The organism is Mesorhizobium sp. BR1-1-15, assembly GCF_020165475.1.
GTDB lineage: Bacteria > Pseudomonadota > Alphaproteobacteria > Rhizobiales > Rhizobiaceae > Mesorhizobium.
This window is the reverse complement of the sequence record NZ_JAIUIF010000017.1, coordinates 1-55,223: the sequence shown is the minus strand read 5'-3', so window position 1 is coordinate 55,223 and position 55,223 is coordinate 1. Positions and strand designations below refer to the sequence as shown.

General features: G+C 63.4%; 57 protein-coding genes and 1 pseudogene (1 of these 58 running past the window's edge). 33 read left to right on the top strand and 25 right to left on the bottom strand.

Annotated elements, in window-relative coordinates; translation table 11 throughout:
* On the bottom strand, positions 1–716 hold the 5' portion of the coding sequence (locus LB541_RS23865; RefSeq protein ID WP_140561570.1) for an ROK family protein. Its footprint begins 526 nt before the window's first position; 716 of the gene's 1,242 nt are visible here — the first part of the coding sequence; the start codon lies at positions 714–716; the stop codon falls past the left edge of the window.
* 259 nt (positions 717–975) lie between these two features.
* Here LB541_RS23865 and xylF point away from each other — a divergent pair, with 259 nt between their 5' ends.
* The 4 genes from xylF (at position 976) to LB541_RS23845 (ending at position 6,086) form a co-directional block, all read left to right on the top strand.
* Positions 976–2,016, top strand: coding sequence for a D-xylose ABC transporter substrate-binding protein (gene xylF, locus LB541_RS23860; protein WP_140500579.1), 1,041 nt, complete (start codon positions 976–978; stop codon positions 2,014–2,016).
* 142 nt (positions 2,017–2,158) lie between these two features.
* The gene (locus tag LB541_RS23855; protein WP_140500580.1) at positions 2,159–3,511 is read left to right on the top strand and encodes a sugar ABC transporter permease; all 1,353 of its coding nucleotides are present in this window, start codon (positions 2,159–2,161) and stop codon (positions 3,509–3,511) included.
* Positions 3,512–3,526: 15 nt separating this feature from the next.
* On the top strand, positions 3,527–4,327 hold the full coding sequence (locus tag LB541_RS23850) for an ATP-binding cassette domain-containing protein (protein WP_140500582.1): 801 nt from the start codon (positions 3,527–3,529) through the stop codon (positions 4,325–4,327).
* Between the two features lie 136 nt (positions 4,328–4,463).
* Positions 4,464–6,086 (top strand): CHASE domain-containing protein, encoded by a 1,623-nt coding sequence (locus LB541_RS23845; protein WP_140666450.1) that lies wholly within the window; start codon positions 4,464–4,466, stop codon positions 6,084–6,086.
* A 202-nt stretch (positions 6,087–6,288) separates the two neighbouring features.
* Here LB541_RS23845 and LB541_RS23840 read toward each other — a convergent pair whose 3' ends face one another.
* The 5 genes from LB541_RS23840 to LB541_RS23820 form a co-directional block, all read right to left on the bottom strand.
* Entirely contained in the window at positions 6,289–6,534 is a 246-nt protein-coding gene (locus tag LB541_RS23840) for a YMGG-like glycine zipper-containing protein (RefSeq protein ID WP_140500585.1), read from the bottom strand.
* 182 nt (positions 6,535–6,716) lie between these two features.
* On the bottom strand, positions 6,717–6,887 hold the full coding sequence (locus tag LB541_RS23835) for a hypothetical protein (RefSeq protein ID WP_181167424.1): 171 nt from the start codon (positions 6,885–6,887) through the stop codon (positions 6,717–6,719).
* A gap of 129 nt (positions 6,888–7,016) precedes the next feature.
* Positions 7,017–8,051 carry a sensor histidine kinase gene (locus LB541_RS23830; protein WP_224619765.1) on the bottom strand — a complete coding sequence of 345 codons (1,035 nt, stop codon included), beginning with the start codon at positions 8,049–8,051 and terminating at the stop codon, positions 7,017–7,019.
* A gap of 177 nt (positions 8,052–8,228) precedes the next feature.
* Complete coding sequence (locus tag LB541_RS23825) at positions 8,229–8,393, bottom strand: DUF1328 domain-containing protein (RefSeq protein WP_006203859.1); 165 nt, start codon at positions 8,391–8,393, stop codon at positions 8,229–8,231.
* 186 nt (positions 8,394–8,579) lie between these two features.
* On the bottom strand, positions 8,580–9,374 hold the full coding sequence (locus tag LB541_RS23820) for a response regulator (protein WP_140558431.1): 795 nt from the start codon (positions 9,372–9,374) through the stop codon (positions 8,580–8,582).
* 219 nt (positions 9,375–9,593) lie between these two features.
* Here LB541_RS23820 and LB541_RS23815 point away from each other — a divergent pair, with 219 nt between their 5' ends.
* Positions 9,594–9,797 (top strand): NepR family anti-sigma factor, encoded by a 204-nt coding sequence (locus LB541_RS23815; RefSeq protein ID WP_181165418.1) that lies wholly within the window; start codon positions 9,594–9,596, stop codon positions 9,795–9,797.
* A gap of 3 nt (positions 9,798–9,800) precedes the next feature.
* Entirely contained in the window at positions 9,801–10,352 is a 552-nt protein-coding gene (locus tag LB541_RS23810; protein WP_140500591.1) for an RNA polymerase sigma factor, read from the top strand.
* Between the two features lie 72 nt (positions 10,353–10,424).
* On the opposite strand, the gene LB541_RS23805 is transcribed toward LB541_RS23810, so the two are convergent.
* Positions 10,425–10,874, bottom strand: a complete 450-nt coding sequence (locus LB541_RS23805; protein WP_140500637.1) for a response regulator — start codon at positions 10,872–10,874, stop codon at positions 10,425–10,427.
* Between the two features lie 44 nt (positions 10,875–10,918).
* Between LB541_RS23805 and LB541_RS23800 the strand changes: the two genes are divergently transcribed.
* The 3 genes from LB541_RS23800 to LB541_RS23790 all read left to right on the top strand — a co-directional run bounded on the left by LB541_RS23800 (position 10,919) and on the right by LB541_RS23790 (position 12,676).
* The gene (locus LB541_RS23800; RefSeq protein WP_140899364.1) at positions 10,919–11,680 is read left to right on the top strand and encodes a Crp/Fnr family transcriptional regulator; all 762 of its coding nucleotides are present in this window, start codon (positions 10,919–10,921) and stop codon (positions 11,678–11,680) included.
* 194 nt (positions 11,681–11,874) lie between these two features.
* Positions 11,875–12,201: a YqjD family protein gene (locus LB541_RS23795; RefSeq protein ID WP_140625027.1), complete on the top strand. Its 327-nt coding sequence runs from the start codon at positions 11,875–11,877 to the stop codon at positions 12,199–12,201.
* Between the two features lie 10 nt (positions 12,202–12,211).
* The gene (locus LB541_RS23790; RefSeq protein ID WP_140500594.1) at positions 12,212–12,676 is read left to right on the top strand and encodes a hypothetical protein; all 465 of its coding nucleotides are present in this window, start codon (positions 12,212–12,214) and stop codon (positions 12,674–12,676) included.
* Positions 12,677–12,719: 43 nt separating this feature from the next.
* Here LB541_RS23790 and LB541_RS23785 read toward each other — a convergent pair whose 3' ends face one another.
* Positions 12,720–14,252, bottom strand: a complete 1,533-nt coding sequence (locus LB541_RS23785; protein ID WP_224619763.1) for a sensor histidine kinase — start codon at positions 14,250–14,252, stop codon at positions 12,720–12,722.
* A 158-nt stretch (positions 14,253–14,410) separates the two neighbouring features.
* Between LB541_RS23785 and LB541_RS23780 the strand changes: the two genes are divergently transcribed.
* Positions 14,411–14,584 carry a hypothetical protein gene (locus LB541_RS23780; protein ID WP_224619760.1) on the top strand — a complete coding sequence of 58 codons (174 nt, stop codon included), beginning with the start codon at positions 14,411–14,413 and terminating at the stop codon, positions 14,582–14,584.
* Positions 14,585–14,613: 29 nt separating this feature from the next.
* On the opposite strand, the gene LB541_RS23775 is transcribed toward LB541_RS23780, so the two are convergent.
* On the bottom strand, positions 14,614–15,534 hold the full coding sequence (locus LB541_RS23775; protein ID WP_224619758.1) for a diacylglycerol/lipid kinase family protein: 921 nt from the start codon (positions 15,532–15,534) through the stop codon (positions 14,614–14,616).
* Between the two features lie 276 nt (positions 15,535–15,810).
* On the opposite strand from LB541_RS23775, the gene LB541_RS23770 reads away from it, so the two are divergent.
* Entirely contained in the window at positions 15,811–17,121 is a 1,311-nt protein-coding gene (locus LB541_RS23770; RefSeq protein ID WP_140517892.1) for a PRC-barrel domain-containing protein, read from the top strand.
* 54 nt (positions 17,122–17,175) lie between these two features.
* Here LB541_RS23770 and LB541_RS23765 read toward each other — a convergent pair whose 3' ends face one another.
* Entirely contained in the window at positions 17,176–18,741 is a 1,566-nt protein-coding gene (locus LB541_RS23765; RefSeq protein ID WP_140561584.1) for an alkaline phosphatase family protein, read from the bottom strand.
* A 221-nt stretch (positions 18,742–18,962) separates the two neighbouring features.
* Here LB541_RS23765 and LB541_RS23760 point away from each other — a divergent pair, with 221 nt between their 5' ends.
* The 4 genes from LB541_RS23760 to LB541_RS23745 all read left to right on the top strand — a co-directional run bounded on the left by LB541_RS23760 (position 18,963) and on the right by LB541_RS23745 (position 22,040).
* Positions 18,963–19,895, top strand: coding sequence for a VOC family protein (locus LB541_RS23760; protein ID WP_140517894.1), 933 nt, complete (start codon positions 18,963–18,965; stop codon positions 19,893–19,895).
* Positions 19,896–19,906: 11 nt separating this feature from the next.
* On the top strand, positions 19,907–20,536 hold the full coding sequence (locus tag LB541_RS23755; RefSeq protein ID WP_140517895.1) for an alpha/beta hydrolase: 630 nt from the start codon (positions 19,907–19,909) through the stop codon (positions 20,534–20,536).
* Positions 20,529–20,828, top strand: a complete 300-nt coding sequence (locus tag LB541_RS23750; RefSeq protein WP_140500600.1) for a GNAT family N-acetyltransferase — start codon at positions 20,529–20,531, stop codon at positions 20,826–20,828. Before LB541_RS23755 ends, LB541_RS23750 begins: the two co-directional genes overlap by 8 nt.
* Before the next feature lie 153 nt (positions 20,829–20,981).
* Positions 20,982–22,040: a dipeptidase gene (locus LB541_RS23745; RefSeq protein WP_140517896.1), complete on the top strand. Its 1,059-nt coding sequence runs from the start codon at positions 20,982–20,984 to the stop codon at positions 22,038–22,040.
* Positions 22,041–22,045: 5 nt separating this feature from the next.
* Here the strand turns inward: LB541_RS23745 and LB541_RS23740 are convergent, their stop codons facing one another.
* From LB541_RS23740 to LB541_RS23725, 4 genes are read right to left on the bottom strand one after another with little or no spacing between them, the layout of a single operon-like run.
* Entirely contained in the window at positions 22,046–22,300 is a 255-nt protein-coding gene (locus tag LB541_RS23740; protein ID WP_224619756.1) for a hypothetical protein, read from the bottom strand.
* Positions 22,301–22,302: 2 nt separating this feature from the next.
* Complete coding sequence (locus LB541_RS23735; RefSeq protein ID WP_140517898.1) at positions 22,303–23,526, bottom strand: aminomethyltransferase family protein; 1,224 nt, start codon at positions 23,524–23,526, stop codon at positions 22,303–22,305.
* Between the two features lie 51 nt (positions 23,527–23,577).
* Positions 23,578–25,143, bottom strand: a complete 1,566-nt coding sequence (locus tag LB541_RS23730) for a phytoene desaturase family protein (RefSeq protein ID WP_224619754.1) — start codon at positions 25,141–25,143, stop codon at positions 23,578–23,580.
* A complete protein-coding gene (locus LB541_RS23725; protein ID WP_224619752.1) occupies positions 25,130–26,749 on the bottom strand; it encodes a phytoene desaturase family protein in 1,620 nt (539 codons plus the stop codon). Before LB541_RS23725 ends, LB541_RS23730 begins: the two co-directional genes overlap by 14 nt.
* A 201-nt stretch (positions 26,750–26,950) precedes the next feature.
* On the opposite strand from LB541_RS23725, the gene LB541_RS23720 reads away from it, so the two are divergent.
* The 6 genes from LB541_RS23720 (at position 26,951) to LB541_RS23695 (ending at position 32,094) form a co-directional block, all read left to right on the top strand.
* Complete coding sequence (locus tag LB541_RS23720) at positions 26,951–27,520, top strand: class I SAM-dependent methyltransferase (protein WP_224619750.1); 570 nt, start codon at positions 26,951–26,953, stop codon at positions 27,518–27,520.
* Positions 27,521–27,571: 51 nt separating this feature from the next.
* The gene (locus tag LB541_RS23715) at positions 27,572–27,751 is read left to right on the top strand and encodes a hypothetical protein (protein WP_224619748.1); all 180 of its coding nucleotides are present in this window, start codon (positions 27,572–27,574) and stop codon (positions 27,749–27,751) included.
* 27 nt (positions 27,752–27,778) lie between these two features.
* A complete protein-coding gene (gene betI, locus LB541_RS23710; protein ID WP_140525480.1) occupies positions 27,779–28,465 on the top strand; it encodes a transcriptional regulator BetI in 687 nt (228 codons plus the stop codon).
* 34 nt (positions 28,466–28,499) lie between these two features.
* On the top strand, positions 28,500–29,600 hold the full coding sequence (locus tag LB541_RS23705; RefSeq protein ID WP_224619746.1) for an ABC transporter substrate-binding protein: 1,101 nt from the start codon (positions 28,500–28,502) through the stop codon (positions 29,598–29,600).
* A gap of 110 nt (positions 29,601–29,710) precedes the next feature.
* On the top strand, positions 29,711–30,787 hold the full coding sequence (locus tag LB541_RS23700) for an extracellular solute-binding protein (protein WP_224619744.1): 1,077 nt from the start codon (positions 29,711–29,713) through the stop codon (positions 30,785–30,787).
* Complete coding sequence (locus tag LB541_RS23695; protein WP_224619741.1) at positions 30,784–32,094, top strand: flavin monoamine oxidase family protein; 1,311 nt, start codon at positions 30,784–30,786, stop codon at positions 32,092–32,094. Before LB541_RS23700 ends, LB541_RS23695 begins: the two co-directional genes overlap by 4 nt.
* Here the strand turns inward: LB541_RS23695 and LB541_RS23690 are convergent.
* From LB541_RS23690 to LB541_RS23680, 3 genes are read right to left on the bottom strand one after another with little or no spacing between them, the layout of a single operon-like run.
* Positions 32,058–33,131: an ABC transporter ATP-binding protein gene (locus LB541_RS23690; RefSeq protein ID WP_140525502.1), complete on the bottom strand. Its 1,074-nt coding sequence runs from the start codon at positions 33,129–33,131 to the stop codon at positions 32,058–32,060. The genes LB541_RS23695 and LB541_RS23690 overlap by 37 nt on opposite strands.
* A gap of 37 nt (positions 33,132–33,168) precedes the next feature.
* Positions 33,169–33,993 carry an ABC transporter permease gene (locus tag LB541_RS23685; protein ID WP_140525484.1) on the bottom strand — a complete coding sequence of 275 codons (825 nt, stop codon included), beginning with the start codon at positions 33,991–33,993 and terminating at the stop codon, positions 33,169–33,171.
* Entirely contained in the window at positions 33,990–34,907 is a 918-nt protein-coding gene (locus tag LB541_RS23680; RefSeq protein ID WP_140517906.1) for an ABC transporter permease, read from the bottom strand. The genes LB541_RS23685 and LB541_RS23680 overlap by 4 nt, the downstream gene beginning before the upstream one ends.
* 63 nt (positions 34,908–34,970) lie before the next feature.
* On the opposite strand from LB541_RS23680, the gene LB541_RS23675 reads away from it, so the two are divergent.
* Together LB541_RS23675 and LB541_RS23670 are read left to right on the top strand one after the other, a co-directional pair.
* On the top strand, positions 34,971–35,216 hold the full coding sequence (locus tag LB541_RS23675; protein WP_140567487.1) for a hypothetical protein: 246 nt from the start codon (positions 34,971–34,973) through the stop codon (positions 35,214–35,216).
* A 26-nt stretch (positions 35,217–35,242) separates the two neighbouring features.
* Positions 35,243–36,661, top strand: coding sequence for an aminotransferase (locus tag LB541_RS23670; RefSeq protein WP_140567489.1), 1,419 nt, complete (start codon positions 35,243–35,245; stop codon positions 36,659–36,661).
* Between the two features lie 74 nt (positions 36,662–36,735).
* Here the strand turns inward: LB541_RS23670 and LB541_RS23665 are convergent, their stop codons facing one another.
* Positions 36,736–37,938: an aromatic ring-hydroxylating oxygenase subunit alpha gene (locus tag LB541_RS23665; protein ID WP_140500615.1), complete on the bottom strand. Its 1,203-nt coding sequence runs from the start codon at positions 37,936–37,938 to the stop codon at positions 36,736–36,738.
* A gap of 436 nt (positions 37,939–38,374) precedes the next feature.
* Here LB541_RS23665 and LB541_RS23660 point away from each other — a divergent pair, with 436 nt between their 5' ends.
* Positions 38,375–38,785 (top strand): hypothetical protein, encoded by a 411-nt coding sequence (locus tag LB541_RS23660; protein ID WP_140517910.1) that lies wholly within the window; start codon positions 38,375–38,377, stop codon positions 38,783–38,785.
* Between the two features lie 130 nt (positions 38,786–38,915).
* On the opposite strand, the gene LB541_RS23655 is transcribed toward LB541_RS23660, so the two are convergent.
* Positions 38,916–41,003 (bottom strand): sensor histidine kinase, encoded by a 2,088-nt coding sequence (locus tag LB541_RS23655; RefSeq protein WP_181172281.1) that lies wholly within the window; start codon positions 41,001–41,003, stop codon positions 38,916–38,918.
* Between the two features lie 160 nt (positions 41,004–41,163).
* Positions 41,164–41,937, bottom strand: a complete 774-nt coding sequence (locus LB541_RS23650) for a response regulator (RefSeq protein ID WP_181167426.1) — start codon at positions 41,935–41,937, stop codon at positions 41,164–41,166.
* A 45-nt stretch (positions 41,938–41,982) separates the two neighbouring features.
* On the opposite strand from LB541_RS23650, the gene LB541_RS23645 reads away from it, so the two are divergent.
* Positions 41,983–42,684, top strand: a complete 702-nt coding sequence (locus tag LB541_RS23645; protein ID WP_224619739.1) for a response regulator transcription factor — start codon at positions 41,983–41,985, stop codon at positions 42,682–42,684.
* Positions 42,685–42,765: 81 nt separating this feature from the next.
* Here LB541_RS23645 and LB541_RS23640 read toward each other — a convergent pair whose 3' ends face one another.
* Complete coding sequence (locus LB541_RS23640) at positions 42,766–42,933, bottom strand: hypothetical protein (RefSeq protein WP_140500618.1); 168 nt, start codon at positions 42,931–42,933, stop codon at positions 42,766–42,768.
* Between the two features lie 356 nt (positions 42,934–43,289).
* Positions 43,290–43,481: a hypothetical protein gene (locus LB541_RS23635; RefSeq protein ID WP_181165414.1), complete on the bottom strand. Its 192-nt coding sequence runs from the start codon at positions 43,479–43,481 to the stop codon at positions 43,290–43,292.
* A gap of 213 nt (positions 43,482–43,694) precedes the next feature.
* Here LB541_RS23635 and LB541_RS23630 point away from each other — a divergent pair, with 213 nt between their 5' ends.
* The gene (locus LB541_RS23630; protein WP_140517911.1) at positions 43,695–44,159 is read left to right on the top strand and encodes a L,D-transpeptidase; all 465 of its coding nucleotides are present in this window, start codon (positions 43,695–43,697) and stop codon (positions 44,157–44,159) included.
* 153 nt (positions 44,160–44,312) lie between these two features.
* On the opposite strand, the gene LB541_RS23625 is transcribed toward LB541_RS23630, so the two are convergent.
* Entirely contained in the window at positions 44,313–47,396 is a 3,084-nt protein-coding gene (locus LB541_RS23625; protein WP_140525490.1) for an efflux RND transporter permease subunit, read from the bottom strand.
* A complete protein-coding gene (locus LB541_RS23620) occupies positions 47,393–48,706 on the bottom strand; it encodes an efflux RND transporter periplasmic adaptor subunit (protein WP_140525491.1) in 1,314 nt (437 codons plus the stop codon). Before LB541_RS23620 ends, LB541_RS23625 begins: the two co-directional genes overlap by 4 nt.
* A gap of 145 nt (positions 48,707–48,851) precedes the next feature.
* Between LB541_RS23620 and LB541_RS23615 the strand changes: the two genes are divergently transcribed.
* Positions 48,852–49,421, top strand: a complete 570-nt coding sequence (locus LB541_RS23615) for a TetR/AcrR family transcriptional regulator (protein WP_140517913.1) — start codon at positions 48,852–48,854, stop codon at positions 49,419–49,421.
* Positions 49,422–49,450: 29 nt separating this feature from the next.
* Here the strand turns inward: LB541_RS23615 and LB541_RS23610 are convergent.
* Positions 49,451–49,602, bottom strand: a pseudogene (locus LB541_RS23610) (acetoacetate decarboxylase family protein); the annotation flags it as partial.
* Positions 49,603–49,690: 88 nt separating this feature from the next.
* On the opposite strand from LB541_RS23610, the gene LB541_RS23605 reads away from it, so the two are divergent.
* The 6 genes from LB541_RS23605 to LB541_RS23580 form a co-directional block, all read left to right on the top strand.
* Entirely contained in the window at positions 49,691–50,479 is a 789-nt protein-coding gene (locus LB541_RS23605) for a 3-hydroxybutyrate dehydrogenase (RefSeq protein WP_140816207.1), read from the top strand.
* Between the two features lie 116 nt (positions 50,480–50,595).
* Positions 50,596–50,772 (top strand): hypothetical protein, encoded by a 177-nt coding sequence (locus tag LB541_RS23600; RefSeq protein ID WP_224619737.1) that lies wholly within the window; start codon positions 50,596–50,598, stop codon positions 50,770–50,772.
* A gap of 245 nt (positions 50,773–51,017) precedes the next feature.
* Positions 51,018–52,346, top strand: a complete 1,329-nt coding sequence (locus LB541_RS23595) for an NAD(P)H-dependent oxidoreductase (RefSeq protein ID WP_140525493.1) — start codon at positions 51,018–51,020, stop codon at positions 52,344–52,346.
* 2 nt (positions 52,347–52,348) lie between these two features.
* The gene (locus LB541_RS23590) at positions 52,349–53,377 is read left to right on the top strand and encodes a thiamine pyrophosphate-dependent dehydrogenase E1 component subunit alpha (protein WP_224619735.1); all 1,029 of its coding nucleotides are present in this window, start codon (positions 52,349–52,351) and stop codon (positions 53,375–53,377) included.
* On the top strand, positions 53,377–54,375 hold the full coding sequence (locus tag LB541_RS23585) for an alpha-ketoacid dehydrogenase subunit beta (protein WP_140558466.1): 999 nt from the start codon (positions 53,377–53,379) through the stop codon (positions 54,373–54,375). The genes LB541_RS23590 and LB541_RS23585 overlap by 1 nt, the downstream gene beginning before the upstream one ends.
* Positions 54,376–54,378: 3 nt before the next feature.
* Positions 54,379–55,223, top strand: an 845-nt coding sequence (locus LB541_RS23580; RefSeq protein ID WP_224619732.1) for an E3 binding domain-containing protein, incomplete at its 3' end; no start/stop codon positions are given.

The window sequence follows — 55,223 nt, the reverse complement described above, 5'->3', positions numbered from 1 at the left end:
TGGGTGCCGGTGAACAGTTCACCCTTCAGCACCAAGCCCATGCCGATGCCGTGCGACAAAAGTATGGCGATGAAGTCGTCGCGGTAGCGCTGGGGATCGCGCCAGCGCAGCGCCACCGCCATCATGTTGCAATCGTTCTCCATGGTGGCGGGAATGCCGAACTCGGCCTCCAGTATGTCGGCGAAGGCGATGTCGGTCTGCGGCGTGATCGGCGACCACAGCATGGCGCGCGCATCCGTGTCGGTGATGCCCTGGATCGCCAGCGCGATACGGGCGATGCTGCCGACGTCGAGGTCGGGATCCTCGAACCGCCGCCTGACGATGGCCACGCATTCGCCGATCAGCGCCTCGCGCGACAGGGTCAGCGTGTCCAGCCGGCGCTGCTCCTCAGATATCACCTGGCCGGCATAGTCGATGACTGCGACGGAGAGGAAATTCAGCGACAGCACAACGGTCATCACCGCCGCGGCTTCAGGGTTGAGGCTGAGGCCGACCTGCGGCCGACCGCGTTTCAGCGCACCGGCCTCGCTCGGCTTGCTCTGCGCCAGGATGCCTTCGCCAATCAGGTCGGAGGAGATCGCCGATATGGTGGAATGGCTGAGCCCGGTGGTCGCGGCAATCTCGGTGCGCGAGGGCTGCCCGGCACGGCGCACGGCCGCGATCACCATCGCCCGGTTGCGTCGGCGCAAATCGTCGTGGCGGATTCCGACCGACATGTTTCTCGCATCCTCCCCGTCGCCGCGTTCTCTCCCCAGGATCCCGACGACCGTCAAATACTGGCAGAACCGGCCTTGGCTGTCATTATTTATTCCGGAGCTCGAAAAAAATTCACGAGGACATCAAAATACATCAGAATCGACGTTGACAGCGTTCCGACGATGGACCAGTGTTTTTTCGAGGCTCGAAAAAATAGAGCCTTTGTGCCGGCCTACGGGCCTGTTTGGTCGCGCCATACGCGGCGCAGGGAGGATTAAGATGAAGAGATTCACAGCCGCCATCCTGGCGGGTGTCGCCATGTCGCTGACGCTCGCGTCGGTCGCGCAGGCGAAGGACAAGGTCATCGGCGTTTCCTGGTCGAACTTCCAGGAAGAGCGCTGGAAGACCGACGAGGCCGCCATGAAGAAGGCGATCGAAGCCGCCGGCGACAAGTATATTTCCGCCGACGCCCAGTCCAATCCCGGCAAGCAGCTCACCGACGTCGAGAGCCTGATCTCCCAGGGCGCCAATTCGCTGATCATCCTGGCGCAGGACGCCTCCGCCATCGGCCCGGCGGTGCAGAAGGCGCTCGACGAAGGCATTCCGGTCGTCGGCTATGACCGCCTGATCGAGAACAAGGACGTCTTCTATCTGACCTTCGACAACAAGGAAGTCGGCCGCATGCAGGCCCGCGAAGTGTTCAAGGTGAAGCCGGAAGGCAACTACGTCTTCATCAAGGGCTCGGGTGCCGATCCGAATGCCGATTTCCTGTTCTCGGGCTCCATGGAAGTGCTCAAGGACGCCATCGACAGCGGCAAGATCAAGAATGTCGGCGAAGCCTATACGGATGGCTGGCTGCCGGCCAACGCGCAGAAGAACATGGAGCAGTTCCTGACCGCCAACGACAACAAGGTCGACGCGGTGGTCGCGGCCAATGACGGCACTGCCGGCGGCGTCGTCGCGGCGCTGACGGCTCAAGGCCTGGCCGGTACCGTTCCGGTCTCGGGCCAGGACGGCGACCACGCGGCGCTGAACCGCATCGCGCTCGGCACGCAGACCGTGTCGGTGTGGAAGGACGCGCGTGAACTCGGCAAGAATGCCGCCGAGATCGCCTCGCAGCTGGCCGACGGCAAGAAGATGACCGATATCGCCGGCGTCAAGGACTTCACAACGCCCGGTGGGAACACCGTCAAATCGCTGTTCCTCACCCCGGTTGCGATCACCAAGGACAATCTCAACGTCGTCATCGACGCCGGCTGGATCAAGAAAGACGAGGTCTGTGCCGGCGTCGCGGCGGGCAGCGTAGCGGCCTGCAACTGATCTTCCATTTCATGCGATGAACGCCGCGGCTGCCAAGCCGCGGCGTTTTTTCAAGAAAATTTGTTTTTCCGCCCCGGGCGGGTAACTTCTAGGCTGGCTTCCGTCATCCCGCATCGGACGGGCAGGCCGGTGGGAGAAAATCATGACCGATACGACGTCCAACCCGCAGGCCGACACCGCGCGTGCGTCGGAACTCGGCGCCGTCGCCCGGTTCCTTAAGGCGACCGAGATCGACACGCGCATGCTCGGCATGATCGGCGCGCTGCTGCTGATCTGGATCGGGTTGCATGTCTTGTCCAGCCTGCGTCTCGGCGTCAATCCGCTCGATTTCGACAGCCGTACCTTTCTCACGCCGCGCAATCTGTGGAACCTGTCGGTGCAGACCTCGGCCGTCGCCATCATGGCCTGCGGCATGGTGCTGGTCATCGTCATGCGCAATATCGATCTGTCCGTCGGTTCCGCCGAAGGGTTGATCGGCATGGTCATGGGCTTCGCCCAGGTGCATTTCCTAGTGCGCTTCGTCGGGCTTGAGCTTGGCAACCCATGGATCTGGGTGCTGGCGCTGGTCATCGGCCTGGTGCTCGGTCTGTTGATCGGCGCCTTCCAGGGCTTTGTCATCGCCTATCTCGAAGTGCCGGCCTTTATCGTGACGCTGGGCGGGCTTCTGGTCTGGCGCGGTGCGGCATGGTGGGTTACCAGCGGCCAGACGGTGGCGCCGCTCAACGCGACGTTCCAGCTGATGGGCGGCGGCCCGGCCGGATCGATCGGCGCGACCTGGAGCTGGGTGGTCGGTATCGCCGCCTGCCTTGCGGTGGTGCTTGCGCTGTTCAACGGGCGGGTACAGCGCAAGCGCTTCCGTTTCCCGCTGCGTCCGATCTGGGCCGAGACGCTGATCGGCGTGCTGACCTGCGCCGTCATCATGGGCGCGGTTTGGCTGGCCAATTCCTATCCGTGGCCAGTCGGCATCGTGAACAGATATGCAGCCGCCAACAACATAACCGTGCCCGAGGGCGGCCTGTTCATCGCCCACGGCATCGCCATACCGGTGCTGATGGCCATCGCCGTCGGGCTGGTCATGACCTTCATCACCAAACGCACCCGTTTTGGTCGCTATGTCTTTGCCATTGGCGGCAATCCGGAAGCAGCCAACCTCGCCGGCATCAATACACGCTGGATCACGATGAAAGTGTTCATGATCATGGGCGTGCTGGCCACGATCGCCGCCGCGATCTCGTCAGCCCGGCAGAACTCGGCCACCAACGTGCTCGGAACGCTCGATGAATTGCTGGTGATCGCGGCGGCCGTCATCGGCGGCACATCGCTCGCCGGCGGTTCGGGAACAATCATCGGCGCCATGCTGGGCGCGCTTTTGATGCAGTCGCTGCAATCCGGCATGGTGCTGCTTGGCGTCGACTCGCCGCTGCAGAGCATCGTCGTCGGCGCCGTGCTGGTCATCGCGGTGTGGCTCGACACCGTCTATCGCAAACGCGTTTGAGGGAGGAGGACAATCATGGCTGACAGGATCGCTCCCGCCGGCAACCCGCTGGTCGACATGCGCAACATCTCAATCGCGTTCGGCGGCATTCGCGCCGTCGACGATGCCTCGATCGATCTTTTCCCCGGCGAGGTCGTGGCCCTGCTCGGCCATAACGGCGCCGGCAAGTCGACACTGATCAAGATCCTGTCGGGCGCCTACAAGCGTGACGCGGGCCAAATCTTCGTCAACGGCGAAGAGGCTTCGATCTCCAACCCGCGCGATGCCAAGAAATACGGCATCGAGACGATCTACCAGACCCTGGCGCTCGCCGACAATGTCGACGCCGCCGCCAACCTGTTCCTCGGCCGCGAGCTGAGGACCGCCTGGGGCACGCTCGATGACGTCGCCATGGAGGCCGAGGCGCGCAAGGTGATGGGCAGGCTCAATCCCCGCTTCCAGCGCTTCAAGGAGCCGGTGATCAAGCTGTCGGGCGGACAGCGGCAGTCGGTGGCGATCGCACGCGCGATCCTGTTCAACGCCCGCATCCTGATCATGGACGAGCCGACGGCAGCACTTGGACCGCAGGAAACGGCCCAGGTCGGGGAACTGGTCAGGCAGCTCAAGTCCGACGGCATCGGCATCTTCCTGATCAGCCATGACATTCACGACGTATTCGAACTGGCCGACCGGGTGTGCGTCATGAAAAACGGCCAGGTCGTCGGCACTGCCCGCACCACCGATGTGACCCAGGACGAGGTGCTGGGCATGATCATCCTGGGCAAATGTCCGCCTGGCGCCATTCCCGGACCAGGCGCGTTGAAGATCGCTGCCTGAAGCCTGCTGGCCTGAGCCCGTTACCGATCTGCCGATCAGGTGATATGCCAGCCGGCGGGATGGCTTGGCCTTGCCATTGTGTTGACCGGGCGACTTGCCCATAAAGGGCTCACATGCTGATAGGCCGCATTATCCGTTGAAGAAGCTTTTTCCAATCGTCGCTTTCGTTGCCGTTGCGCTGATCAGCATGACAATGGCGGGGTTCGCCTATTTCGCGACGCAAGAGGCGGCTCGCATCAAGTTCGACGCGACCGCGGACGATGCGCTCAACCGTATCGAGAGCCGGATCGACCTGCAGCTGTCGCTGCTGCGCTCGTCGCAAGCCTTGTTCGACGCCCGCAATGGCGACATCTCGCAGAGCGAGTTCAAAGCGTTCTTCAATGCCCTCAATGTCGATACCAATTTCGCCGGCCTGCGCGGCATCGGCTTTCTCCGGCTGGTGAAAGCAGGCGACGAGGCGACGGTCGAGCGCGACATGCTGCATGACCAGGGCACCAGGCGTGCGATCTATCCGGACACCACCCAGCCATGGCGGACGCCCGTTGTGCTGTTCGAGCCGCTCGACCCGTCCAATAAGGCCAGCATCGGCTATGACATGTTCACCGAGCCCGTGCGGCGCGCGGCAATCGAGAAGGCAATGGCAGATGACCAGCAGCACGCGAGCGGGCTGGTGCAACTCGGCCAGGACACGGGTGCAGCACAGACCTTCACCGGCTTTCTCGTCTTCGTGCGGCTCAACGTCGAGACCGCACCTGATGCCATAAACGCATCGCGATCCTCGACGGTAGGCTTTCTCTACGCGGCCTTCCGGGCCAGGGAGTTGTTCCAGATCGCGCTCAGCCGCGCGCCGCTGCTGCCGGTCAACACCGAAATCTACGATGGCGGCGTCGATCCGGATCATTTGCTGTTCCGGTCGGAGACGCCGCCCGTGTCGGGCTTTGGCGACAGGCTGTTGGTCACCCGCAAGATCAGCGTGGCGGGCCGTCCGTGGACCGTGCAGTTCAGGCCGACAAGCGCCTTCTCGCAGCCATCGTCGCGGGCCATCCCAGTCATGCTCGGCCTGTTCGGGTTGCTGCTGGCCGGCGCCATCGCGCTTGTCGCGCGCTATCAGGAGCGAGCCTACGAGGCAGCATCGCTGCTGCATGAGACGACGGAAAAGAGCCTGCTCGAAAAGGATTTGATGCTGCAGGAGATGAAGCATCGCATCAAGAATTCGATCACGCGAGTGCTGGCGATCGCGCGCCAGACCGCGTCACGTGCCAGCGACGTCAATGAGTTCTCGGCATCTTTCTCGGCCCGGCTACAGGCAATGGCCGCGTCCCAGGACATGCTGACGCGCTCGCGCTGGCAGAAGGCGGATCTCGGCGATCTCCTGCGCATCGAGCTTGGCCAAGTGTTCGGAAAGGAGCTGCCGGAAGAGCTTTTGTCCGGGCCGGAGGTGCTGCTTGACGAAACCACGACGCAGGCACTGGGCCTCACCTTCCACGAACTGGCAACGAATGCGCTGAAATATGGCGAGGCCGGCAATACGGTCGGCGCCCTCAGGATCGAATGGTCGGTCGAAGGGCGCGGGCGTGACCGGGTCTTGGCTCTGAGCTGGCAGGAAACCGGGCAGAAGAAGGTCGACGCCCCGGCCACGACCGGCTTCGGCACCAAATTGATCGACCTCAATGTCACGCGTGAGCTGCGTGGCACGATCCACCGCGATTATCGCGATGACGGATTGAATGTGGAAATCAGGATTCCGCTGCCGGCGTGAAGGCCATCGGGCCTTGGCGGAATCGCTCCAGGCTTCACGCGGCGGCCAATAAATTGCCGCGCCGCTGCCGGGTTCGCGAATGAGCCCGGCAGCGCGCGATTCAAGTTGCTCGGAGCGGTTCAGCGTCGATAGATCGCCGATCCGCTCCTTGCTCGCAATTCCGGCGGGAAAACCGCTCCGCGCTTTTCCCGCCCGAATTGCCTTAGTTGCAGCGAGCCGTGTAGATGCGACCCCGATGATCGCGATACTGGCAGTATCCATTGCGCAGGTTGCGGACCAGCAGGCCGGAGCCGGCACCGACGGCCGCGCCGATCAGCGCGCCCTTGCCGCCGCCGACCAAGCCGCCCACGCCGGCGCCGATCAAGCCGCCGCCGACGACATCCTGCTCGGTCGAGGTACAGCCGCTGACGGCGACCACGGCAGCCATGGCAATAAGAATTTTCCGCATAGGGTCACTCCTCACTTCGTGTCCTCACTTTAATAAGCTCCAGCCGTCACTTAGCATGAAAAAACGACCTTTGCTGCTCCAATTTATTGTTGGTGAAGAGAGTCTTTTTCTGGGCGCAGCTTTCCGATGCCTCGGCCGCCGAAAAACCCGAGCGATGTGCGCGCGCGAACGTGGGGGCGGGATCAGGCCAGCTGGGACAGGGCGATCAGGACAATTGCCGCGGCCAACGCCGGAGCGACGATGGGCAGGATGCCATGAGCAACCGGCGATGCCGTGGATGTCTCGGGATCCTGGAATTCGCTCATCGAAATGCGAGCGGCCTGCTCGAGTCTGTTGATATCGGCGACCGTCAAGGCGCTCCTCCCCACTATGCTGCGGCAAAGCCCTCGAAAGCATGCTCGTCGGCTCGGCAGTTCCATCGGTATCTGGCAAAAACAGCATCTGCTTCTATGGTGAACAGCCGGTTAAAAAATGGCGGTCGCCTACTCCGTCTCGAAATTGCCGTGCGGAACAACGAGATGGTATTCGAGGCGACCATCCGCGATCTCGAGGCGCGCCGTTCCGTTCAGGGAAGAGGGCACTACGCGTTCCAGTGCGACGCTGCCGAAGCGCTTTTTGCCCTCTTGGTTGCTGTCGGTTCCTATGGTTTCGGCCCAGGTCAGCGACAGGGCAATGTCGCCATCGGCGGCGGTGTCGAGGACGGCGGTCACTTCGACGAAGCCCTCCGGCCGCGACAGGGCGCCATAGCTGACCGAGTTGACGGCCAGTTCATGCATCGCAAGGCCGATATGCAGCGCGGCGTTGGGGTTGAGGTAAGGATTTGCGCCGCGGAAGCGAAGGCTGTGCGACGCGTCCGTCCCGTAGCGGCCGACCTGACCGGCGACGAGTTCGCGAAGGGCAGCACCGCGCCAGTTGGAGGAGGTTACCAAATCCTGGGAGGAGGCCAGCGACTGGAGCCGGCCGCGAAAGCGGGTCAGGAAATCGCCGATGCTGTCGGAATAGCGTCCCGTCTGGGTGGCGATGCTCTGGATGATTGCCAGCAAATTCTTCGAGCGGTGCGTGACTTCGCGCAACAGCGTCGTCAGCGTCTGTTCGCGGCGTCGCTGCTCGGTCGTCTCGACCATGGTGGTGACGACACCTTGCACGTCGCCGGCCTCGCCATGGTCGGCGTCGATCCAGACCTGAAACCAGCGCATGCCGTCCTCCATCGGGACGCCGATCTCGAGGCGCTGCGGATCGCCGCTTGCGACGACGTTGCGCTTGGCAGCGCCAATGCGGTCGGCCTGTGCCGGCGGCAGGATGCCGTCGCCCTCGCTGCTGTCGGCGGCCCAGGGCGCACGCATGTTCCGCGCCCAGACCGTTTTCATGTCGCGGTCCTGGTAGAGGACGGAAATGCCGGCATTGTGCAGTGCATGGAGAAGCGCCCGGCCAAGTTGCATGCCGCTTTCGGCGGGATGCAGGGCGATGACCTCGTCGCCCCGCTCGTTCTTCTTGGTATCTCGAGCCCTGGAACGCATCCGACCTGTTCACCCAACTCAGGCTGAACGGCTCACCGTCCAATGGGTTCCAAGGCAGGTTTTACGGGAACCAGACGCCCAAAAGCGGTCCGCCGGGCGGCGTCCTTGTGGGACACCACCCGGCGGTGGCTGGAAACCGTTTGAGGGGTGCGGCTTCCAGTGTTCGCCTGATAACTCTCAGGCCCGTCTGAACAGGCCGGCGAGAAGCGAAATGATGAGGAAAGCGAGAAAGATGAAGAACAATATCTGCGCTATCCCGGCAGATGTACCGGCAATGCCGCCGAAACCAAGCGCGCCGGCGATGATTGCCACGACAAGAAATACGAGCGCCCAGTAAAGCATGGTTCCATCTCCTTCCAACTATGTGAGAAAAACGTGGGTGGATGCGGTTTGTTCCACTTTTCGCCGAAAAAGACGATCCCCCCACGCACCATCGTGGCGCGGAAAAGCAAGGCGCGGCCAGCGGCACCTTCCGGCTGGTCGCGCCCTGCTTTTGCGCGCGTTTGCGGCGACTTCAGTTGCGCATCGCTATGCGGCTGCTTTCGCCTGCCGGTCGAAGAACAGAGCCTGGCTGATCAACGCCTTGACCATGTCCGGGTTGAACGGCTTCGTCACCAGGAAAGCCGGTTCGGGCCGCTCGCCGGTCAGGAGACGCTCGGGAAAGGCGGTGATGAAGATCACCGGCACGGAAGTCGACGACAGAATCTCGTTCACCGCCTCGATGCCCGAGCTGCCGTCGGCGAGTTGGATGTCCGCGAGCACCATCTTCGGCCGCGTCTTGCCGAACATCGTCACCGCTTCGGCATGGGTGCGGGCGGTGCCGACGACCCGATGGCCCAGGCTCTCGACCATCTCCTCTATGTCCATGGCGATGAGCGGTTCATCCTCGATGATCAGCACGTCGGTCGCCACCTGGCGGGAAATCTCGTTGCTCGCCTGGGCAAGCAGTTCTGAGAATTCCTGTTCGCCGACGCCAAGAATTTCGGCCGCCTCATCCTCGCTGAAACCCTCGACGGCCACCAGAAGGAAGGCCTGGCGGGGAAGCGGCGCGATCGCATTGAGATTGGCCGCAGCGCGCTGTTCCCATGCCGATTGCGCCTGTTCTTGTGGAACGCGGATGGCGACGGACGTGAACAGTTTGGCGAAGACCTTGTACAGCGCGATTCGCTCGCTGGATGCCTCGGGAAAAATGTCGACATCGGCGATGATGGCCTCGAGCATCGCGGCAACCAGCGCGTCGCCGCTCTCCTGCGATCCCGATACGGCACGCGAGAAGCGGCGCAGGAACGGCAGGTGCGGAGCGATGGTGGCGGATAAACTCATGACGGACGTCTCCCTCAGATGACGTGATTGACTAAAAATGCAGGTCAAGCCCCATTGCAAGCCCCAACGACACAAACGCTGGCTTTCGCAAAAAGTTCCGGCCCCGGGAACTAATACGCCTGAACGGCGTTTGAATCGGGGATGGGCAACCAGACGAGGATGCCGCTTGTGTTGTGTTGAGTTATGTTGAGCGGCTATGGGGCTGGATTAAAGGGCGAAATGAAGGAAATGACGAAAGATGTCTTGACTGGCGCCTCAATCAGGCGCCGGAACGGCGTGGGCGACCCGCTCGGGCCGAATTCCGAAATCGGACGCAAACTCAAGCAGTATTACGACGAGCTGGTCTCCGACGATGTGCCGGATCGTTTCGCGCAGTTGCTCAGCCAACTGGAGCGGGCCGAGCCCGCACAGAAAAAGGACTGAGGCATGGCAACGGTCTCACAAGGCTTCAAGACCGATCTGCTTGGGGCAATACCGAGCTTGCGTGCCTTCGCAGTGTCACTGACGCAGAATGCCGACAAGGCCGACGACCTCGTGCAGGAAACGCTGGTCAAGGCCTGGGACAAGCATGAGAGCTTTCAGCCCGGTACCAACCTGAAGGCATGGCTCTTCACCATCCTGCGCAACGAGTTCTATTCGCAGATGCGCAAACGCGGCCGCGAGGTGCAGGACAGCGACGGCATCATGACAGCCAGGCTTGCGGTGCATCCCGCCCAGCACGGCCAGCTCGACCTCAAGGATTTCCGCGGTGCGCTCGAGCAACTGCCCGAAGACCAGCGCGAGGCCATCATCCTCATCGGCGCCTCGGGCTTCTCTTACGAGGAGGCGGCCGAGATTTGCGGTTGCGCGGTCGGGACGATCAAGAGCCGCGTCAGCCGAGCCCGCACGCGCCTGCAGGAGATACTGAAAATCTCCGGCGAAGACGAGTACGGTCCCGATGCGATCTCAGCACAGGTCACGGGCACGGCGGCGCACTAAAAAAGCGTCGCATCGAAACGGCTGACAGAATCGCCATCGCATCCGCTCTGACTCTTACGCGGTGCGACGTCGTCAGGCGGGCGGGACTCGTCCGCAGGCCCGGGCCACCGCTTCCACAAGATCTTCGCCCGAATAAGGTTTGCTGACCAGCCTTATCCCTGGAAAGGCAACCTTGATCTCGTCCGCATCCGAATAACCGGAGGCAAAGACGAAGGGCACGCCCGTTTCACGCAGGCGCGATGCAAAGTCGAAAGTCGGAGTGCCCCCCAGCATGAGGTCGACGATCGCCGCATCGAATTGGGTGGCAACCTGTCGGCCATCGATCTCGGCCAGGTCACGGACAAGCACCACGTCGTCGGCGCCGTGATCACGGCAAAGCTGCTCGACATCCATGGCGATGAGAAATTCATCTTCCAGGACAAGAATGCGCAATCCGTCAAGCAAAGGCGACACAGGCAATGGCTCCTTGAAACGCAGCGAGTCATGATCGCTATTTGACGCGCTGTCATTTAAAAAAGACATGCCACCGCAGCGGCTGAGCCCGCGGCTCTCGAGGAGCGGTCGAAATGTCAATCCAGAACGGCCTTGCTTCCTCCAGCCGCCGGTACGATTGCGAGAATTGCCCACTGCGGCCGCTGCCGGGTTTCCGCAAATTCGAGAGATCGGAACTGGCCTTCATCGACAAATTGAAGAAAGGCGAGCTCGCGGTCGACAAGGGCGCAACGGTGCTGGTGGAAGGACGCCGCAGCGCCCATCTCTACACGGTGCTGTCGGGCTGGGCTTTCCGTTACAAGCTGTTGTCGGATGGCCGCCGTCAAATCCTCAACTACGCCGTCCCTGGAGATCTCATCGGGCTGCAAGGCGGCGTGATGGGCGAAATGCAGCATTCCGTCGAAGCCTTGTCGCCGATGCTGCTTTGCGTGTTCGAGCGGGAGTCCCTGCATGAGCTTTTCCGCAACCATCCGGGCCTGGCCTATGACATCACCTGGATCGCGTCGCGCGAGGAGCGGATGCTGGACGAGAACCTGCTCAGCGTCGGCCGCCGCAGCGCGATCGAGCGCACCGCCTATCTCATCGCCTTCATCGGCAGCCGGGCCAAGGCCGTTGGCCTCAATGGCGGGCGGTTCACCCGGATCGCGTTCACGCAGCAGCACATCGCCGATACGCTCGGCCTGTCTTTGGTCCATACCAACAAGATGATTCGCAAGCTGATGGATCGCAAGCTGATCGCTTGGCGCGATGGCGGCTGCGAGATCATCGATCATGAAGGGTTGAAGCAGCTTGCCGGCTGGGAGGGGCTGGGCAAGGAACGGCGGCCGCTGATCTGACCGGATGCAGGAGGACCCGTTTTGAGCTAGGGTCCAGATCGATGGAACCGGGATGGCCTCTATCCATTGGATTGAGCGTGATCTTTTCGGCAAACCGACACCCGCTTTGCGGGATCATGCCCGTTTATCCGAGGGGCTCGGAACCTTGAGACATGCAGCGCGTTGAAACCAAAGCAATCACAAGGAGTTAAGCAATGGCAGCTGCCGCAGGAAAGAACGCAGGCGAAGTGCGGGCGAACTCGGACCTCGAAGCCGATATCAGGCAGTTGAAGGCCGATATCGACAAGCTGACGAAGCAGCTGGCAAAGACAGGCGAGCATGGATATGGCACCGCCCGCCGTGCCGCTGCCGAAGGTGTCGAGCATCTGCGCGCCCAAGGCGAGGCAGCCTTTGACAGCCTGCGCAGCAACACCAGGGATATAGAGGCGCAGATAGCGGCAAGCGTGCGCGAGAAGCCGGTGACTTCATTGGCGATCGCCGCCGGCGTCGGCTTCCTGTTTGCGCTCCTGGCGCGCCGCTAGTCCCGCTCAAATGGGATTGCTGGCTTCCCTTGTCTCGGGCCTGGCTTCGGGCGAAACCGTTGCAGCCATGCGCCGCGCGCGCACGGCTGCAATTGTCTATGCGCTTGCCGCGCTCGCGGCGCTGTGCGGTCTCGGCTTCCTGATCGGGGCCGGCTATATCTGGGCTGCGGATCGCTATGGGCCGCTCGCTGCGGCGTTGGGATTCGGCGTCGGCTTTCTGATCGTCGCGGGCCTGATCTTGCTGATCTATCGCTTCTCGGCCGGCTCGCGCGCGCGGCGCCGGGCAGAACGGCGCAAGGCGGACATGACGGCAATCGGGGTCACCGCCGCACTGGCCGCTCTGCCGGCGCTGCTCAAGGGAAAGGGCGGCCTCGGGGCCATTCTCGGTCCCGCCGTGGCGTTGGCGGCTTATGCCATCTACCGCGAGAACGTGAAACCAGGTCCCGGCGGGCCGGCTGGCGGCGATCCTGATTGAGGCTGACCGGATGAAGGCTGGGCCCGGATTAAAGCTGGGCCGGTCACTTGGAGAGATCCTCCAGCGGCATGGATATTTCGGCAAAGACGCCTTCCGGCCGGAACTCGTGCGCCACTTCGCTGGAGATGACCTTGGCCAGGCTGCGGCGGATCAGGATCGAGCCGAAACCGTGCCGCTCGGGCGGGGCAACCGCAGGACCGCCGCTTTCGCGCCAGGTCAAGACAAGGCGCCGGTCGCTTTTTCTGCCTTGTGTCTTCCAGCTCAGATCGACCTTGCCGGATGTCGCCGACAGCGACCCATATTGTAGGGCGTTGCTGGCCAGTTCGTGCAAGATCAGGCCCAGCCCCACTGCCTGGTCCGGCGACAGCAACAGATCGGGACCGGTGATCGTCATGCGCAGTTGCTCGGCGGTGTCGAAGGGCCTCACCTCGATCTGGACGAGTTCATGGATGCCGATGCCGCGCCATTCCCGGTCGGACAGGAGATTATGGGCAATGCCGAGTGCCTGGAGCCGGGCGCCGAAGGCTTCCAGGAAAGCGCTCGGCTGCCGGGCATGGCGCACGGTCTGCGTCGCCAGCGCCTGAACGGTCGCCAGCGTGTTCTTGACGCGATGATTGAGTTCGCGAAGCAGCAGCCTTTGCCTTTCCTCCCCAAGCTTGCGTTCGGATATGTCGTAATTGACCCCGAAGATCAGCGTCGGCTTGCCGTCGCCATCGCGCTCGATGACGCGGCCGCGCGTCGCCAGCCAGCGGGGTGGATGGAAGCCTTTCACGCGGTACTCGCCGAAATAGTCGTCGCCGCCGGCCAAGGCGTCGCGGAAGCGGGTTTCGGTCTGATAGACGTCGCGTGGATCTATTGCCATCAGGATGTCGCGCGCCCGCAACCGGTTCGATCGCGGCAGATTGAACAATTCCGGCAGCAAACCATCGCATTCGATCATGTCGGTGCGGATGTCCCAAGCCCAGCTGGCAAGCGATGCCGCGTCGAGCGCTATGGCGCGCCGTTTTTCTTCGCGAACCAGCGCCGCCTCGGCGATGGCGCCGCTGCGCGTCGCATCCTTCAGCGTGAACAGGCTGGCGGCTAGGCCGGCCAGCGCCTTCAACTGGTCGAGCCTGACGCGCGATGGAAAGGGACGGGGCTTGCGGTCGAAAACGCAGAGCGTTCCGATCCTGGCGCCGGCGACGGTCACCGGCGCGCCCGCAAAGAAGCGGATGTGATGCTTGCCCGTGACCAGTGAGTTGGCTTTAAAACGCGGATCCAAGGTCGCGTCGGGTACCACCATCAGTTCGCCGCCCGCCGCAATCGCATGGGCGGAGAAGGAGATGTCGGTTGCGGTCTCGATCTCGTCCAGGCCGACACGCGACTTGAACCATTGCCGCTCGACGTCGACGAGCGTAACCAGCGCGACCGGTGCGCGCATGGCGGCCGCGGCAAGGCGGCTGACGCCGTCGAAGTCGGCGTCAGCCTTCGTATCCAGCGCCTGCAAGCCGTGCAGCACGGCCAGCCGGCCGGCGTCGTTGACGACGTGCAATACTTCGGCCGGCAGGCTCGACGCCGTTTTCGCCGTCTTGTTCACCAGCGTCCCCAACGCCTCTTCGCGAGCCCTCCGACTTCGCCTTGCCGACTTGCCGGCGAAGGGCTTGGCCAAACGCGGAACCTTCGTAGCAAGGAACCGTTACCCGAAGATGTTTTGCCAGAGACGCTCAACGCGTCCACATCGCATCGAGGCCGGCTATGCCCAAGACCATTCCTGAAAACAAAGCGCGTCAGGGACACTGGGGCTGGCACGGCTTGCGGATCCTGATTGCGGGACTTCTCCTGGCCTTTGTCGTTTGGGGCATCGTCGAGATTTACGGCGAGTACACGAAATCCTCGACCACCGAACAAGGCAGCGCTCCGAGCGGCTAGTCTTCTGTTCCTCGTCGGCTGCCCCTGCATCAGGCCGCCTTTGCCCGCATGGCGTGCCGCGGCACCAGCACGTTCAAGGCGCCCGGGTGGATTTCGATGGTAATTTCGTCCTCGAGCTTGATAAGTTCACCGTCGAGGACGGCGCGGTATTTCCTGGCCGCCGACCGGATCTTCAGCACAGCCCGCTCTGTCTGATGGATTTCGACATGTTCATTGTCACGCCATTTGCCACGCGCGACGTTGAAGAAGAACTTGACCAGTTCGGCGCGCTGCCGCGCGACCGTGACATAAATGCCGAGCACGCCGCCCGCCGGATTGTCGGCAAAGGGCAGGTGACCCTCGCCAAACAGGTTGTTGGTGATGCCGACGCCGGTGGTTCGCGCCGTGATCTCGGCCTCGCCAATGGTCAGGGTGACCGTCATCGCCGGCGGATTCTTGATCGTCTGCCAAGCCGCTTTCGCGGATGCCCGCATCTTGCCCAGCCGGGAGCCGAACTCCATGTTCTGGCGTAGCTGCACCATCTTGGCGTGCATGCCGATCGAGAACTGATGCACGAAAGGCCGGCCATTGGCGGTGGCGATGTCCACCGCCATCACCTCGCCATCGGCGAAGGATCGCAAAGCCGCATCGAGCGTCTGCGGGATGCCGAGCCCGCGCGCGAAGAGGTTCATGGTGCCTGCGGGCAATATGGCCAGCGCCTTTTTCTTGCCCATCAGCCGCGCCGCCGCCGCCGATATCGTGCCATCGCCGCCGCCGGCGAGAACCACGTCGATGCCGCGACGCGAAGCCGCGTTGTCCAATGCCGGCACGATGTCCTTGCCGGCAACCACGTCGATATCGATGGAATGGCCTGCCGCCTCCAGCAAGTCGCGCATGCGATCGCGAAAGCCATCCAGGTCGGTGGTACGCAAGGTGCCACCGTCCCGGTTCAGCACCGCCGCAAACCGCATGTCCCCTCCGTGTTCTCAAAAAAACTCCGAGCCGGAGAAGCTCCAGCCGTCGGCTGAACGGCGCAAGTAGCAAAAAGGTTCCGGATGATGCGGCGAATTTCCCTTTGCAGGACGCAAGTTGCGAGCCGCGTGTGCGGAGAATATGCGTCCTGGCTTTTGTCGGAACAATGGGCGCAGTCACGACGTTGTGATCAGGCGAATGCCGCGTTCGCCCGTCGCCGGTGACGGCGGAGGCCGGTGCGGCATGCATGAAATCAGGCACGAGGAGACACCATCATGATCCGCAATCTTTTAGCCACGACTGCTCTTGCCATGTTCGTGGCGACGGGCGCGCATGCGCAGACGACTCCGACACCGGCTGCGCCTGGCGCGGAGCAACCCGCCGCTCCTGTGGTGCACGCCGAGGGCAGCATCGCCACCAACATCATCGGTGAATCGGTTTATAACGGCACCGGCGACAATGCCGAGAATATCGGCAAAGTAACCGACATCGTCTTCGACAAGGACGGTCAGGCCAAATCCATAGTCATCGGCGTCGGGGGCTTTCTGGGCGTCGGGACGAAGAATGTCGCGTTCGATTACGACAAGCTGCAGTGGGCCGAGAAAAACGGCGACCGCTGGCTGGTCGCCCAGACGACCAAGGACCAGTTGACGGCGCAGCCGGAGTTCGACACCAAGCCCTATGCTCCGGCACCGGCCGCATCGACAGCCGCACAGGCGCCGTCCACATCCGCGCCGAGCGATACCGCCCAGGCGCCAGTCGACATGAACGCGGCTCCGGCGGAACCGGTGAAGCGCGCCGACGGCAATCTCGCCACCAATATCATCGGTGAGAGCGTCTATAACGGGACCGGCGACGATGCGCAGAACATCGGCAACGTCAACGACATCGTCCTGACCAAGGAAGGCAAGGCGCAATCACTGGTCATCGGCGTCGGCGGCTTCCTCGGCATCGGCGAGAAGAACGTCACGTATGATTTCGGCAAGGCCCAGTGGGCCGAGAAAAACGGCGACCGCTGGCTGGTGGCTCAAACCACCAAGGAAGAGCTGCAGGCATTGCCGGACTTCAACCGCAAGGCTTATGATCCGGCTCCGGTCACGACGGCATCGAACGCACCTGCTGCGTCCACCCCGGCCGTCGCGCCGACAACCAATACGGCTCCGATGGACAAGACGGCGCAGGCCCCGTCCGCCTCCACGCCTGATGCGACCGCTCCCGACCAGACGAAGACCGCAGCGATCGACAAATCCAAACTGACCGAAATGCCTGTCGGCGAGGTCAGGGGCGACGATCTCAAGGGTACCACAGTTTATGGCGCCAACGACGTCAAGGTCGGCGAGATCGGCGATGTCGTGCTGACGCCCGACAACAAGACCGACGCGGTCATCGTGGATGTCGGCGGTTTCCTCGGCGTCGGCGAGAAGGAAGTCGCCGTCGGCATGGACAACCTGAAATTCATGACCGACAAGGACGGTAACAAATATCTCTACACGACCTTCACCAAGGAGCAGCTCGAGGCCCAGGCCGCCTATGACAAAGGCAGCTATGCGCAGAACCGCGAGCAGCAGCGGATGATCGTGAGATAGCAACAACGGCAGTAGGGCAGTAGGGCAGTAGGGCAGTAGGGCAGTAGGGATTCCCTATTCCCCTACTGCCCTACTTACATAGCCCACAACGCCATCCCTGGTCAGCTCCGCCAGCGCCAGCGACTGGTCGAGATGTTCGGCCCGCCAGGCAAGCAGCCGTTCGGCGAACTCGAGCCTGGTCGGGAGATAGGCGGGATCGGCGGCGAGATTGGCGAGCTCGGCGGGATCCTTCTCCAGGTCGAACAGCAAGGGCGGCAGGCCGCCGCCGAAATGCACATATTTGAATTTTTCCGTGCGGATCACGGCGAGATTGCACTGGCGCGAGGCATGGCCGAAATGCCGTTCGGCTTCGCCTTCCGCGATCGAACGAAAATCGAATTCCCAATGCGCGGCGTCGCGCCAGTCCGACGGCTCCTCGCCGACGATGAACGGCCGCAGCGAGTGACCGTCGAGATGCGGCGCCGGTTCGCCGCCCAGCAGGTCGAGCAAGGTCGGCAATATGTCCACCGCCTCGGTAAAGCGGTCGACGGCCACGCCTGCGGTGTGGCCGTGACGCGGGTCGCGGATGACCAGGGGGATATGATAGCTAGCGTCGAAGAAGCCGCCTTTGCCCAGCATGAAATGGTCGCCCATCATCTCGGCATGGTCGGAGGTAAGCACAACGATCGTGTCGTCCCACGCGCCCGCCGTCTTGACCGCCTGCCAGATACGGCCGAGCTGCGCATCGACTTCCGAGATCATGCCGTAATAGATCGCGCGGATGCGGCGGAAATCATCCTCGCTCCAGTCATGTACGCTGCCGGCGGCGCCAGGTCGAAACTTGTGCTTTTTCTGCCTGCCGAAATCGTAGGCGAGATAGGGATGGCTGTCCGCCTCTTTCTGCCAGCCTGCCGCGCGGCGAAAGCCGGGGCCGTCGGCGGGGTCGTACATCGCGTCGTATGGTGCAGGCGCGATGAAGGGCGGATGTGGGCTGATGAAAGAGAGATGCGCGAACCAGGGCGCGGCATGATCCTGTTCGCCCAGCCATCGGATGAATTCGCCGGCAAGAAAAGCCGTCGGCGTCTGCTCCTTCGAATAGACGGGCGGCGCAGTCGTCACGGAGCCGGCGTCGCCTGCCCCGTTCGCCGGTCGATGGATCGCGGGGGAGCCGGCGTCGGTATCGATGCCCTGCATTCCCAGCCATGACAGCCACTGCTTCTGATGCTCTGGCAGCAATTGGCGCACCGTGAAACCAGGAAGCACGCCTTCATAGCTTCGCAGCCGCGGATCAGCCGGAGCGAGCCGGCGCGGATCCAGCGATACGTCGGTGTAGCCGAACAGCGTCGGATCGTAGCCCAGCGCGCGCGCCGAAAGCGCTATATTGCCGTGACGGGCATCGAGCGGCGTGCCGTTGCGGCAAACCCGGTTATTCATCTGGTAGAGGCCGGTATAGAGGCAGGCACGGGCCGGCGAGCAGGGTGCCGCGCCGCCATAGTGCCGCTTGAACAATACGCCTTCCGCTGCCAATGCGTCGGCATTCGGCGTCTTCACCAGGGGATGGCCGGCCGCCGAAAGGCAATCGCCGCGCCATTGGTCGCAGGTGATCAGGAGAACGTTCGGACGCCTGCCTTTTCCGGTCACTGGCGATAATCCTTGGCTAATGTGCGAGCGTCGCTCATGGAACCGAAATCCCGCCCCGGCGCAAGCCCGGGCTGCTGGTGGTTCGGTGAACAAACTGCTTTCGATTGTTCACTTCCAGAGTACAGTCCATCCCGTCTTTGTCGCCTTTGACGGGAACAGGCCGATGCTCATATTGGCGAGGACAGCGGCAGGGGCCGCAATAGAACAAGGGAGCAGCACTCATGCTCGACCAGATCAAGGGTTTGCATCACGTCACCTCGATGGCCAGCGATGCCCGCCAGAACAATGAGTTCTTCACTGGGAAGCTCGGCCTGCGCCGGGTCAAGAAAACGGTCAATTTCGACGCGCCCGACGTCTACCACCTCTACTATGCCGACGAGCTCGGCACGCCGGGTTCGGTGATGACCTATTTTCCGTTTCCCAATATCGGCAAGGGCCGTCACGGCGTCGGCGAAGTCGGCACCACCGCCTATTCGGTGCCGGAAGGCACGCTCGCCTATTGGGAAAGGCGCTTCGCCGAGGAAGGTATCGCCGGCCTGTCGCGCGAAGAGACCTTTGGCGAGAAGCGTCTGGCCTTCGCCGGACCGGACGGCGACGGTTTCGCGCTCGTCGAGGACAGGGCCGACACGCGCGCGCCATGGGTGAAGGGCGGCATTCCCGCCGACGAGGCGATCCGGGGCTTTCACTCCGTGTCGCTGCGCCTGAAGGATGGCGGCGCCACCGAGGAACTCTTGAAGTTCATGGGCTATGAGGAGCTCGACAAATCCGGCAATGTCAGGCGGCTGGCGATCAGGAACGGCAATGGCGCCGACGTCGTCGACATCGAATCGCTACCCGGTGCCGCCTTTGCCGATCTCGGCGCGGGCTCGGTCCATCACGTCGCTTTCGCCGTCGAGGATCGAGCCAGGCAGCTCGAAGTGCGCAAGGCGCTGATGGATACCGGCTACCAGGTGACGCCAGTGATCGACCGCGATTACTTCTGGGCGATCTATTTCCGCACGCCGGGCGGCGTTCTGTTCGAAGTCGCCACCAACGAGCCGGGCTTCGACCGCGACGAGGACACCGCCCATCTCGGTGAAGCCTTGAAGCTGCCGGCGCAGCATCAGCACCTGCGGCCCTATCTCGAAAAGCATCTGCAGAAGCTGGAAGACTGAGGGGCGGGGTCATGAGCACAGACAGCTACATCCACAAGGTGCTGCCCGGTTCGCCGGGCGGTCCGCTGCTCTTCGTCTTCCATGGCACCGGAGGCGACGAGGGCCAGCTCGTCTCGCTGGGGCGCGATCTCGCGCCCCAGGCAACCATCATCTCGCCACGCGGCGATGTGTCTGAACAAGGCGCTGCGCGCTTTTTCCGTCGCACCGGCGAGGGCGTCTATGACATGCAGGACCTGGCGCGCGCGACTCGGAAGATGGCGGGCTTCGTCAAGGCGCAGATAGCAGCGGCGAAGCCGTCGGCGATACACGCTCTCGGCTACTCCAACGGCGCCAACATCCTGGCGTCGCTGCTGTTCGAAGCCCCTGACCTGTTCGACGCGGCGGTGCTGATGCACCCGCTGATCCCGTTCGAACCGGAGGTGAACGGCAGTCTTGCCGGGCGCCGCATTCTGGTGACCGCCGGCAGGCGGGATCCGATCTGTCCGCCGAACCTGACTTCGCGGCTCGAAGCCTATTTGCGCGCCGATGGCGCCGATGTCACAGTGGAGTGGCATGAAGGCGGGCACGAAGTGCGGCCGAACGAAATCGAGGCGGCGCGGCGGCTCCTTGCCGGCGTGGCCCAAGGAGTAAGTGATGCCTGACCAACTGCCGGAGATCGAACTCGAAGATCGTGGTTCCAAGGGCCGCTACGTGCTGCGTGGTCCGGGCGGCGCCGAGGCGGAGATGACCTTCACCAGGATCGGCGAGCACCAGATCATCATCGACCACACCGAAGTACCCGACGCGTTTCGCGGCCAGGGTGCCGGGCTTCGGCTCGTCACCCGCGCCGTCGAGGATGCGCGCGCGGCGGGCAAGAAGATCATCCCGCTCTGTCCCTTCGCCAACGCCCAGTTCCGCCGTCATCCGGAGTGGGCCGACGTGCTGAAGGGGTAGGATCAGCCGGCGCTTTACCAGTCGGGACCCGCGGGAGTAAAACAGTGTGATAGGCCAGCACGGCTTTGGCATTTGCACGCTCGGCCCATCTTGCCTAAGTAGATATGATATATCGCGGGCGGCGTGCGACACATCGAACCGAATGATCCCTTCATGACCGAAACCGATCTCGTTCCCGTCTTCGACGGCCATAACGACACGCTGCTCAGACTCTATCAGTCGAAAGACCCGGACGTCGAAAAGCTGTTCATGGAAGGGAAATCGGGCGGCCATATCGACCTGCCGCGCGCACGGGCCGGCGGGTTTGCCGGCGGCATGTTCGCGATCTTCCCGCCCCCTGTCGAGAGAGGCCGGCGCGGCGCTGTCCCGTCGACGCCCAGCGATGCCGAGCCTTTGCCGCCCGAACTCCCGCACAGCGATGCGCTGGCCTCGACGATTGCGATGGCCTCGATCCTGTTCAGGCTGGAACGGGCCGGAGCGCTGAGCGTCTGCCGCAATGCCGCAGATGTGCGCGGCGCCATGGCGCGCGACTCGATCGCTGCGGTATTCCATATCGAAGGGGTCGAGGCGATCGATCCCGAACTCACCATGCTCGACGTGCTGCATGCCGCCGGCTTGCGCTCTCTCGGCATCGTCTGGAGCCGCCCGAACGCTTTCGGCCATGGCGTGCCGTTCCGCTTTCCGTCCTCGCCCGATACCGGTCCCGGCTTGACCGATGCCGGCAAGGCGCTGGTCAAGGCCTGCAACCAACTCAGGATCATGATCGACCTGTCGCATCTCAACGAGAAGGGCTTTCGCGATGTCGCCGCGCTCAGCGATGCGCCGCTGGTCGCGACCCATTCCAACGTGCATGCGATCTGCGGCCACTCACGCAATCTCACCGACTGGCAGCTCGGCGCGATTCGCGAAACCGGCGGCATGGTCGGGCTGAACTTCGCCACCGGCTTCCTGCGCGAGGACGGAAAGATGAATGCCGATACCGGCCTCGACATCATGGTGCGCCACATCGATTCCCTGCTGCAGGCGCTGGGTGAGGATGGGGTTGGCCTCGGCTCCGATTTCGACGGAGCCATGATCCCGGCCGTCATTGGCGACGCCGCCGGTCTGCCGAAGCTCATCGATGCGCTCGCCGCACGCGGCTTCGGCCGCGCGCTGATCGAAAAGATCGCCTACCGAAACTGGCTGGCCATGCTGGAGAAAACCATAGGATAGGCAGGTCAGCCGAACCCCATGCGCTTCAGCCAGTCCTTGCCGACGCCGCGGTCGCGGATGATCGGCAGCGGGTTTTCCGAATCGAGCCACGCGCAGATGCGGTAGACCTCAAGCGTCTCGGCGCTCATCTCGCCGCGCTTGTAGAAGAACATGGCGGCGGCATAGCGTGTGCGGCCCGACCATTTTTCGCCGAGTGGCGTGTTGACCAGTTCCCACTGTTCGGCCGCCTCTTCTTGCTGCTTGTCGGCTTCCTCGCCCATGGTCAGAAATCCGCCGGCGGATTGGCGGTGCGACGATCGAGCTTGATGAACGGCCGCGGCACCACCTTGGCCCGCTTCATCAGCTTTTGGTATTGCAGCTCGCGCATGGCGTAGATCTCGACCCAGAGGTCGTCGACGACAGTATCACCATGTGGTCGCGCCAGCGAAGCGATGGCGATGTTGCGCTTGGCCATCGGCGACCACATGGCGGCGCTGACCAGCCCGACCTCCTGGCTTTTTCTGTGATAGACGATGGCGTGTTCGGCCGGGATGTTGCCTTCGATCTCCAGCCCGACCAGCACATGCCGCAGCGTGCGCTTGGCGCGTCCCTCGAAGATGGCGCGACGGCCGTTGAAATGGGCCTTTTCCAGGTCGATCATGAAGCCGAGCCCGATCTCGTCGGGCATGCGCAAGCGGTCGGCACGGATGGCGTGTTCGGCTGTCGTGAAGTCGGCATTGGCGACGATCAGCCCGGCCTCGATCCGGGCGCGGTTGAGCGCGGTATAGCCGATGGCGCGGATGCCGCGCAGTTCGCCGGCCGCCATCAGCCGGTCCCACAGGCTCAGCGCCTTGTCGACCGGCATGAACAATTCATAGCCGAGGTCGCCGGTGAAGCCGGTGCGCGAGATGGTGACGGTTTCGCCATCATGCGGGAATTCGGCGAGGTCGAATGCCTTCAGCTTTCCGACATCGGCAAAACCGGCATCACGCAGCACGGCGAAAGAGGTCGGACCTTGCAGTGCCAGGCCCGCGACGGCTTCGGTCTCTTCCTCCACCGTCACATCGAACCCGATGGCGCTGTCGAGCAGCCAAGGCAAATGCCGCTCCTGCGAGCACAGCCGGAACCGCATCGGCGAGAGCCGGAACAGCGTGCCGTCATCGAGGACGAAGCCCTCGTCGTCGCACCATGCGGTATAATGGACGCGGCCCGGCTTCAGCCTGGTCACGTCGCGCAGCGTGACGCGGTCGAGGAAGGCCTGGGCGTCCGGTCCCTCGACGCGGTACTTGGTCATCGGCGAGATGTCGAAGAGCGCCGACTGGCTGCGAATGGCGAAATATTCGAGCTCCTCGTCCCACAGCGAATGGGGGGCGCGGTAGCCCGCCCAGTTGTACCAATCCTGGGTCTTGGCCAGAGCATCGATGCGCGGCTGGAAAGGCGTGCCGAGACGCAACGTGCGGAAGTGGGATTGGGCGGCGATGCGGGCGGATGATGGTTGCTGATTCATGCTGGCGATCCTTCGCCGTAGAACGCGACTGCCGCCAACTGAAACATCGCCTTACCCCTTCATCGCAATGATGCGTCGAGCGGCGTTCAATCCAGGTGCGCCGGAGACGCCGCCGCCGGGATGTGAACCGGCACCGGCGAGAAACAGCCCGTCGAGCGGTGTGTCGTAGCCGGACCAGCCCGAGACCGGGCGCGAGATCAGCATCTGGTCGGCCTGCAACTCGCCGTGGTGCCAGTGGCCGCCCGGCATGCGGTAGCGCGTTTCGATGTCGGCGGGCGTCAAGAGCTCGGTGTGGCGCACCGTCTTGCCGATGCCTGGCGCGTAGGCTTCGAGCTGAGCCATGATTGCCTCCAGGAATTTCGCCTTGCCGGCGCCCCATCCCTCTTTCAGAGCATAGGGCGCGTATTGCACCACCGCCGACAGCACGCAGGCGCCGTCGGGCGCGAGCGATGGATCGGCGAGGCTTGGCAGCGTGATCTCCATCACCGGTTCGGGCGAGAACGCGCCGTATTTGGATGGATTGAAGGCGCGCTCGACATGATCGGGCGAGGGGGCGATAACCAGCCGCCCCCTGTGGCCGGCGGCATCGGCACCTGTGAATTGCGGCGGCCTGTCGAGCGCCAGGTGAAGCTTGGCGACATCACCCTTCATGCGGATGTTGTTCACCTTGCGCACGAAGCCGGTGTCGAGTTCGCGTGGACCGACAAGGTCGAGCAAAGTCGTCGCCGGATTTGTCGCGGAGACGATCGTCCTGGCGCGCAGCACCTCGCCATTGTCCAATGCGACACCGACGGCGCGGTCTTTCTCGACAATGATCCTTGCGACAGGCGCCGATGTGCGGACGTTCACGCCGGCCTTTTCGGCCGAGGCGCGGATGGCGGCGATCACCGCGCCCATGCCGCCCTTCGGCACTATCTGCGCGCCGGCCACACCGCCGGCCTCGCCGGCCAGCCGGTAATAGAGGCCGAGCAGCGAGGTGGGCGAGCGCGGACCGAGATGGCTGCCGAGCGTCGCGTCGAAGGCAAGCAGCCCTTTCAGCCTGATGTCGGCAAGCTGCTCGTCGAGCAGGTCGGCGACGTTCATCAAGAGCACGCGCAGGAAATCGCGCATGTCTTCCTTGCCGAGCCTTTTCAGCGCCAGAGCGGTCTGGCCGAGCGCCGCCGTCTCCAGCAGCCACATGCCGGCCAGATCGGGCGGACGACGCGAGAGGAAGGGTTCCAGGACGCCGGCGTAGCGCAGCAGTTGCGCGCGCAACTGCTTCCACGCCGATTGCTCCGACGAACTTGCACCGGTCAGCATTTCGCCATAGGCGCCGTGCAGGACCAGCGAGGGGCCGTCCATCGACAGCGCAACCGACGGCGCGAAGTCGTCTGGGGTGATCCGCAAGCCATGCTTCTCCAGCTCCAGCGTCTTCACCACGTCGGGGTGCAGCCTGTTCAGCAGATGGGCGATCGATGAGACATGAAAACCCGGCGCGAATTCCTCCGTGCGCGCGGCGCCGCCGAGATCGTTCCCAGCTTCCAGCAGCAGCACCTTGCGCCCTGCCTTCGCCAGCGTGACAGCAGTGACGAGGCCATTATGGCCGCCGCCAATGACGATTGCATCATATGACGTCATGGGCCGGGCTCATATGTGAGATCGATTTGGCGAGATCGCGCAGGATCTCGGCCGCGGCATTGCGCCCGGGCGCGCCCATGACGCCGCCGCCGGGATGGGTCGAGGAGCCGCACATGTAAAGCCCGCCGACCGGCGAGCGGTATTGCGCGTAGCCCGGCACCGGGCGGTTGAACAGAAGCTGGTCGAAGGTCAGTTCGCCCTGGAAGATGTTGCCTTCGGTGAGCCCGACCTCGGCCTCGATTTCGCGCGGCGTGCGCACCTCCATGTGGACGATGCGGTCGCGAAAGCCGGGCGAGTAGTCGGCAATCTGCGCAATCACGCTTTCGGCGAATCCGTCGCGATCGGCGTCGGTCCATTCATGGCCGTTCACCTTGGGCGGCGCGTATTGCACGAAGCAGCTCATGAAGTGTTTTCCCGGCGGCGCCATCGTCGGGTCGAGCGTCGTCGGGATGACCATGTCGAGGAAGGGGTCGGCCGACCAGCGCCCGGCCTTCCAGTCGTCATAGGCGCGCTCCATCCGCTCCATCGAATCGGTGAAATGCATGTCGCCGCGATAAACCGGCGAATCCTTCGGCAGAGCTGGGAATTCGGGCATCGAGTCCAGCGCGATGTTGACCTTGCCGGACGAACCTCGGATCTTGAAGTTCCTGACCCGGCGCAGGAAAATCTCGGGCAGTTCCTTTTCCTCGACCAGTTTCAGGAAGGTTCGTTTCACGTCGGCGTTGGAGACGACGAGCTTGCCACGGATCTCCTCACCGCCAGCCAGCACCACACCCTTGGCCTTGCCGCGGCTCACCAGAACATGGTCGACCTCGGCGCCGGTGCGAATGGTTCCACCCGACGCCTTGAAGGATGCCGCCAGCGCTTTTGTCACCGCGCCCATGCCGCCGCGCGCATAGCCCCAGGCGCCGACCGAGCCGTCGACCTCGCCCATATAGTGGTGCAGCAGCACATAAGCCGTGCCGGGCGACATCGGACCGAGCGCCGTGCCGATGATGCCGGACAAAGCGAAATTGGCCTTGATGACATCGGTCTCGAAATATTCATCGAGGAAGTCTGAGATCGACATGGTCCAGAAGCGCAGCGTCAGCGCCATTTCCTCCGCCGACAGGCCCGCGAATTTCTTGCCCAGATAAAGGAGCTCGCCCAGATCCCGCGGCCGCAGACTGGTCGGGTCGGGCGCGGTGCGCATCAACAGCGGCTGGATGAAACGGCACTGGCGCGTCACGTCGCGCGCATAACGGTCGTAGGCTTCGGCATCGCGTTTCGAGAAGCGCGCAAATTCGCGCCGGTGTGCATCATGGTCCCGGTAATTGGCGAGATAATCGCCATCCCTGGTGAACACCGCGCCGCCCTCATAGGAGATAACCTGCAGGCCGAAGCGCGGCAGTTCGAGGTCGCGCATGATTTCAGGGCGAAACAGCGAACAGACATAGGAACAGTTGGAATAGAGGAAGCCCGACGTCAATTCCCGGCTGGTGGCGGCGCCGCCGACCCAGGGATTCTTCTCCACCACCAGCACGTCGAGCCCGGCGCGCTGGAGATAGCAGGCGTTGACCAGTCCGTTGTGTCCGCCGCCGATGACGATCGCACCCCAAGCTTTCATTTTGGCCCAGTCTTTCCATGCGATCCGCTGTTCATTTTGGCGTAATCCGTCCCCTCAATGCGCGAAATTTGGCACGGTAGTCGTCGTTTTGTCCAGCCATATTGAATGAATGTTCAACAAATGATGTTGCGTTTTCCCAGACATGGGCTAGGCTTTGCAGGCGTTCGAGACGGACATTCGTCGATTGGGGATCGAGGGTTGATGATCGAAACGGCCGAGGCCGAGCCGGAGTATGACGGAGCCGCCATCCGCTTCCTCGAGGCGCTGTGGGGCGACGGCTACCTGTCGCCGGGCGGGCCCGACGAAGTCGACCGCGTGCTCGAGGGACTTTCGCTCGCAGGCAAGACCGTGCTCGACATCGGCTGCGGGTCCGGAGGCATCACGCTGCATCTGGTCGAACGGCATGGCGCCGCGCACGTCACCGGCTTCGATGTCGAGCGGCCGGTGATCGAAACGGCCAGGCGCCGGGCAGCCTCCCGCGGGCTTGCCGACCGCGCCAGCTTCATCCAGGCGCCGCCTGGGCGGTTGCCTTTCGAGGATCAGTCGTTCGACGTCGTCTTCTCCAAGGATGCGCTGCTGCATGTCGCCGACAAGGATACGCTGTTTGCGGAGATATTCCGCGTGCTCAAGGCCGGCGGCGCCTTTGCGGCATCAAACTGGATGATCTCGCATGACGGCGAACCATCACCGGAGATGAAGGCCTATGTCGCCGCCGAAGGGCTGTCCTTCGCGATGGCCTCGCCGGCGCGCTACGCACAGGCGATGCGCTAGGCGGGCTTTGCCGAGATCGCGGTTCGCGACCGGAATCCCTGGTACCGCGAGGTGGCGCGGGGCGAACTGGAAAGGCTGAAGGGGCCGCTCTATCCGACGGTCGCGGCGGCAGTGGGCGCCGCCTATGTCGACAAGAACATACGAACCTGGGAGGCCATGCAGAAGGTGCTTGACAGTGGCGAGCACCGTCCCACTCATCTTCGCGGGCAAAAACCGAAGATGGTCGGCTAGCCGGCGATGTGGAGCATGACCGCACCCATGAAAATTGCAGCACGCCAAGAGCAGTCCGCCGAGGCATCGAGCGAACCCGAGAAACGCGGGCGTAAGGCTTCCAAGGAGGTCAGGCAGCTTCAGCTGATCGAGGCGACGATCGATTCGTTGGCCAAGCGCGGCTATTCGGAGACGACGATGGCCGACGTCGCCGATGGCGCGGGCCTGTCGCGCGGCATCGTCAATTTCCATTTCGAGAGCAAGGAAAAACTGCTGATCGCGACCTTGCAGCATATGTATGACGAGTACTCGGCGCATTGGCGCAATGCCTTGGAGAAAGCGGGGAACGATCCCGCCGACCAGTTGCGGACCCTGGTCGCGGCCGATTTCGACCGTTCGATCTGCAACAAGCGCAAGCTGGCGGCTTGGTGCGCCTTCTGGGGCGAGGCCAAGTCGCGGCCGACCTATCAGGCGCTGAGCAGCGCCCGCGATGCCGTTTACCAGAACATCTTCATCGAGCTTTGCGCGACGCTCAAGCAAAGCGGCGGCTATGCCTATGAGCCGCAGGTCATGGCGCTGGCGCTCAGCGCGATGCTGGAGGGACTGTGGCTGCGCTTGATGATGGGCACCGAAGACACTACCCGCGAGAGCGCCTTGCAGGCAGCCAACGAATTCCTGTCGGCCGCATTCCCTAAACATTACCAGGGAGCAGCCGCCACCCGTCGCAAGGCATGAAGCAATCGATAAAATAAAAGAGGATGGAACAGCAATGAAGACATCAATCCAGCGGCTGACATTGGCCCGACGCCTGACATTGACCCTGGCATTGACCGGCGTGCTGGCGGCCTCGGCCGCAGCCCTGGCGGTTGCCGCCGACAAAGACCTGGTCGTGTTCGACTGGTCCGGCTATGAGGATCCGAGCTTCCATCCGAAATATGTCGAGAAGAACGGCGATTCGCCGACCTTCGCCTTCTTTGGCGACGAGGACGAGGCGTTCGAAAAGGTGCGCTCGGGTTTCAAGGCCGATCTCGGCCATCCCTGCTCGCAGAGCGTGGTGAAATGGCGCGAGGCCGGCCTGCTGCGGCCGCTCGACACATCGAAGATCACAGGCTGGAAAGATCTCAATCCCGGAATCATGGCGATGAAGGATCTCGCCACGACCGCGGACGGCAAGGCCTGGTTCATGCCCTGGGACTGGGGCAACACCCAGCTCACCTATAATTCCGAAAAGGTCGACGCCAAGGACGTGCAGTCGCTGAAGGCGTTCGCGGATCCGAAGTTCAAGGGCCGGGTGTCGATCGGCGACAATGTCGACGACGCCTATGCGCTGGCGAGCCTCGCCATCGGCGTCAAGGACTGGACCAAGATGACCGACGACCAGTTCAAACAGGCGTCGGATTTCCTGCGCCAGGTGCATAAGAACGTGCGCTCCTACTGGACCGACACAACGGACGTGGTGCAGCTTTTGAGCGGCGGCGAGGTCGATCTTGCCTGGGCATGGAACGACGCCACCGTGGAATCGGTCGCCGCCGGCGTGCCGATCAAGGCCAAGAAGGACACTAACGAAGGCATTTCGACCTGGGTCTGCGGCTATGTGCTGTTCAAGGACGCGCCCGGCAATGTCGACAAGGCATATGATTATCTGAACGCCGTCAACGATCCCGAAACCGCCAAGGTGCTGGTCAAGGACTGGGGCTATGGCCAGGCCAACGCCAAGGGCATGGCCGGCGTCGATCAGGCCGTGCTGAAGGAAAAAGGCTATGACGACGTGCAGAAATTCGTCGACAAGACGCTGTTCCAGTCGCCGGTGCCGTCGCAGCTCAAGCTCAAGATGATCGCCGAGTTCGAGAAGATCAAAGCTGGATATTGAGCCGGTTCGGCCGCCCGCCCGTCTGCGGAGATGGTGGGCGGGCGGGCTCGCCAAGAGAGGCGAATTCTCATAACCTCGCGGCAGCCTTTCGCGACGGGGGAATTCGCACCATGAAGCCAATGCTACGCCGCCTTGCCCTTGCCGTCGCCTGCGTGATCGGCGCCGGCACCGTCTATGCCTGGGCGGAAGGTGGCGGCGACCTCGTCGTGTTCGACTGGTCCGGCTATGAGGACCCGCTGCTGCACCCCGCCTATGCCGCCAAATACGGCGCCGAGCCGACCTTCGCCTTCTTCGGCGACGAGGACGAGGCCTTCGAAAAGATGCGAGCCGGCTTCAAGGCCGACATCGCGCATCCCTGTTCGCAAAGCGTGGTCAAGTGGCGCGAGGCGGGCATGCTGCAGCCGCTCGACACGTCGAGGATAGCAGGCTGGAAAGACCTCAATCCCGGCATCATGGCGATGAAGGATCTCGCCACCACCGACGACGGCAAAGCGTGGTTCATGCCATTCGACTGGGGCAACACCTCGCTTCTCTACCGCACCGACAAGGTGACGCCGGAGCAGGCGCAATCGCTCAGGATCTTCGCCGACCCGAAGTTCAAGGGCCGCGTCACCATCGGCGACAATGTCGACGACGCCTATGCGCTGGCGAGCCTGGTCATCGGGCTGAAAGACTGGACAGGGATGACCGATGCCCAGTTCCAGGAGGCGTCCGCCTTCCTTCGCGACGTGCACAAGAACATCCGTTTCTATTGGACCGACGACACCGATCTCAACCAGGCCTTCATCGGCAATGAGGTCGATCTCGTCTGGGGCTGGAACGAGACCTATGTGACGCTGAAGGGGCAAGGCCTGCCGATCGCCATGAACCGCGACAGCAAGGAAGGCATCTCGACCTGGGTGTGCGGCTATGTGCTGATGAAGGACGCGCCGGGCAAGCTCGACCAGGCCTATGATTTCCTCAGCGCGGTCAATGCGCCGGGGGTGTCGGACTATATGGTCAAGACCTTCGGCTACGGCCATGGCAACGGTGCCGGCATGGCCGCGGTCGATCACCAGGTGCTGGCCGACCGCGGCTTCGACAATCTCGACAAATTCCTCGACAAGACGCTGTTCCAGCAGCCGGTGCCGCCGGCACTGAAGCAGCGCATGGTCGCCGAGTTCGAGAAGATCAAGGCCGGCTATTGAACAGCGGATCCGCAAGAGCCGATGTCGTCATCATCGGCGCCGGCTTCTCCGGTCTGTCGGCAGCGCTCGAGCTGAAAAAGGCCGGCGTCGATTTCGTGCTGCTCGAGGCGCGCGACCGTGTCGGCGGGCGCGTCGAATCGGTGGAGATCGGCTTCGGCGAGCGCATCGACAGTGGCGGCCAGTTCCTGTGCGAGGACATGCCGGAGCTGATGGCGCTTGTCGACGCGCGCGGCAGGACGCTTGTCGAAACCCATGTCGAGGGCGCGTTTGTCGCCCAGCCGCCAATCTCCGCCGCCGAGGCGAAGCGAACCTATTCTGGTTCGATGGCGATCCGCGAGCGGATGAACGCGATCGCGCCGGACGATCCCTCGATTGCCGGGCTGACGGTTGCCGCCTGGCTCGACCGGCAGGATGATGCCGATGCCGTTAAGGCAGCCTTCCGCTCGATGATCGAAGGCCTGTGGTGCCTGGCGCTGGAGAAACTGCCGCTCTGGCACCTGATCGACAATGATCGGCGCATCACCAATGAGGTGCCGGAGCTGCAGTATTTCCTGCGCGAGACGATGCAGTCAGTGGCAGAGGACCTGGCCAGCGATCTCGGCGACCGGCTGCGGCTCAACGCAGCCGTTTCGTGCATCGAGCATGGACCGCAAGGCGTTCGTATCGTCTCGGCGGCGGGTGTCATTGAAGCGCGGGCGGCACTTGTCGCGGTGCCGCCGGTCATGGTGGCGAAACTGGGCTTCGCACCCGCCTTGCCCGAATCCCTGGCGAAGGCACTCGGCGTCTGGGAAAGCGGCGCCGTGATCAAGGTGCTGGTGCGCTACCCCGCTGCCTTCTGGCGCCGCCGCGGCTTGAGCGGCATGGTGATGTGGCGCGACCCGCCGGGGCTGTTCGCCTGCGATGCCAGTCCGGATGAAGGCCACGCGGCGCTGGTCGTCTTCGTCGGCGGCCCGCTCGCCCTGCGCTGGGGTGAGCTCGGCGAGGCGGCACTGCGCGCCGAAGTGACCGGGAAACTGGTGGAAGCCCTCGGTCCCGACGCGGCCGAAATCGCGGGTTTCAGCCAGCGCGACTGGACGCATGACCGCTGGAGCGGCGGCGGCTACAGCGACCTCATCGTCGACGTCGCGGCGACCGATGCCGAACCTGTGCTCCTGGCCGGCGCGCCGCCTGTTCATTTCGCATCGTCGGAGCTGTCGCCGTCATTTCCCGGCTATGTCGAAGGGGCGATCGTTGCCGGTCGCATAGCGGCGCGAAAGATCATCGCGGACCGTCAATCCGCCACCGCCACCAGGGCTTCGGGATCGTAGGCGAGGCGAATCGAAGTGCCGACCGGAATATCGTCGGCGCCGAAATCGTTGGTCTCGGTTACCGACAGCGGCTTTTCCAGGCCGGGGATCTCGACGATCAAATGGGTGATCTCGCCAAAATAGTGGCGTTCGACCACCTTTCCGGCAACCTCGAACTTGGCCGTCGCATTGTCCCACAGGACGCGCAGGCGCTCCGGGCGGATGCCGAGCGTGGCGCCGCCGCCATTGCGCACGAAGGCCTTCGGCTTGTCGGTCTTCACACGGCCGAAGCCCAGCGTGTCGACGACCAGCGAGGCGCCGTTCTCCTCGACGATCTCGGCCTTGACGAAATTCATGCCGCCGAGGAAGTCGGCGACCTGGCGGTTGACCGGCCGCTGGTAGATCTCCTTGGGCGAGGCGACCTGCGCGATCCTGCCGCCGAACATCACGGCGATGCGGTCGGACATGGCCAGCGCCTCATACTGGTCGTGGGTGACCAGCACAAAGGTGATGCCGACAGCCTGCTGCAGGCGGCGCAGTTCGACCTGCATCTGCTCGCGCAGCTTCTTGTCGAGCGCCGACAGCGGCTCGTCGAGCAGCAGCACCTTGGGCCGCATCACCAGCGCGCGGGCGAGCGCGACGCGTTGCCGCTGGCCGCCGGACAGTTCGGTGGCGAGCCGCTTGCCGAGACCGGTTAGCGACACCTGCGCCAAGGCCTCCTCGACGCGGCGCTTCTCCTCGCCGCCCTGCAATTTCAGCCGCTTCAGGCCATAGGCGACGTTCTGCTCGACATTGAGATGCGGGAAGATCGCATAGCTCTGGAACACCATGTTGGTCGGTCGGCGATTGGGCGCAATGCCTTCCATCGGCTGGCCGCCGACCGAAATCGAACCGCTCGTCGGGTTGTCGAAGCCGGCGATCATGCGCAACAGCGTGGTCTTGCCGCAGCCGGACGGGCCGAGCAGCGAGAAGAATTCGCCCTCGCGAATGGTCAAGGACGCATCGTCGAGCGCCTTGAAGGCGCCGTAGCTGCGGGTGACGCCGTTGATCTCGATCATCGTCCGTTCGGACAGGGTTCGTGCGGATGGGGCCTGCTCAGGCATAAAGCCCTCCCTCGTTCTGGGTGCGTCTGGCGGCGCGGCGGCGCAGGATTTCGGCGACGGTCATCAGCAGGAAGGAGGCGACCAGCAGCAGCGTGCCGAGCGCGAGCACGCCCGGCAGTTTCGCCGCGAAGCGCAACTGGCCCCAGATATAGATCGGCAGCGTCGCCTCGGTACCGGTCAGGAAGAAGGCGATGATGAACTCGTCCAGCGAAATGGTGAAGCAGACCAGCAGGCTGGAGATGATTGCCGGCGCCACCATCGGCAGCGTCACCCGCCGGAAGGTGCCGAAGGCGCTCTCGCCGAGGTCGGCCGAGGCCTCCTCGAGGCTGCGATCGAAACCCTCGAAGCCGGAGGTCAGCACCGTCATCGAATAGGGGATGCAGACCAGGACATGGCCGAGCACGACGGTAAACAGAGAGAGGCTCAAGCCGAGCTGCAGCATCACCAGCAGCATCGAGATGGCGACGATGACTTCCGGCAGCACGAGCGGCGCCATGATCAGACCGTTGATGGCCCGCCGGCCGGGATAGCGGTAGCGGGTGATCGAGCGGGCAGCGAGGATGCCGAGAACCGTCGAAAGGACGGACGCCGAGACGCCGACGATCAGGCTGTTCCAGGTGGCGTCGAGCAGCGCCGGCGTGTTGGGCAGGTCCTCGTACCATTTGAGGGTGTAGCCGGTCAGCGGGAATTTCGGTGTGGCCGCAGTGTTGATCGAAAAGATCGGCAGGAAGATCACGGGCAGATAAAGGAAGCCGACATAGAGGAAGGCGTAGGCCGACAGCCAGCCGCCCGGCAGCAGACGTCGCGCCGCGCTCATCGCGCAAGCCTCTGGGCGGCACGGATGACCAGCACCGTGGCGCCGGCCATCAACGTCACGACCAGCATGGTGGTGACGGAAAGGGCGGCGCCCAGCGGCCAGTTCGAGGCCTTGCCGAACTGCGCCTGGATGGCGTTGGCGATCATGACGCCGTCCTTGCCGCCGACGAGTTTGGGGGTGACATAGTCGCCGACCGTCGGGATCATCACGATCAGCGCCGCCGAGATGATGCCTGGCGCCGACAGCGGCAAAGTCACGCGAAGGAACGAACGAAAGGGACCATCGCCGAGATCCGTAGCCGCCTCCACCAGGGTCCGGTCGATCTTCTCCAGCGAGACGAAGATCGGCAGGATGGCGAAGGCCGCCCAGGCGTGGGTCAGCGTGATGATGACGGCGCTCGAATTGTAGAGCAGCGCCGTCGACGGCTCGTTGATGATGCCGAGGCCGATCAGCCCGGAGTTCAAGACGCCGTTATAGCCGAGAATGACCTTCCACGACATCACGCGCAGGAGATAGCTGGTCCAGAACGGGATGGTGATGAGGAACAGCCACAGGCTCTTGTGGCGGCCGCCGTGGAAGGAAATGAAATAGGCGATCGGATAAGCCAGGACGACGGTGAAGAAGCTGACCGTCAGCGAGATATACAGCGAGCGCCACAACAGATCGCGATAGATCGGCTCGGTCAGGGCGACGCGGTAGTTTTCCAGCGTGAAGGTGCGGTCGATGGTCAGATAGTTCTGCGTCCAGAAGGAGTGGGCGATGACCACCAGGATCGGCAGGACCAGGAGGATGAGCGCGTAGAGAAAGGTTGGGCTGATCAGGGCAAAGCCCTGCACGGGTTCGGATTGCAGAAGGGCATTTCGTCTGGCCCGCGTCATGCGCAACGGGGGCGACCCTTCCACCGCCGCCGTCATTGCCAGACTCCGGGGGGCAGGGCTCCGGCTGTGATCTCGGTTGCTGGCCTGGAGCGTCCCGCCATGCGGTATCCCGTTGGACTGGCGCCGGCTGTTTGTTCCCAATTTTGTTTTGGAGCGCGATCGAACGCAAAACCGGTGACCAGTTTTGCTGATCGCGCTCCGAGCTTGCCGGCTTTCTTTCATCATGCCCGCATCCGCGGATTGAAATCAAGCGCTATTTCTGAGATATTGATTGAACGGACATTCAAAATTGTGGGGAGTATGCCGGAAATTTCCGGCATTGCCGGCCAAATTTCGAAATCCTGAATTCGACAAGTGATGTGGAGACGACAATGGCGGCTGCGAGGGACCTGAAGGCGAGCGAAATGGCCGGAGCCGGAGCTGCCGATGCCGTCGAGTTGGCCAGGCGCCATCTCGTCCAGCCTTGGCCGTATGCCGGTTCGGTCGGCGCGGAAGCGCGCGCGCTGATCGGCGAAGGCGACGGCATCTACATCACCGACGGCACCGGCAAGCGGTTGATCGACGGGCCGGCCGGCATGTGGTGCGTCAATGTCGGCCATCGGCGCGAGGAGCTCGCCAGGGTGATGTACGACCAGGCGATGGCACTGTCCTACAACACGCCGTGGTACACGATGAACGCGCCGTCGGCGGAACTTGCCGGTCGCATAGCAGGTCATGCGCCCGGCGATCTCAGCCACGTCTTCTACACCACAGGCGGCTCCTCGGCGGTGGAGACGGCGCTGCGCTTCATGCAGTTCTACAACAATGTGCGGGGCCGGCCGGAGAAGAAGCTGATCCTGTCGCGCGGCGGCGCCTATCACGGCTCGACCTATCTGTCGGCCTCGCTCAATGGCCGCCCGCGTGACCGCGACTGGATGGACGGCGCCGACGAGCTGGTGATCAAGCTGTCCTCGCCCGATCCGTTCCGTCGTCCGCAGGGCATGAGCATGGCTGATTTCACCGACTTCCTCGTCGGTCAGTTCCGCGACACCGTCGCGCGAGTCGGTGCTGACCGGATCGGCGCTTTCGTCGGCGAGCCGGTGCAGGCCTCCGGCGGCGTTATCGTGCCGCCGGACGGCTACCTCAAGCGCATCCGCGAGATCTGCCGCGACAACGACATCCTCTATGTCTCCGACGAGGTGGTGACGGGCTTTGGACGGCTGGGCCATGTCTTCGCCTCCGGCGATGTGTTCGGCATCGATCCCGACATGATCACCTTCGCCAAGGGCGTGACGTCGGGCTATTTCCCGCTCGGCGGCGTCATCATATCGGAACGGCTGCTGGAGGAACTGCGCCGGTCGAACCATCCCGACGCGATGTTCGGCCATGGCCTGACCTACACCTCCCATCCCGTCGGCTGCGCAGTGGCGCTCAGGAATCTCGACCTTCTGGAACAGGGCGTACTTGCCCATACGCAAGCGGTCGCGCCCTACTTCCAGGCGCAGCTGAAGACGCTGGAAGAATTGCCGTTGGTCGGCGAGGTGCGCGGGCTGGGATTGATGGGCTGCGTCGAATGTGTCGCCGACCGCGAAAGCAAGGACCCGCTGCAGCTCGACAAGGATGTCGGCAAACGCATCGACGCGCATTGCCACGAGCTCGGCCTGCTGGTGCGGCCGCTGATCAACATGTGCGTGATGTCGCCGCCGCTAGTCATCACGCGCGAGCAGATCGACGACATGGTCGGCATTTTGCGCGAGGGCATTTCGCGCACGATGGATGATCTCAGGAAAGAAGGGGTGTGGCGGGGATGACGTTCTTTCTTCGCCCCGCATAGGAGGGGGAGAGGAGCGCTCTCACCGATGGTTTCGCCAATTATCGGCGTCGCCTATCCACGCGACCGCAGCGCGTCGTTCAAGTTCCACATGTCCTTCTCCTCCGGCGCCGTTTCGAGCCCAAGCACGGGGATCTGCCTGCGCAGATGGTCGTGGTGGGTGCGCACGCCGTATTCGAGGTCGGAGAGGTAAAAACCCTCGAAGGCTTCCGACAGCATGGATTCGTTCGACCACACCGAAAGCTGGACATCCTCCGACATGGTGTCGCGGTCGATGCGGAAGGAGAGATAGCGGGCCGCAGCCTGCTCGCGGCTTTCGTCGCGATAGCGGTAGATGGCGCCGCGCAGCAGGGTCTCACCCGTCGAAAGCGGGAATTCCTGATAGAACTGCACCGATTCCGGCATCACCGAGAGGACGGCATTGGGGAAGATGCCATAATAGACCCAGGCCTTCTTCAGATAGTCCGGCAGATGCGCCGGCTCCGGCGCGATCTTGACGTAGTTCCTGACGCTCCAGCGACGGCCGGCATGCGGGTTGTAGCTGGCGAAGGAGCGCGACACGCCGTTGACGAAGGGTTCGTCGAAATAGGTCGCGCCATAGAGGTCCTGCAGAGCCGGGTGCGCCATGGCGACGTGATAGCCCTCATTGTCGACGTCGCGCACCGACTTCCAGTTGACCGGAGTTTTCTGGGTCCAGATGCCCCAGGAGGGCACCATGTCGGCGGCCTTGTAGTGCGAGAATTCGGGCTCGATCGGCTTCATCAGCTCGGCGACGGAGGGCTGCGGGCCGCCAGCGCGGAAGCGAATGAAGATAAAGCCCATCCAGACCTCCAGATCGAGCGGCATCAGGCCGAACTCGGTCTTGTCGAGATCGGGAAAGGAACGCGGGCGGGCAGCGCCGCGCAACGTGCCGTCGAGATTGTAGACCCAGCCGTGGAACGGGCACACTAGCGCGTTCTTGCAGTTGCCCTGGCTGTCGGCGACGACACGGCTGCCGCGATGGCGGCACATATTGTTGAAACCGCGCACGACGCCGTCCTTGCCGCGCACGATCAGAGCGCGTTCGCCGACGACGTCCATGGCCAGGTAATCGCCGGCGTCAGGGATGTCGCTGACATGTCCGGCGATCTGCCAGTGGTTGCGGAAAACGTGCTCCTTCTCGAGTTCGAGGAGGGCATCGGAATGGTAGCTCCAGCCAGGCAGTCCCCGCCGGTCCCAATCGTTGGGAATGGCCACGTCACGGAGATGCGGGTTCATAAAACGTCTCTTCTTTTTATTGAATATCCGTTCAATATAATCATATTTTTCATTGAAATGCAATGGCTTGGGGAAACAAGCATATTTTCGAAAGAAAGTTGGCGCGCCGATTTCAATCCAATCCGATGCAATGGCTCGCCCCGAAAACCCCGGAGAATCCGGGCGTTAGCCCGGGTTTCAAAGCTTGGTTCCGGCGTGTTTTCGAAGCAAATCCTGCCAGGAGGGAAGCCGAGACAAAAGGGGCGTCGCCGCACGTCTTGCCCGCTTGCCGGTCCGCCGAGCCGGGATCGGCTGCGCGAGATGCCCACTTGATGTGGTCTGGCCACGGGGCCGTTTCAAGGCGGTTACAATATCAGATTCACGCCAGCTTTCCGCTGATACAGAGCGCGACTAAGTTCGTTTTATCAAAAAAAGAAAGTCAACGAAGGGGATGATGATGCATGCGAAAGTTCAGATTGCCAGCAATGACCGCCGGTCCCAGGCTCCGGAGCGCGTTAGCCGCCGCCCGAAGCTGGCATTGCGCCGGCGCGCCAGCGACCACCCCATGGCGATGTTCATGGCGCTGGCTGCTTGCGCCTTCGCCGGCATGGCGTTCGCGCCGACGGTCGGCCCGGCCTTTGCTTCGCTCAATCCACCGGCCAACGTCGTCGGCGGCGCAATGACCACCACCAGAACCGCACGCCTGCCGATGCCGATGATCGACTTTGCCTGCAAGGGGCAGGCCTGGGGCGCCGAGAGCGCCGATTGCCTGCGGGCCATAGCCGAGCAGTCCGGAGCCCACAAAGCCCGTGCGGTCCGGATGATCGCCAATGCCGCGCCGCTGACCAATACGCCGAATATTTTCTGAGTTCGACTGAAACATGGTTCCGAAGCGGCTCCGCTTTGGAACGTGCCGCGGCGCTCCCCGAGCGCGTCCAGCGCTCCCTTCGGCTCCCGCCGCATGTCGGCCGGGGGCTTTTTTTACCGGTTGGTGCGGTCTATCCCTTCGAAACTACCTGGTCGGCAATGGCGGACAGGACGCTGCGCACATCCAGCGTGCTGAACGGTTTCTCCAGGATCTGCGGGCGCTGCAAGGGCGGCAGCGCCTCGATTTCGGCCTTGGCGCCGATCAGGTCGCCAGTGACCAGCACGAAACGCCGCGCCAGTTCCGGTCTTTCGGCAAGCAACTCTCGATAGATGGTCATGCCGCTTGTTCCAGGCATGCGCAGGTCCGAAAAGACGATGTCGGGCGGCATGTGGCCAGCCAATATGGCTGTGGCCGTGTCCCAGAGGGGCGCGATCCGTGACTTGATGCCCATCAGTTCGAGTATGTCGGAGAGCGAACCGGCGACGTCGGGCTCGTCATCGATGATCAAGGCGTGGCGCAGCCCGCTCGATCGCGGCTGGCCCTCGCCGGCGATGGCGACGCCGGCTACAATGGCCGGCAGCTGGACGACGAAACGGGCGCCACTTGGCAGCACTTCCTCGAACCAGACATTGCCATTGTGCCGCTCGATGATCGATTTCGAGATCGACAGGCCGATGCCGGTTCCGACGCCGACCGGCTTGGTGGTGAAATAGGATTCGAAGATGCGGGACCGGATCGCTTCCGGTACGCCAGGCCCATTGTCCTCGACCGAGAAACCGGGATCGCCGCGCTCGCTGCGGAAGGTCCGCACCTTGATCAGCCGGTCGCCGCCTATGCCTGCCAGCGCATGCTGGCTGTTGATGAGGAAATTGGCGGCCACCTGGGTGACGTGATCGGCATCGGCCATGGCCAGCAACGGGCCAGGCGCGAAATCGGTGTCGATGATGATGCCGCTCGAGCGCGCGCCGTAGGCGGTCACCTCGAGCGCCGCGCGGATCACCTGGTTGAGGTCCGTCTCGGCCCGCTCGGTCGGATGCAGCCGGACCATCGACAGGAAGCTCTTGACGATGCGGCCGCAGCGCTCGGCGGCGGCGCGAACTTTCTCGGCGCGAACCTTGGTCTGCGGATCGGAGGCGAATTCGTGCAGCAGCGTCGACTGGGCGACAACCACGGCCAGCGGGTTGTTGAGCTCATGCGAGACGCCCGCAAGCAGCGAACCCATCGCCGCCATCTTCTCGTTCTGGTGCAACTTCTCGCGCTGCCGATTGATCTCCTCCTCGGCGCGCAGCTTGTCGCGCAGGTCCCGGATGGAGCCGAAGATCAGGCGGCGGTCGGCGACCCGCATCTCGGTTGCCGTCAGTTCGATGGGGAAAATCTCGCCGGCGGCGTTCTGGGTCACCGTCTCGAGCCGCTGTCCGACCATTGGCGCGCCGCGGCCGGACATGTATTCGGCCCCCGACGCATAGCCCTTACGGTAATAGATCGGCACGATGGTGTCGAGCAGGTCCTTGCCGAGGATATCGCTGCGCAGGAAGCCGAACATCTTCTCGGCGGCCGGATTGAATTCGACGATCGAGCCGGTCTCGTCGATGACGAGGATGGCATCGAGCGAGGCTTGCAGCATGGTGCGGCGGATGACCTCGCTGGCGTGGGCGTCGGAGGGCGAGCGTTCGATCGCGTCGCCGATGGCCAGCGCGATGATATGCAGCGTCGCTTCTTCCTCATCGGTCCATTCGCGCTCCTCGATACAGTCATTGACCGCCAGCGTCCCCCACAGGTGGCCATGCGCGAATACGGACACCGACAGGAACGATTTAATGCTCTGTTTCTCGAAGTCGGCTCTCAGGAAGCCCTCGAGGTCGCGCGTATGGCCGGCGAAAATCTTGCCCTGCCGTTCATCCTCCTGCAGCCGTTCCAGCAGCGGATCGGCGTTGATGATCGACTGCACGATCACCGTCGGCGAGGCCAGCTCGCCACCGACCACGGGATCGATCCAGTAGGCGGCCACCGACTGGGCAAATCCCTGGCCGGGCAGTTCGCGCAGGCGGAACAGGATGCCGCGCTGGCAGTCCATTGCGTGGCAAAGCGTTTCCAGTATGGCTTCCATCTCGCGCTGCCAGTCGCCGGCCTCGCGCAGCCGCCGCACCACGCGCACGGCCGCCATCGCCGCGCCTTGCCGGCCGTCTTGCATGTCCGTGCCTGCTGCTTCAGCGGTCATTTTCAGCCATTGTTGCGGTGCCAAGCGGATTTCATGCGCCGCGTCTCAAATCCTTGTTTTTATGCGTTGTCCCAAAACCAAGAGCGTTTTTGGGCGACAAGTATTGCGACGGATCCGTCCACAGACCAGCACAGGCGCGGGAGCAATCCCCCGCGCCCACTTAGTGGCCGTCGCCGGCCGGCAGCGAGAAGATATAGCCTTCGCCGCGCACCGTGCGCAGGAATTTCGGGCTGGCCGGATCCGTTTCTATCTTCTTGCGCAGGCGCATGATGCGAATGTCGACCGCGCGCGAGGATTCCGGATCTTCGGTGAGGCCGATCGCTTCGGAAATGGCAGCACGTGTCAGCAGCCGGTTGGCGCGGGTCAGGAAAACCTCCAGCACGTCGAACTCGCTCTTGGCCATGTCGATCACCGCGCCGTTGGCGCCGGTGACCAGCCTGCCGTCGAGATCAGCCTGGAAGGAGCCGAAAGCGACGGAGCGGCGGGGATCGCTCGCCTTTTGGCCGTGCATCGGCGCGTGCTGCGGAACCCGGCGCAGCACGCTGCGGACCCTGGCCAGCACCTCGCGCAGCTCGTAGGGTTTGACGATGTAGTCGTCGGCGCCGAGCTCAAGTCCGACGATGCGATCAAGCGCGGTGCCGGCGGCGGTGGCATAGATGATGCCGATCGGCAGTCTCGAGCGCAACCAGCGGCCGAGCGATAGCCCATCCTCACCCGGCATGGCGATGTCGAGGATGGCGAGGTGGAATGATTGCGTTTCGACCAGGCTGCGCGCGGCGGCCGCGGTTTCGGCGGTCGCCACGTCATAGCCGGCGGCGCCGAGATATTCGGCGACCGCCTCTCTTAGATCGGGCTCATCCTCGACAATTAAAATTCTTGCCCGCACGATGCGCTCGCTCCCACTTTCGGTGGAAAGTAGATTGGGTATAAACATGATGTCCAGCACTCATATCGGGTTGCCAGGAAATGGTTGGAAAACATGGCTGCACGCGCCGTTATCGGGCTTATCTGCGTCGCCGACGTGGTGGCGACCGAACTCGCCGATCACCTTGAGCGGCGAGGCCACGACGTGCGTCAGGCGCGCCAGCCCTGGGAAGCGGAATCTATGCTGGCGGGAAAGGGCGTCGACGTCGTCGTCGTCGGTGACAGCCTCAGCCAGGCGGAGGGACGTGATCTGCTCAGGCGTTATGGCAGCCAAGGCGGGGGCGGTGAAGGCGGACCGGATTTCATCCTGATCTGCCGGCCGTGCGACCTCGTCGACAAGGTGCTGGCGCTCGAGCTCGGTGCGGCCGACGTCATCGAAAGTCCGCTCAATGTCAGGGAACTCGCCGCCCGTGTCGGCGGCCTGCTGACGCGGCGGGGCAGGGCCGCCCAGGAACTGATCGTGTTGGAGAACGCGACCGTCGATTTGAGGTCGGCCATCGTCATGCACCGCTCGGGCACGGAGGAGCAGCTTTCGCCCGGCCAGGTGGCGCTGCTTCGGCTGTTCCTGGCCAGTCCCCGCAAGGTGCTGACGCGCGACGACATAATCGCGGCGGCGCCGGCCGAGAATGTCGACGCTTTCGACCGCTCGATCGATTCGCGCATCGTGCGGCTGCGCCGCAAGCTCAATACGGAAGCTATCATCACCATACGCGGCGCCGGCTACCGTTTCGATCCGCCGGCGCAATTCGCCGATTGACGGCTGGGCGCTCACGCAATTCCTCTGGTTGAGCATCGGATTTCCAAACCGGTTTTCACCTCGGGCCCGATTGCCCTGCGCTCAGCGCACCACCAGTAGCGATGGCCCCGGCGGCATGTCGCTGCCTGCCACGAACTCGCCTGCATGCGCGCGCTCTTTCAAGAGCACGGTGGCGAGCCCGGCAAAGCCGAGCAGGCCCTGTGCGTAGAGCAGTGCCGAAAGCACCGAAGCTGCAAGTTTCGTTTTCATTGCGTCAATCCCCAGTAAATCATGTTGCGGCAGCTTGTTTTCCGAAGACCAACGCCCGTCTTGGGTGGGCGCGTGACGCCTCGGCATACTTCAGGAACTCCCGAAGTGCCCGCGCCGTCTACGGAGCCCCCCGTCACGGCGCGGGCCTTCGGTCCTCTCAGCAGCAAGTTGCCGGAGGGGCCGCGCAATGCCAGCAGCTGAAGGCCAACCCGCCAGTGGGCCTTGAGCCGGACGATGCGCAGGCTGGAACAATCCAGACCGTGGCACAAAACAGAACGGTATAGAGGGTTGAGATCTCACTCGAACTCATCGCCGCGAGGCGGGCCATGGAACCGTCGGCAACCGTGCCGGCGCCGCTAGTGGCTGCTGCTGCGATGCTGATCCCGAGAAACCAGGACCGCATGTTCGTTTTCGTTCCCGTGGTCGTTGCCGTCTGCTTTCGTTACGTCAACTCTGCCGGCGGCCTGTATCCGCTTCATGCCGCCGAAAATGCGCTTTGTTGCAGATTCTGTTTCGAAATAGGGCTCCAACCTTTCAAGTTTGGCCAATCCGAACTTTCGTTTCGGGCTGGATACCTATGTGCCTACTCCTGTCCAGGGTGACAGCGTCAATGTCCGCCATTTGGGAACTTTGGCCCGTTAACCAGAGGAAACATATTCGAAACACAAACGAGCATTTCACGAAATCTCTCCGAAACATGATGCATCGATAAGCCGCTCATCGAATTTGGGGCCGGCCAGCCCGGCAGAGAGAGGGACATCATGCATACTGCTATTTCCGCCAAGCTCATCAACATAACCGCCGCCGCTGCCCTGACGGGTGCGGCGCTTCTGTTCGGCGCCGGCACGGGTACCGCGCATGCCGCCAACAAGATCGTGGCGCGCGTCTCGCTTTCGCAACAGGTCATGGAAGTCTCGGTCGACGGCCGCCCGGCCTTCGCCTGGAAGGTTTCCACCGGCGACAGGGCGCATGTGACGCCGACCGGCTCGTTCAAGCCGACGCGCATGCATGAAATGTGGTATTCGAAGAAGTACGACAACGCGCCGATGCCGCATTCGGTGTTCTTCAGCGGCGGCTATGCGGTGCACGCCACCTATGCCATCAAGCGGCTTGGCCGGCCGGCCTCGCATGGTTGCGTGCGGCTACATCCCGACAATGCCGCCGATTTCTACCAGCTCGTCGAAACCTTCGGGCCGGCCAACACCAGCATCGTCATCGTCAAGTAGCTGGCTGGCAACGGATCGGCACAGCAGCCATATCCGTTCAGGGCTCCCGCCGGAACATTTTCCCGCGGTAATCGAGCACAGCCAAAAAAGAGGCCGGGACGTTTCCGGCCTCTTTCTTTGTTAGTTTTTGTTAGTTCGGCAATGCCGTTTCCATCAGCTCGGCAATGCCGGCATCAATTTGGGATCCGGCTTCTCGGCCAGCTGGGGCAAGTCCTTGCTGGCAATGAAGGTATAGAACATGGGCACGACGAAGAGCGTGAACATGGTGCCTACCAGGATGCCGGTGAAAATGACCAGGCCCATCGAATAGCGGGCAGCGGCGCCGGCGCCGCTGGACGTGATCAGCGGCACCACGCCAAGCGCCATCGCCGCCGTCGTCATCAGGATAGGCCGCAGCCGCACCTTGGCCGAAGCGATGATGGCGTCGCGTCGCCGCATACCGTGGATCTCGCGCTGCTGGTTGGCGAACTCGACCAGCAGGATGCCGTGCTTGGTGATCAGGCCGATCAGCGTGATCAGTCCGACCTGCGTGTAGATGTTGAGTGTGCCGAGGCCCAGATTGAGCGGCACGATGGCGCCGAAGATCGACAGCGGCACCGCCATCATGATGATCAGCGGATCACGGAAGCTTTCGAACTGCGCCGCCAGCACCAGATAGATGACGATGACGGCCGCCCCGAAAGCGATCAGGATCGTGTTGCCCTGTTCCTTCTCCTGCCTGGACTGGCCCGAATAGTCGATGAAGAAGGTGTCGGGCAGGCTCTCCCTGGCTATGTCCTCGAGGACTTTCAATCCATCGCCAGTGGTGACGCCGGGCAGCGGCAGCGCCGAGATCGTCGACGAATTCAGCTGGTTGAACTGCTCGATCGCGGCCGGCGACGCATTGGTCGAGATCTTCACCACCGCCGACAGCGGCACCATCTCGCCCGTTACGCTGCGCACGAAGTACTCGCCGAGTTTTTCGGGATTGTCGCGGAATTCTTTCGGCACCTGCGGGATGATGTCGTAGCTGTTGGAGTCGCGGTCGAACTGCGCCACTTCGGCGCCGCCGACCAGCAGCGTCAGGGTCCGGCCGATATCGGCGATCGGCAGGTTCAGCGCCGCGGCGCGGTCGCGATCGATGGTCACCGTCACCTGCGGCGCGTCATAGGCCATCGAATTCTGCACGACGATGAAGCGGCCGGAGGCCTGTGCCTTGTTCTTGATCTTCTCGGCCACGTCGTACACTTCCGAGGAGTCGCCGGTCGATCGCACCACCAGGGCGATGGGCAGGCCGCCGCCGGAGCCCGGCAGCGTCGGTGGCGCAAAGACGAAGGCCTGGACGCCCGCCACCTTGGCGAGACGGGCTGTGATGTCGGCCTGCAGCTCCTTCGAGTTGCGCTTGCGCTCCGCCCAGTCCTTGAAGGCGAAACCGACGAACGCACTGTTCGTCGTGCCGCCGAACGCGACGGCCGAGAACTGCGCCCGCGTTTCGGGAATATCCTTCACCAGACCGAGCATCTGGTTGACGTAAGTTTCGGTGTAGTCGGATGTCGCGTAACGCGGCGCCGTTACAAGCGAGAGCAGGAAGCCCTGGTCTTCTTCCGGCGCCAGTTCGGTTGAGGTCTTGGTGAACATGAAGCCGGTCACCCCGACAAGCGCCAGCACGATGATCAGCGTCAGCGGGCGATAGTTGAGCGACCCCGTGACGGCCCGCTCATAGACGTGCTCGACCCGCGCGAAAGTGCCGTCGACAATGCGCTGGAAACGGCCTGGCGTGCCGGACTTCAGCAGGCGCGCCGACATCATTGGCGTGATGGTGATGGCGATCACGCCCGACAGCACCACCGAGCCGGCGAGCGTGACGGCGAATTCGCGGAACAGCGCGCCGGTCAGGCCGCCGGTGAAGGCCAATGGCGCGAACACCGCGGCCAGCGTCATGGTCATGGCGACGATGGCAGTGGCGATCTCGCGCATGCCGTTGAAGGCCGCCTGCATCGGCGACATGTGGTCTTCTTCCATGTGGCGGTGGATATTCTCCACCACCACGATGGCGTCGTCGACGACGAGGCCGATCGCCAGAACCATGGCGAGCAGGGACAGAAGGTTGATCGAATAGCCCACCGCGAACAACAGGAAGCAGACGCCGATCAGCGACAGCGGGATGGTGACGATGGGCATCATCACCGAACGGAAAGAGCCAAGGAACAGAAGGATAACGACGACGACGATGGCAACGGCCTCGCCGATGGTCTTGAACACTTCGTCGATCGAGGCGCTGATCTGCCCGGTCGCGTCGTAGACGATCTCGATCGTCATGCCTTTCGGCAACGTCTCCTGGATTTGAGGCACCAGCTTGGTGAGCGCCGCCGCCGTGGTCAGGGGATTGGCAGCCGGGGTCGGGAAGATGGCGAGGAAGGTGCCTGGCTTGCCGTTGAAGGAAACCCTGGTGTCGGTATTCTCGGCGCCCAGTTCGACGCGGGCGACATCGCGCAGCCGCACCACATTGCCGTCGGTCGAGCGCAGCGGCAGTTCGGCGAAGGCTTCCGGCGTCTGGAGCGTCGAGCGCACGGTGATCGAGGAGACGACATATTCGTTCTCGGTGTTGCCGGGCGCCGACAGGAAGTTGGAGTTGTTGATCGCCGTCAGCACTTCCGATGCGGTCACACCGCGCGCGGCGAGCCTGACCGGATCGATCCAGACCCGCATCGAATATTCCTGGGCGCCGAAGATCTGCACGTCGGCGACGCCTTCGACCGTCGACATGCGGGGCCTGATGACGCGCTCGATATACTCGGTCAGCTGCTCCTTGGTCATGTTCGGGTTCTGCATCGAGATGTACATCATCGCGAATTGCTGGCCCGTGCCCTTGACGATGACGGGATCCTTGGAGGCGTCCGGCAAGGTGCCGCGCACGCCCTGGACCTTGGACAGCACTTCGGTCAGCGCGACGTCCGGGTTGGAGCCGAGCTTCATCTGCACAGTCACGGTGCTGGAGGACGGTCGGCTCGACGACGTGACGTAATCGATGTTCTCGGTCGAGGCGACGGCGCGCGCGATCGGAGCGGAAATGAAGCCCTGGATCAGGTCGGCGCTGGCGCCCGGATAGGCCGTCGTGATGGTGATCGCGGTTTCGTCAACCTTCGGATACTGGCGGATCGACAGGCTGAATATGCCCTGGAAACCCAGGAGCAGGATCATGCATGCAAGGACCGTGGAGAGGACGGGCCGGCGAATGAAGAGATCGGAAACGCTCATTGCTGGTCGGCCTGCTTGTTCGCCGATTTGGTTGGGTCGATGGTGTTGTCGACGTTGACGGACATGCCGTTGAAGAGGCGATTCTGACCTGCCGTGACAACCTCATCGCCCGCCTTGAGGCCTTCGACGATCTCGACCATGCCCTCGTTGCGGCGGCCGGGCTTGACGAATACCTGCGACAGGACCAGGGCAGGCTGCTCGCCCCCCGCGGCCGGCTTGGCCTGATCGGCGGCGGCCTTGTCCGCTGGTTTTGCCGCATCGGCGGCAGGCTTCGCGGCTTCGGCCGGTTTGGCATCGGCCGCGGGCTTGGCGTCCGCCGGCTTGTCGGTCGCCGCCGCGGCGGGGTTTGTCTCCGGCTTGGTCGGCTGCGCCTCGGCGGGCTTTGCCGGGTGCACCACGAATATGTAGTCGCCATAGAGGCTCGTGGTCAGCGCCGTCTGCGGCAGCGCCAGCACATTCTGCTCCTCGGGCAGTTCGACACGCACTTGCACGAACTGGCCGGGGGTCAGCTTGCCTTCGGGATTGGCGACTTCCGCCCGGATGTTCACCAGCCGGCTGGAGGGGTCGATCTTGGGATCGATACCGCGAATGGTCCCGGCAAAAGGCATGTCGCCGCCGCTGAGGCCCAGCCGAACCGTCTGCCCGATCTTGAGCAGCGGCAGTTGCTGTTCGGGAACCGTGAAGTCGACCCGCATCGTGTCGAGATCCTGCAGCGTCACCACGGCGGTGCCGGGCGCCAGATATTGGCCTAGATCGATCTTCGGGATGCCGACGGTTCCAGCAAAGGGCGCCGTCAGCTGCTTCTGGTCGAGCACTGCCTGAAGCCTGTTGACCTGGGATGCCGAGGCGGACGCGGCCGCACGTGCGGTGTCCAAGGTCGAGTCCGAGCCGACACCGCGCTTGGTCAGTTCGAGTGCACGGGTCAGCGATGTCTGATCGAGCGCCGCCTGCGCCTTCTGTGCCGCGAGATCGGCACGCTCTACGGCGTCGTCGAGCTGCAGCAGCACCGCATTGGCCGCCACTTTCTCGTTGGCATGGAAGGGGATCTCCTTGACGATGCCGGCGGTCTCAACCGTCAGGTCGACACCGCGCACGGCGCGGACCGTGCCGATCGCCTCGATGCCCGGCGTCCAGTTCGACGGCTTGACGATGGTTGTCGACACGGTTGCCGCTGGCGGCTTCATCGTGGCGAAATATTGCTTGATGCCGTTGTCACGCAGGAAATTGAACCCGACGATGCCGCCGACCACGATGACGAGCACGGCCAACACAAGAATGATGATAACGAAACGGAGTATGCGCTTGAACAAGGAAGTCCCCTCAGTCGAAATCCGGCGCGAAGCGCGGATATCGGGACACATATCGACTGCGGGCCCCGATTTCAAATGACCGCGGTCTTACTGTACCGTCTGGACGGTCTTGTCAATTGGGCCTAAGCTTGCGATGGGAGGCGCCATGAAAGCCCAACGAACGAACTCGCGCGAGAGGATTCTCGCTGCGGCGGCGGACGTCGCACGGGAATCCGGTCCCGGTAGCCTGTCCCTGGATGCCGTCGCCAGCCGCGCCGGGGTATCAAAGGGCGGACTGCTCTACAATTTCCCGACCAAGGCCAAATTGATGCAGGGCCTGGTCGAAGGCTATCTGCGCGAATTCGAGCAGGCGCTAGAGACCGCCAGCAGCAACGACAATGGCGCAAATCCGCTCGCCGTCTACATCAGGCTTTCGGCCAAGGATTGCGAGGACAAGCAGCCATCGGCGTCGTGGATATTTTCGGCGATCGCCGAGGATCCGGACTTCATGTCGCCGATAAAGACGTTCAAGCGACAACTCTTCCAACGACTGAAGAGCGAGACGCCGGATCTCAAGTCGCTGCTGGTCTGCTATCTCGCCATCGAGGGCCTGCGCAGCATGAACCTGTTCGACGCGGACGTGCTTTCCCCAGACGAGCGGCAATTGCTGGTGTCGTCGCTGCTGGAAATCGCCGGGTCGCCCGATGTTGGCCCTGCCCGGGCCAAGCGACCCTGACGGACCATCAGGGCGGTTCGGTTTCCAGGCAATTCCGGAGGAAAAACCGCGCTCGCGCCGGTGATCGGCGCGTCGTCGAGGTACATCGAGTGGACATAGTCGCCATGCTGGCCTTGTAGCGCACCGGAATGACGTGACCGGTCTCGGTGTAGTCGCCGAAGCCGGTCGAGTCGGGCATGCGCGGATATATGGCTGTGGCATCGTCATGTTGCGGCGCACAAGACCGCGCCCTATCTTTCGTGTTCCCTCCCACCATATCGAGATCACCCATGGGTTCCCTGTCTTCGAAGAATGCGCTCGTCACCGGCTCGACCAGCGGCATCGGCCTGGCCATCGCCCGCGCCTTCGCCGCCGAAGGCGCCAATCTCACCATCAACGGCCTGGGCGACGCCACGACCATCGAGCAGGAGCGCGCCGGCATCGAGAAGGATTTCGGTGTCAAATGCCGCTACTCCGACGCCAACATGATGGACGGCGCGGCGGTCAGCGCCATGGTGCATGAGGCGGAAGAGGCGTTCGGCAGCCTCGACATCCTGGTCAACAACGCCGGCATCCAGCATGTCGCGCCGATCGAGGAATTCCCGGACGACAAATGGGAAGCGATCATCCGCATCAACCTCGTGTCGGCCTTCTACGCGATAAAAGCGGCGCTGCCTGGCATGAAGAGCCGCAAATGGGGCCGCATCATCAACACGGCTTCGGCGCATGCGCTCGTCGCCTCGCCGTTCAAATCCGCCTATGTCTCGGCCAAGCACGGCATATCAGGCCTGACCAAAACGGTGGCGCTGGAAGTCGCGCAGGACGGCATCACCGTCAACGCGATCGCGCCCGGCTATGTCTGGACGCCGCTGGTCGAGAAGCAGATTCCCGACACCATGAAGGCGCGCGGCATGACCGAGGAACAGGTCAAGCGCGATGTGCTTCTGGCCGCACAGCCGACAAAGGAATTCGTCGCCGTCGAGGACCTTGCCGCCCTGGCGCTGTTCCTGTGCTCGGATTCAGCCAGGCAGATCACCGGCACGACCTTGCCGATGGACGGCGGCTGGACGGCACAGTAAAGCCCAGGCGAGGCGTTCTGTTCCCGGCTGATGCCGCAGGCGCCGGCAAGCGGTTGCAAGAGGCACCGGACCGGTCGGTCCTCCTGTTTATGCACCACCCGCCGTTCGGCATCCACATGCCGGTGCTCGACGAGGTCACGCTAACCGACGCCGATGCCCTTCAAGAGCTATTCCAACGCCATGGCAGTGTCCGTCACATCTTCGCCGGACGTGTCCACCGGCTGATCGCCGGCAAATGGCGCGGCATTCCGGTCAGCACCATCATCCATTTCCACGATTTTCCGGTTGGCTAGCACTTAAGCAGGGGGCGCCCCTTCTCTCGCCATCAAGCGCGCTCACGGTTGAAGTTTTTCCGGGCCCGAATGCGTCGAACCGTCGCGAGCGTTTGGTTGTCGGATTTGCCGGTTTTCCCACCTTGCTCGTGATGCTGGAAAGGGTACAAAAGTGCTACGAATCTGGACATTAGTCTTGACAGAAATACAGATGTTCAATACCCGTCAGGTGATTGAATAGCAGCATTACGGGAGGAATGAGCGGTATGGCTTCCAATGTTTCGTTGACGGGCCTTGCCCGTGATCTCGAGGTGCGGGCCAAGTCGGGCAAGCCAATCCGCATCGGCTTGATCGGTTCGGGCGAGATGGGAACCGACATCGTCACCCGCGTCGCCCATATGTCCGGCATCGAGATCGGCGCCATTTCCGAGCTGAACCTGCCCGCCGCCAGCAAGGCCGTGGATATCGCCTTCCAGGAAACCGGGCATGCGCGCGAAGTGTCGAACGCCTCGGCGATGACGGCCGCCATGGAGGCCGGCAAGGTGGCGGTCACCAACGACGCCAGCCTGGTCATCAACAATGACCTGATCGACGTCGTCATCGACGCCACCGGCGTTCCCGCCGTCGGCGCCGAGATCGGCTTGCGCGCCATGGAGCACGGCAAGCACCTGGTGATGATGAATGTCGAGGCCGACGTCACCATCGGCGCCTATCTCAAGAGCGAGGCCGACCGGCTCGGCGTCACCTATTCGCTGGGCGCCGGCGACGAGCCGTCTTCCTGCATGGAGCTTATCGAATTCGTCTCGGCGATGGGCCATCCGATCGTCGCCGCCGGCAAGGGCAAGAACAATCCGCTCAACATCGACGCCACGCCGCCCGACTATGAAGAGGAAGCCAAGCGCCGGCACATGAATGTGCGTATGCTGGTCGAGTTCGTCGACGGCTCCAAGACCATGGTCGAGATGGCGGCGATCGCCAACGCCACCGGGCTGGTGCCCGACAAGGCCGGCATGCATGGTCCGGCGGCGACGCTCGGCGAATTATCCAAGGTGCTGGTGCCGCAGAAGGACGGCGGCGTGCTGTCGAAGGTCGGCGTCGTCGACTATTCGATCGGCAAGGGTGTCGCGCCCGGCGTGTTCGTCGTCGCCGACATGTCGCATCCGCGCATTTCGGAGCGCATGGAAGATTTGAAGATGGGCAAGGGCCCGTACTTCACCTTCCATCGGCCCTACCATCTGACCTCGCTCGAAGTGCCCCTGACCTGCGCCCGCGTCGTGCTCTACGGCAAGGCCGACATGGTGCCGCTGGCAAAGCCGGTGGCCGAAGTCGCAGCCGTGGCCAAGAAGGACATGAAGCCGGGCGAGAAGCTCGATGCGATCGGCGAATATTGCTACCGCGCCTGGATCATGACGGCGCCGGAAGCACATGCCGCCAGGGCCATTCCCTGCGGTCTGCTGCAAGGCGGTTCGGTGACGGCGCCGATCAAGAAGGGCGAGCTCATCACCTACGCCAATGCCGCCCCGGCTCCCGGCTCCAAGATCGCCGAACTGCGCGCGCGCCAGGACAAGCTCGTCTACGGAACCGTGGAGGTGTGATCATGGCCGCAGCCAGCAAAGCCGTCGCGGACAGCCGCGCCAACCTGCCCTTCGTCTATCGCCAGTACAGCGCCGAGCAGCTCAGACAGGTGCTCTACAAGATGTACCTCATCCGCCGCTTCGAAGAGGGCGCGGAGGAGAGCTACACGCGCGGCCTCATCCACGGCACCATGCATCTGTCGATCGGGCAGGAAGCCAGCGCCATGGGCATCTGCATGCCGCTCGGCGAGGATGACCAGATCACCTCGACGCATCGCGGCCACGGCCACTGCATCGCCAAGGGCGCCGAGGTCAAGCGCATGTTCGCCGAGTTCTTCGGCAAGACCACCGGCTACTGCAAGGGACGCGGCGGCTCGATGCACATCGCCGACGTGGCCAAGGGCAATCTGGGCGCCAATGGTATCGTCGGCGGCGGCATTCCGATCGCCGTCGGGGCGGCGCTCTCCTCCAAGATGATGAAGACCGGCAAGGTCGTGGTCTCCTTCTTCGGCGACGGCGCCAACAATGAGGGCGCTTTCCACGAGGCGCTGAACATGGCGGCGATCTGGAAGCTGCCGGTGATTTTCGTGTGCGAGAACAATGGCTACGGCATGTCGACGTCGACGGCCCGCTCGACCGCGGTCAAGAACATCGCCGAGCGCGCCGCCGCCTATTCGATGCCCGGCGTCATCGTCAACGGCAACATTTTTTCGGAGGTCGCCGAGGCGTCCTACAAGGCCGTCGAGCGCGCACGCGCGGGCGAGGGGCCGACGCTGATCGAGTCCAAGACCTACCGCCATCGCGGCCATTCCAAGAGCGACCGCAACCGCTATCGCACCAAGGAGGAGATCGAGGACTGGATGTCGAACCGCGATCCGATCACCCTGTTCGAAAGCGAGCTGCGCGACTTCGGGTTCATTGACGACAAGGGCATCGAGGCGATCCGCGAAGCGGTGGCCAAGGAAATCGCCGACGGCATCGAGTTCGCCAAGGCGAGCCCGTCGCCTGATGTCAGCGAGACCGGAAATTACGTGTATACGGAGCAGGTGTGATGGACGCGATGGTGCGTGAACTGAGCTACGCCCAGGCGATCCAGGAAGCCATGGCGATCGCCATGGACATGGACGAACGCGTCTTCCTGATGGGCGAGGACATCGGCGTCTATGGCGGCGCCTTCCAGGTGACCGGCGATCTGGTCGAGCGCTACGGCGCGGACCGGGTGATGGATACGCCGATCTCGGAACTGGGCGGCGCGGGTGTCGCGGTGGGTGCGGCCCTCACCGGGATGCGGCCGATCTTCGAGTTCCAGTTCTCCGACTTTGCCACGCTCGCCATGGAGCAGATCGTCAACCAGGCGGCCAAGATGCGCTTCATGCTGGGCGGTGAGGTTTCCGTTCCCGTGGTGATGCGCTTTCCCGCCGGTTCCGGCACCGGTGCCGCCGCGCAGCACAGCCAGAGCCTGGAGGCCTGGCTCGGCCATGTGCCGGGCCTAAAGGTCATCCAGCCGGCGACGCCGCACGATGCCAAGGGCATGCTTTTGGCTGCCGTCGCCGATCCCGATCCGGTGATGATCTTCGAGCACAAGCTGCTCTACAAGATGAAGGGCCCGGTTCCGGAAGGCTACTACACGGTGCCGATCGGCAAGGCCGATATCCGCCGCGAAGGGCGCGATCTCACCATCGTCGCCACCTCGATCATGGTGCAGAAGGCGCTCGACGCCGCGGCCGCGCTGGAAGCGGAAGGCATCGACGTCGAAGTCGTCGACCTCAGGACGATCCGGCCGATGGACAAGCAGACCGTCATCGACAGCGTCAAGAAGACGTCGCGGCTGATGTGCGTCTACGAAGCGGTCAAGACGCTGGGCATCGGCGCCGAGGTCAGCGCCATGATCGCCGAGAGCGAGGCGTTCGACTATCTCGACGCGCCGATCGTGCGGCTGGGCGGCGCGGAGACGCCGATCCCGTACAATCCGGAGCTGGAGAAGGCGACGGTGCCGCAGGTTCCCGGCATCATCACCGCCGCCCGCGACCTCGTGAGAGGGGTTCGCTGAGACATGCCGACCGAAGTCATTCTTCCCAAGGTCGACATGGACATGGCGACCGGACAGATCTCGCGCTGGTTCGCCGAGGAAGGCGCCCGGGTCAAGAAGGGCGACGTGCTGTTCGAGATCGAGACCGACAAGGCGGCGATGGAAATCGACGCGCCGGCCAGCGGCATCCTGCGCGATGTCTCCGGCAAGGAAGGCGTCGATATCCCCGTCGGCGCGCCGGTTGCGTGGATCTATGCCGATGATGAAAGCTACGGGGCCAAGCAGGACAAGGCGCCAATCTCCCCCCTTGAGGGGGAGATGTCGACGAAGTCGACAGAGGGGGTTGCCTCAGAAGGCACCGCCAAGTCCTTGAGCACCACTCTGGCGCTGAGCCCGGTCGAACCGACCCCACCCGACCGGCCTTTGGCCGGCCACCCTCCCCTCGAGGGGGAGGGGAAAACCCGCGCTACACCCTTGGCGCGTCGATTGGCTCGTGAAGCAGGACTGAATCTCTCCGGCATATCCGGCACAGGCCCACATGGCCGCGTCGTGAAGGCGGATATCGATGCGGTACTCTCCTCCCCCCTCGAGGGGGAGGTGTCCGCGAAGCGGACGGAGGGGGTCGTCTCAGGAGGCACCGCTTTTGCGCCGAGCCCCGTCGAAGCGACCCCACCCGACCGGCCTGCGGCCGGCCACTCTCCCCTCAAGGGGGAGGGGGACGTGCTGCGCCTGTTCGAGGAAGGCTCCTATGAACTCGTCCCGCACGACAACATGCGCAAGACCATCGCGCGCCGGCTGGTCGAGGCCAAGACCACCATCCCGCATTTCTACCTGACGCTCGACTGCGAGCTCGATGCGCTGCTTTCGCT

Bases quoted from the DNA above. Each gene is read 5' to 3' on its own strand.
- LB541_RS23815 (WP_181165418.1), top strand. From the start codon at position 9,594: ATGAAGGAAATGACGAAAGATGTCTTGACTGGCGCCTCAATCAGGCGC.
- LB541_RS23655 (WP_181172281.1), bottom strand. From the start codon at position 41,003: ATGACCGCTGAAGCAGCAGGCACGGACATGCAAGACGGCCGGCAAGGC.
- LB541_RS23615 (WP_140517913.1), top strand. From the start codon at position 48,852: ATGAAAGCCCAACGAACGAACTCGCGCGAGAGGATTCTCGCTGCGGCG.
- betI (WP_140525480.1), top strand. From the start codon at position 27,779: ATGAAAATTGCAGCACGCCAAGAGCAGTCCGCCGAGGCATCGAGCGAA.
- LB541_RS23770 (WP_140517892.1), top strand. From the start codon at position 15,811: ATGATCCGCAATCTTTTAGCCACGACTGCTCTTGCCATGTTCGTGGCG.
- LB541_RS23595 (WP_140525493.1), top strand. From the start codon at position 51,018: ATGGCTTCCAATGTTTCGTTGACGGGCCTTGCCCGTGATCTCGAGGTG.
- LB541_RS23810 (WP_140500591.1), top strand. From the start codon at position 9,801: ATGGCAACGGTCTCACAAGGCTTCAAGACCGATCTGCTTGGGGCAATA.
- LB541_RS23665 (WP_140500615.1), bottom strand. From the start codon at position 37,938: ATGAACCCGCATCTCCGTGACGTGGCCATTCCCAACGATTGGGACCGG.
- LB541_RS23725 (WP_224619752.1), bottom strand. From the start codon at position 26,749: ATGAAAGCTTGGGGTGCGATCGTCATCGGCGGCGGACACAACGGACTG.
- LB541_RS23800 (WP_140899364.1), top strand. From the start codon at position 10,919: ATGTCAATCCAGAACGGCCTTGCTTCCTCCAGCCGCCGGTACGATTGC.
- LB541_RS23705 (WP_224619746.1), top strand. From the start codon at position 28,500: ATGAAGACATCAATCCAGCGGCTGACATTGGCCCGACGCCTGACATTG.
- LB541_RS23605 (WP_140816207.1), top strand. From the start codon at position 49,691: ATGGGTTCCCTGTCTTCGAAGAATGCGCTCGTCACCGGCTCGACCAGC.
- LB541_RS23685 (WP_140525484.1), bottom strand. From the start codon at position 33,993: ATGAGCGCGGCGCGACGTCTGCTGCCGGGCGGCTGGCTGTCGGCCTAC.
- LB541_RS23630 (WP_140517911.1), top strand. From the start codon at position 43,695: ATGCATACTGCTATTTCCGCCAAGCTCATCAACATAACCGCCGCCGCT.
- LB541_RS23745 (WP_140517896.1), top strand. From the start codon at position 20,982: ATGACCGAAACCGATCTCGTTCCCGTCTTCGACGGCCATAACGACACG.
- LB541_RS23690 (WP_140525502.1), bottom strand. From the start codon at position 33,131: ATGATCGAGATCAACGGCGTCACCCGCAGCTACGGCGCCTTCAAGGCG.
- LB541_RS23700 (WP_224619744.1), top strand. From the start codon at position 29,711: ATGAAGCCAATGCTACGCCGCCTTGCCCTTGCCGTCGCCTGCGTGATC.
- LB541_RS23795 (WP_140625027.1), top strand. From the start codon at position 11,875: ATGGCAGCTGCCGCAGGAAAGAACGCAGGCGAAGTGCGGGCGAACTCG.
- LB541_RS23840 (WP_140500585.1), bottom strand. From the start codon at position 6,534: ATGCGGAAAATTCTTATTGCCATGGCTGCCGTGGTCGCCGTCAGCGGC.
- LB541_RS23735 (WP_140517898.1), bottom strand. From the start codon at position 23,526: ATGAATCAGCAACCATCATCCGCCCGCATCGCCGCCCAATCCCACTTC.
- LB541_RS23585 (WP_140558466.1), top strand. From the start codon at position 53,377: ATGGACGCGATGGTGCGTGAACTGAGCTACGCCCAGGCGATCCAGGAA.
- LB541_RS23850 (WP_140500582.1), top strand. From the start codon at position 3,527: ATGGCTGACAGGATCGCTCCCGCCGGCAACCCGCTGGTCGACATGCGC.
- LB541_RS23755 (WP_140517895.1), top strand. From the start codon at position 19,907: ATGAGCACAGACAGCTACATCCACAAGGTGCTGCCCGGTTCGCCGGGC.
- LB541_RS23740 (WP_224619756.1), bottom strand. From the start codon at position 22,300: ATGGGCGAGGAAGCCGACAAGCAGCAAGAAGAGGCGGCCGAACAGTGG.
- LB541_RS23640 (WP_140500618.1), bottom strand. From the start codon at position 42,933: ATGAAAACGAAACTTGCAGCTTCGGTGCTTTCGGCACTGCTCTACGCA.
- LB541_RS23670 (WP_140567489.1), top strand. From the start codon at position 35,243: ATGGCGGCTGCGAGGGACCTGAAGGCGAGCGAAATGGCCGGAGCCGGA.
- LB541_RS23805 (WP_140500637.1), bottom strand. From the start codon at position 10,874: ATGTCTTTTTTAAATGACAGCGCGTCAAATAGCGATCATGACTCGCTG.
- LB541_RS23790 (WP_140500594.1), top strand. From the start codon at position 12,212: ATGGGATTGCTGGCTTCCCTTGTCTCGGGCCTGGCTTCGGGCGAAACC.
- LB541_RS23720 (WP_224619750.1), top strand. From the start codon at position 26,951: ATGATCGAAACGGCCGAGGCCGAGCCGGAGTATGACGGAGCCGCCATC.
- LB541_RS23730 (WP_224619754.1), bottom strand. From the start codon at position 25,143: ATGACGTCATATGATGCAATCGTCATTGGCGGCGGCCATAATGGCCTC.
- LB541_RS23675 (WP_140567487.1), top strand. From the start codon at position 34,971: ATGCGGTATCCCGTTGGACTGGCGCCGGCTGTTTGTTCCCAATTTTGT.
- LB541_RS23650 (WP_181167426.1), bottom strand. From the start codon at position 41,937: ATGTTTATACCCAATCTACTTTCCACCGAAAGTGGGAGCGAGCGCATC.
- LB541_RS23750 (WP_140500600.1), top strand. From the start codon at position 20,529: ATGCCTGACCAACTGCCGGAGATCGAACTCGAAGATCGTGGTTCCAAG.
- LB541_RS23775 (WP_224619758.1), bottom strand. From the start codon at position 15,534: ATGCGGTTTGCGGCGGTGCTGAACCGGGACGGTGGCACCTTGCGTACC.
- LB541_RS23590 (WP_224619735.1), top strand. From the start codon at position 52,349: ATGGCCGCAGCCAGCAAAGCCGTCGCGGACAGCCGCGCCAACCTGCCC.
- LB541_RS23825 (WP_006203859.1), bottom strand. From the start codon at position 8,393: ATGCTTTACTGGGCGCTCGTATTTCTTGTCGTGGCAATCATCGCCGGC.
- LB541_RS23645 (WP_224619739.1), top strand. From the start codon at position 41,983: ATGGCTGCACGCGCCGTTATCGGGCTTATCTGCGTCGCCGACGTGGTG.
- LB541_RS23625 (WP_140525490.1), bottom strand. From the start codon at position 47,396: ATGAGCGTTTCCGATCTCTTCATTCGCCGGCCCGTCCTCTCCACGGTC.
- LB541_RS23855 (WP_140500580.1), top strand. From the start codon at position 2,159: ATGACCGATACGACGTCCAACCCGCAGGCCGACACCGCGCGTGCGTCG.
- LB541_RS23820 (WP_140558431.1), bottom strand. From the start codon at position 9,374: ATGAGTTTATCCGCCACCATCGCTCCGCACCTGCCGTTCCTGCGCCGC.
- LB541_RS23830 (WP_224619765.1), bottom strand. From the start codon at position 8,051: ATGCGTTCCAGGGCTCGAGATACCAAGAAGAACGAGCGGGGCGACGAG.
- LB541_RS23780 (WP_224619760.1), top strand. From the start codon at position 14,411: ATGCCCAAGACCATTCCTGAAAACAAAGCGCGTCAGGGACACTGGGGC.
- LB541_RS23600 (WP_224619737.1), top strand. From the start codon at position 50,596: ATGCCGGTGCTCGACGAGGTCACGCTAACCGACGCCGATGCCCTTCAA.
- LB541_RS23660 (WP_140517910.1), top strand. From the start codon at position 38,375: ATGCATGCGAAAGTTCAGATTGCCAGCAATGACCGCCGGTCCCAGGCT.
- LB541_RS23760 (WP_140517894.1), top strand. From the start codon at position 18,963: ATGCTCGACCAGATCAAGGGTTTGCATCACGTCACCTCGATGGCCAGC.
- xylF (WP_140500579.1), top strand. From the start codon at position 976: ATGAAGAGATTCACAGCCGCCATCCTGGCGGGTGTCGCCATGTCGCTG.
- LB541_RS23680 (WP_140517906.1), bottom strand. From the start codon at position 34,907: ATGACGGCGGCGGTGGAAGGGTCGCCCCCGTTGCGCATGACGCGGGCC.